Genomic DNA, 55,605 nt, shown 5'->3' with positions numbered 1-55,605 from the left:
GCCCTGGGTCGGGTCGTGGTCCTCCCAGAACACCTTGAGCAGCTGCTCGTAGCTGATGACGGCGGGGTCGAAGACGACGAGGACGACCTCGGTGTGGCCGGTCTGCGCGGAGCAGACCTCCTCGTAGGTGGGGTTGGGCGTGTAGCCGCCCGCGTAGCCGGCGGCGGTGGAGTACACGCCGGGCGTCTGCCAGAACACCTTCTCGACGCCCCAGAAGCAGCCCGCACCGAAGACGGCGGTCTGCATCCCCTCGGGGAACGGCGGCTGGATGCGGTTGCCGTTCACCGCGTGGGTCTCCGGGACGAACGGCAGCGGGTCGGGACGGCCCGGCAGCGCGTTCTCCGGCGTCACCGGCTGGGTCTTGTACCGGGAGAACAACATGATCCGAGCGTAGGACGGGCGCGCCACCCCGAGCGCGGACGTCGTCCCGAGGCGGTCAGCCGGTCTCCGGGCGACAGGATGGTCCCGTGGGTCGCCCCGTCCTGACCACGGCGCGCATCCGGCTGGAGCCGATGACCGAGGAGCACCTGCCGTTGCTGGTGGAGCTCGACGCCGATGCAGAGGTGATGCGGTACGTCCTGGGCCGTGCGCGCAGCGCGCAGGAGGTGCTCGACCACTGGGGTCCGATCTGCGCCGACGCCGACGCCGACGCCGTGGGACTCGGCTGGTGGGTGGGGCGGCGCCGCGGTGACGGGGAGTTCCTCGGCTGGTGGGACCTGTCGCCAGGTCGCCCGGTACCGGCGCACCCGTCCTCGGCCGAGGCCGGATGGAGGCTGGGCCGCTCGCACTGGCGGCAGGGGTACGCCACCGAGGGCGCATCGGCACTGCTCGGCCACGGCTTCGGCACCGTCGGCCTGACCGAGGTGTGGGCCGAGACGATGGCGGTCAACACGCCGAGCCGCCGAGTGATGGCCAGGCTCGGGATGCACCACCTGCGCACCGACCACCGCTCGTGGCCCGACCCGTTGCCCGGTGCCGAGCAGGGCGAGGTGGTCTACGGCATCACCCGTGAGGTCTGGCAGGCGCAGCAGCTCCGGCACTCCCCTCCGGAGGACCGCTGCTGACCGTCGTCGAGGCACGCGGGAGGACGCGGGGAGGTCCCGGCCGATCCTGTCCGGGTGTCCGACCGGCACGACGCCGGTCCCGCGGGACGGCCCGCCGCCTCGCCGGGCCGGAACCGGCAGCTCACGGCCCCGAACAGGGCGCCGCGACTCGGTAGCGTGCAGCGCGTGCCCATCCGACTCGAGAACGTCGGCATCGCCGTCCGCGACCTCGAGGCGACGATCGCCTTCTTCACCGACCTCGGGCTGACCGTCCTCGGCCGTGAGACGGTCAGCGGGGAGTGGGCCGACACCGCCGTCGGCCTCGACGGCAACCACGCCGACGTCGCCGTGCTCCAGACGCCGGACGGCCACGGTCGCCTCGAGCTCTTCGAGTACGTCCACCCCGACGCGATCGAGACCGAGCCCACCCGGCCCAACGAGATCGGCATGCACCGCGTCGCCTTCTCGGTCGACGACCTCGACGAGGCCCTCGCGATCGCCGCGAGGCACGGCTGCCACCCACTGCGGGGCGTGGCGACCTACGGCGACGCCTACCGGCTCACCTACGTCCGCGGCCCCAGCGGCATCCTCGTGATGCTCGCCGAGGAGCTGCACGGGCGCTGACCGCCGGTCGATCCGGCTCCCGCTCCGCGGCCACCGTCCGGGCGATCGCCGAGGCACTCTGCTGACTGCCGCCCGTCGACCGGGCTGACGCCGCAGGGGACCGGCTCGGTGGCCGGTCCCCTGCGGGACGTCGGGACGACGGCGCACGTGCGGGTGGGAGCGGGTCAGGCGCGGGCGTCGGCGTCCTGCACGGAGGCCGCGAACGCCTCGGGGCCCTGCGCCAGTGCCGCCGGGTCCATCCACATGACCTGCCAGCCGTGGCCGTCGAGGTCGAAGAAGCTGCGTGAGTACATGAAGCCGAAGTCCTCCGCGCCGTCCGCCTCGGCGCCGCCCGCCGCGAGCGCAGCGGCGCTGACCGCGTCGACCTCCTCGCGGGAGGACACGCTGAAGCAGTACAGCGCCAGCGCGTGGGTGGTGGGATCGGCGATCGGCAGCGTCGAGAACTCCGCGAACTTCTCGCGGCTGAGCAGCATGACGAACGCGTGCTCCCCGACCGGCATGCAGGCGGCGGTCTCGTCGGTGAACACCGGGTCGTAGCCGAAGCCGAGCTCCGCGAAGAACGCCTTGCTGCGCTCCAGGTCCGCCACGGGCATGTTCACGAACAGCGTGCGGCCGGGGTGTGCGGGAGTGGTCATGCCGGGTCTCCAGTCGGTGGCTCGAGGGGGTACGTGCTGGCAGACCGGCCCGTCCGGCGGAACTCATCGGTGGACCTCGGCGGGGACCGCGCTCCGCGGCGAGCGAGCGCGCCGACCCGGCCCGGCCCGGCCTCGAGCGGCTCGTCGCCGTGGCCGGCGGTCGCCGGAGCATCGAGGAGTGCCTCACCGCAGCCGCAGCCGCAGCCGCAGCCGCAGCCGGAGCCGCAGCCGGAGCCGGCCGCGTGACCGTGACGTGCTCGCCCGGGCGCTCCCGGCACGGACACGACACCGGGACGGTGGCCGTCCCGGGTGCGGCGTGCGACCGTCCCCGGTGGCAGCACGACCCGACGACGCAGGAGGCGCCCCGTGCCCGTGACCGCCCGCGAGTGGCACCTCGCCAACCGCCCGCACGGCGAGCCCACCCCCGAGGACTTCGCGCTGGTCGAGGTCGAGCACCCCGATCCTGCCGAGGGCCAGGTGGTGGTGCGGATGGTCGCCATGTCGGTCGACCCCTACATGCGCGGGCGGATGCGCCTGGGGCCGTCGTACGCGGCGCCGTGGGAGGTCGGCGAGGTGATGAAGGGGGGCGCCGTCGGCCGGGTCGTCGAGTCCCGCTCCCCCGACGTCCCCGTGGGCGCGCTCGTGCTCACCGACGCCGCCTGGCGCGACGTCGCCGTCCTCGACGCCCGCGCGGTCCGGCAGCTGCCGGCCACGGAGGACCTGCCGCTCACCTACTCCCTCGGCATCCTCGGCATGCCGGGGTTGACCGCCTGGGCCGGGCTGTTCCGGGTGGCCGCCTTCCGCGAGGGCGACGCGGTGTTCGTCTCCGGTGCGGCCGGGGCCGTCGGCAGCGCGGTCGGGCAGTTCGCGCGGCTGCGCGGCGCCTCGGCGGTGATCGGCAGCGCCGGCACCCCGGAGAAGGTCGCCTGGCTGCGCGAGATCGGCTTCACCGCCGCCTTCGACTACCACGACGGGCCGGTGCGGGACCTGCTCGCGCAGGCCGCGCCCGACGGCATCGACGTCTTCTTCGACAACGTCGGCGGCGAGCACCTCGACGCCGCGCTCGGCGCGATGCACCTGCACGGCCGGACGACGATCTGCGGCGCCATCTCCTCCTACAACGCGACCGAGACGGTCTCCGGGCCGCGGAACTTCAGCTCGCTGATGATCGCCAAGCGCCTCGCGGTGACCGGCCTGCTGGTCAGCGACCACACCGACCTGCACGGCGAGTTCACCGGGACGGTGTCGGGGTGGATCCGCTCGGGTGAGCTCGTCGTCCGCGAGACCGTGTACGAGGGGCTGGACAACGCCGTCCCCGCCTTCCTCGACCTCCTGAAGGGCGCCAACACCGGGAAGATGGTCGTCCGCCTGGCACCGGACCCGGACTGAGCGGCGGTCGCTCCCGAGCGAGAGTGGTTGCGCCGTCCCGGAGCCGGGCACAGGGCCGCACCATGTGGTTGTTCCTCACCCGCCGGCTGCGCGTCTGGTTCGTCGTGACCGTCCTGGTGCCGCTGGCCACCGGGCTGCTGCGCCGCGTCGGGCAGGCGCTGGAGCAGCGCCGCGGGCCCAACCCGGTGAGCCGTGCCCTGCTGCAGGCCGGCGACCTCGGCGACCGGGCGCGCGCCCGCCTGCGCGGCGGCCGCCGCCGCTGACCGCTCCGTGACCGCCGCGGCCCGCGTCCCCGCGCTCGACCACACCCCGGCCACCGCCCCCACGCGGGCGGTCGCGGTCTTCGCCCACGGCGGCACCGTGGCCAGCGTCGAGCCGCCGCGCGAGCGGGCGCTGTCGCTGATCCGGATGCGGGCGATCCAGGAGGCCGTCTCACGGGCCGCGGCCGGCCGGGGTGTGGAGACCTACCTGCTGCGCTACCGGGTGGCCGGCTGGAACGGGATCGCCGCCGACGCGCACGCCGACGTCCGCTGGGCGCTCGACCGGGTGCGCGAGCGGCACGGCGACGTCCCGGTGGTGCTGGTCGGGCACTCGATGGGCGGCCGGGCGGTGCTGCGGGCCGGGAACGACCCCTCGGTCGCCGCCGTCTGCGGGCTGGCGCCGTGGACGCCGCCGGGCGAGCCGGTCGGTCACCTGCGCGGGCGCACCGTCGTGCTCGCCCACGGCCGCGGCGACCGGTGGGTGCCGGCGCGGCTGTCGGCCGACTTCGCCGTCCGGGCGGCCGCGGCGGGGGTGCGGGTCGCTCGGTTCACCCTGCCCGGCGGGCACGGGATGGTGCGTGCGGTCGGCCGGTGGCACGCGCTGGTGCGCGACGTCGTCCTGGCCGGGGCCGGGCTGGCGCCCTGGCGGGACGACGTCCGGGCCGCCCTGGACGCGCCGCCGCCGGAGGGCCTCGCCGTTCCGCTGTGACCCGGCGTCGCCGCGGGTAGGGCCGCTGCCGTGGAGGAGCTGCTCGCCGAGGCCGTCGGCGTCCTGGTCACCGTCGTCGAGGCCTGCGGGGCCGCGGTCATCCTCGTCGGCGCGGTGTGGGCCTTCGCCCGGTTCGTGTGGGCGGGCGTGCGCGGCGGCGGGTCGCGGGCGTTCGTGCCCGTGCGGCTGACCCTGGGCCGGTTCCTGGCGCTCGGACTGGAGTTCCAGCTGGCCAGCGACGTGCTGCGGACGGCGGTGGCGCCGAGCTTCCGCGAGCTCGGCCAGCTGGCCGCGGTCGCGGCGATCCGGACGGCGCTGAACTACTTCCTGTCCAAGGAGATCGCCGAGGAGCGGCGGCAGGTGGCCGAGGAGGGCGGCCAGCGGGTCCCGGACCCCGCGGCACCGGACTCCCCCGGGCGGACCGTGTGACCGGCCTGGGCGCGCTCCCGGGCGTTCTGGCCCTGGTCGTGAGCGCGCTGGCGCTCGTGGCCGGCGCGGTCGCGCTGGCCGCCACCCGCCGTCCGGCGCTGGCACTCGGCGTCCTGCTCGACCTGCTGCTGGCCGCCGGGCTGCTCCGGCTGGCCGCCGAGCCGACCTGGAGCTCGCTGGCCACCGCGGCCGCGATCGTCGCGCTCCGCCGGCTGATCGGTGCGGGCCTGCGCACCGGGGGCCGGGCGTTCTCCGCGGCGGTCGTTGCCCGCCCTGCCCGCGACCGCTAGCGTCCCCGCCCGTGACTGCCGGGTCGGCCTCGCGCCGCGCACGGATCGGGTCCCCGGCCGCCGGGTGAGCCCGCGGCGGGCCCGTGGCCCGCCGGCGTCGTCCTGTCCCCGCCTCCCCCGCGGCGCCTGCCGCACCCTCCTCCCGGACAGGACACCCGTGCCCTCCCCGTTCGACCAGCACGTCATCGACACCTTCCGCGCCCGCGGCGGCCGCGTCGGCCCTCCCTTCGAGGGCGCCGCGCTCCTCCTGCTCACCACCACCGGCGCCCGCACCGGACGCCTGCACACCACCCCGGTCGGCCGGCTGACCGACGACGGCGGCCGCGCCCTGGTCATCGCCTCGGCCGGCGGCGCGCCGGACCACCCGCAGTGGTTCACCAACCTCCTCGCCGACCCGCACGTGACCGTCGAGGACGGGACGTCGACCTGGACCGCCCGGGCCGTCGTCCTCGAGGGGCCCGAGCGCGACGCCGCCTTCGCCCGCGCCGCGGCGGCGGACCCGGGCTGGACCGCCTACCAGGAAGGGACGACGCGGGTGCTGCCGGTCGTCGCCCTGGAGCGCCGGTGACGGCGGCCGCCCGGCCGGTCGCCCTCGGCGAGGAGCTGCAGCGCATCCACGACGCCCTGCGCGCCGACCTGCGCGCGCTGCGGGCGGCGGCGGCCGGCGGCGCCCCCGCCGACGTCCGCCGCACGCTGCCGGCCCACTGCCTGGCCTTCTGCGCCGCGCTCACCGCCCACCACACCGGCGAGGACGCCGGCGCCTTCCCCGCGCTCGCCGAGCGCTTCCCCGAGCTGGCGCCGGTGCTGGCCAAGATGGCCGAGGACCACGGGTGGATCGCCGGGATCCTCGCCCGGGTGGAGGAGCTGGCCGCCGAGGGCACCTCGCCGCGGCTGGCCGGGGAGCTCGACGGGCTCGCCGCGATCGTGGAGTCGCACTTCTCCTTCGAGGAACGGCGGATCGCCGACGCGCTCGACCGGCTGCCGGGCAGCGCGGCCGGGCTGCTCGGGGCCCCGCGTGCGGACTGACGGCGGCGCTCGGCACGCGGGCACCTGCACGACCTGGAGGCCCTCGTCGCCGACAGCACCGACGTCTCGCGCTGGGCCGCCGTCCGGGTGCCCACCCTCCTGGCGCAGGGCGCGGACACCTGGGACCCGGTGCCGGCCACCACGGAGGCACTGGCGGCCGCGCTCCCCGACGCCGAGCGGGTCGTGTGGGAGGGGCAGACGCACGTCGCCACGAGCACCGCGCCCGGCCGGGTGGCCGACACGCTGCGCGGCTTCCTGCACCCGCGCCCCCGCTCAGGAGAACAGCGCGCTGTAGCCGTTGAGCGCGGGCTGGCCGCCGAGGTGGGCGTAGAGCACGGTCGACGACGGCTCGATCTCGCGGCGGCCGACCAGGTCGAGCACCGCGGCCATCGACTTCCCCTCGTACACCGGGTCGGTGACCATCCCCTCGGTGCGGGCGGCGGTCTCCATCGCGCGGATGGTCGCCTGGTCCGGGATGCCGTAGACGCCGCCGTGGAAGCGCTCGTCGAGCTCGACGTCGTCGAGGGTGAGCTCCCGCCGCACGCCGATGGCCCGCGCCGTCCGCTGGGCGATGCGCAGCACCTGATCGCGGGTCTCGGCCGGCTGGGCGCTCGCGTCGACCCCGAGCACCCGTCGCGGCCGGCCGCCCTGCTCCTCGAGCAGCGCGAACCCGGCGACCATCCCGGCCTGCGTCGACCCGGTGACCGAGCAGACGACGACGGTGTCGAAGAAGACGCCCAGCTCGGACTCCTGCTGCGCCACCTCCAGCGCCCAGTTCGCGAAGCCGTGCCCGCCCAGCGGGTGGTCGCTGGCGCCGGCCGGGATGGCGTAGGGCCGGCCGCCGCGCGCCTCGATCCCGGCGAGCGCGGCCTCCCAGCTCTCCTTGAACCCGATGCCGAAGCCCGCCTTCACCAGCCGCACGTCCGCACCGGCCAACCGGCTGATGAGGATGTTGCCGACCTTGTCGTAGACGGCGTCGGGCCAGTCCACCCAGCTCTCCTGCACCAGCACGCAGGACAGTCCGACGTGCGCGGCGACGGCGGCCACCTGGCGGGTGTGGTTGCTCTGCACCCCGCCGATGGAGACCAGCGTGTCGCAGCCCTGGGCGAGCGCGTCGGCGACGAGGTACTCGAGCTTGCGGGTCTTGTTGCCGCCGTAGGCGATGCCGGAGTTGCAGTCCTCCCGCTTGGCCCAGACGGCGGCGCCGCCGAGGTGCGCGGTCAGCCGGTCGAGCCGGTGCACCGGCGAGGGGCCGAACAGCAGCGGGTGCCGGGGGAAGTCAGCCAGCGTCGTCATCGGTCTCCTCCAGTTCGGACAGCAGCGCCGTCCAGATCTCGCGGGTGGTCGCGACGGCGGCGTCGACGTCGGAGGTGGCGCAGGCGTCGGCGAGCCGGTCGTGCAGGGCGACGGACCCCCGGCCGTGCGCCGCGGCGAAGCGGGCCCGCTCCAGCCGGCGGATCGCCGGGGTGAGGCGCTCGACGGTCGCGGTGAGCGCGGTGTTGCCGGCGCGGTCGAGCAGCACGGCGTGCAGGTCGTCGTCGGCGGCCAGCGCGGCGTCGAGGTCACCGGCCTCCACGGCGGCGGCGAACCGCTCGTTGGCCGCGCGCATCGTGGCGACGTCGTCCGCGGTCGCCCGGCCGGCCCCCTCGCGGGCGGCGAGCTCGTGCATCGCCCGGACGACGACGGCGGCGTCGCGCACCTCCCGCGGCCGCAGCGGGGTGACCCGGGTGTGGCTCTGCGGCTTGGCCTCGACCAGCCCCTCGTCGGCCAGCCGGGCCAGCGCGGCCCGGACGGGGGCGACCGACAGGCCCAGGCGGGCGGCGAGGGCGGCGTCCTTCACCACGCTCCCGGGCGGCAGCTCACCGCTGACGATGGCCGCCCGGATGCGCGCCAGTGCCTGGTCGCGCAGCAGCACCCGTCCGACCGGGGCCAGTGGTGCGGTCACGACTGACATCTCAGATGTCAGGCGTCCCGATGTCAAGACCGGGCGAGGTCGGGGACGTCGTCGTCGGCCAGCCGAGCCCACAGCAGCTCGTCGCGCTTGACCCCGTCGCCGTACCGGTGCGACTGGCGGAGCCGCCCCTCGACGGTGAAGCCGGCCTTCTCGGCCACCCGCCCCGACGCGGGGTTGTCGACGGCGTGCACGAGCTCGACCCGGTCCACCGGCAGGGTGGCGAAGCCCCAGCGGCAGGCGGCGTCGACGGCACGGGCGGTCAGCCCGCGGCCGCGGGCGGCGGGCACCGCCCAGTAGCCCACCTCGGCGTTGCCCTGGCAGACGTCGATCGCGTGCAGCGACAGCGAGCCGAGCAGGTCCCCGGTCGCGGCATCGACGACGGCCCACGCGGCCTGGGTGCCGCTGCTCCAGTCGGCCCGGCGGGCCACCCAGACCTCGGCGTCCGCGGTGGAGCGGACCCGGCCGGGGTTGCTCCACACGTCGGTGGCCGGGTCGGTCAGCGCGGCGCGGACGGCGCCGGCGTCACCGGCCCGCCACGGCCGCAGCAGCAGCGGTCCGGCGCGCACCTCGACGGGCAGCGGCTCCACGGGCCGGCCGTCCCGGGCGGCGGCTCAGCTCTCCCCGGAGCCCGGCTCGGCCATCTTCCGGTTGAGCTTGGCGGCCACGTTGCCCGGCGTCAGGGCCGACAGCCGGCCCATCGCCTTGCTGGCCAGCGATCCGGCGAAGACCGACGCCTCGCCCTTCATCAGCCCCTCGTAGCCCTGGCGGGCCACCAGCGCCGGGTCGTCCTTCGCGTCCATGGCGCCCAGGCGGGTGTCGGTGAGGTCGCCGCGGTCGAAGAACTCCGTGTCGGTGGGCCCGGGCAGCAGCGCGGTGACGCTGACCCCGCGGTCGGAGAGCTCCTCGCGCAGCGACAGCGCCAGGTGCTGCACGAACGCCTTGCTCGCGCCGTACACGGCCTGGAACGGCTGCGGCGCCTGCGAGGCCACCGAGGAGGTGAACAGGATCCGGCCCTCGCCCGCGGCAGCCATGTCCTGCGCCACCCGCTTGGCGATGTGCACCGTCGAGCCGCAGTTGAGCGCCACGATGCCCAGCTCCGCGTCGAGGTCGGTGTCGGTGAACGCCCCGCCGACACCGACGCCGGCGTTGATCGCGGCGGCGGCGAGCGGCCGGCCCGAGCCGCGGACGGCGGCCACCAGCACCTCGCGGTCCTCGTAGCGCGTCAGGTCGCCGCGGACCGGGGAGACGGCGGCGCCCATCCCGCGCAGCTGCTCGGCGGCCGCGTCGAGCTCGGCGTCCTCGGCGGCGACCACCAGGTCGTAGCCGTGCTCGGCGAACTGCTTGGCCAGCTCCAGCCCGATGCCGCTGGAGGCGCCGGTGACGAGGGCGAGGGGACGGACGGTGGGCAGGGTCACGGGAGCTCCCGGGGTCGCACGCGGACGGTCCCGGTGGGCATGCCCACCCTGCCGCCGTCCGACCCCTCGGCCCGGGATCCGCGGCCGGCAGGACGCCGCTGCCGGCTCAGCTCTCGCGCCGCCAGCGCAGCTCGTGGGCGACGCGCCCTCCTGGCGTCTCGACCACCGGCGGGCGGAGGACGAGCTCACCGCCGTCGAGCGCGTACCGACGCACCGGGGTCGTGCTCGGCCCGGGCACCGCCTGGCCGCCGGAGGCGCGCCCCGGACGCCGACGACACCGAGCTGGTCGCCGTCGCCGTCGCCGTCGCCGTCGCCGAGGACCGGGTGCTGCTCACCCAGGACCGCGGCGGCCCCGCTGCAGGGGCCCGCCGCGAGCTCGCCCGTGGGAGGGGCAGCGGGGTCCTCACCGTGCTCGACCGGTTCCGCCCGGCGCCGGCCCCGCTCACCCGGTTCCACGTGCAACGGCACCTAGATGACTGATTCCAAGGGGTTCGGGCTGAAACCGGTGTGATCACGGGCGAGGGTGTTCAGGCTTGGCGTTGCTAACCCAACGTCGAGCCGGGAGGCCCTCGTGGACGCCGACCTGGACACCCTCGCCACGGCACTGTATGCCCGCACCGATGACCTGCTGAAGGCCGCGCCGCAGCGGCTCCCGTGGCGCCCGGCGGTGGGCATCGCTCCCCGGCTCAGCGATGCCGAGCTGGTGACCCTGGCGGTGTTGCAGGCGCTGCTGGGGTTCACCAGCGAGGCCCGCTGGCTGCGGTTCGCCGGCCAGCAGCTGCGCCCGCTGTTTCCCTACCTGCCGCACCAGCCCGGCTACAACAAGCGGCTGCGCCGCCTCGCCGGCACCGTGATCTGGCTGATCCGGGCCCTGGCGACCGACACCAGCCTGTGGGCCGATGACGTGTGGGTCATCGACTCCACGCCGATCGAATGCGCCCGCTCCCGGGAAGCGGTCCGCCGCTCGGAGCTGGCCGGCTGGGCCGAGTACGGCTACTGCGCCAGCCACACCCGCTACTTCTGGGGGCTGCGGCTGCACCTGATCGCCACCCTGCACGGACTGCCGGTCGCCTTCGCCCTCTCCGGCGCCAAAGCCGACGAACGCCAGGTGCTGCTCGACCTGCTCGGCGCCGACCCCGCCCTCCTCGCCGGCCATGCCGGACAGATCCTCATCACCGACAAGCACGACTACGGCCGCCGCTTCGAAGCCGAGCTGGCCGACGCCGGGCTGAGGCTGCTGCGCCGCCCCCGCCGCGGAGAACCCGACCGGCCCGGCGCATCGGTGTTCAAACCGCTGCGCCAGACCATCGAGTCGGTCTTCGACACCCTCACAGGCCAGCTCGACCTCGAACTGCACGGCGGCCACACCCCAGCCGGCGTCCTGATCCGGGTGCTGCAGCGCCTGCTGGCCCTGACCGCGGTCATCTGGCACAACGACCACACCGGCCAATCCGTCCGCAGATCGCTACTCGCCTACGACCACTGACCCCTTGGAATCAGTCATCTAGGCCACCGTCGACGCCGCGGAGGTGGCCGACCGGCTCGAGCCCGGCACCCGCCGCACGGCGGCGGACTTCTCCCGCTGCACCCGGTGCGGGCGGGTTCACCGGCGCGGCGCCCACGCCCGCCGGATCGACGCGCTGGTGGAGCGCGCCCGCCGCCTCACGGGCGGCTGAGCGGCGGCTGACCGGCAGCGCTGGCCCGCGGGGGCCACGGGTCGGCCCGGGCGTGACACCCCGGCCGGGCAGGACGTCGGACGTCACAGCCGGCCCCGACGGAGGGAACCCCATGCCCGAGTACGTGCTCCCCGACCTGCCCTACGACTACGGGGCACTGGAGCCGCACATCTCCGGCGAGATCATGCAGCTGCACCACGACAAGCACCACCAGACCTACGTCACCGGGGCCAACACGGCGCTGGAGCAGCTCGCCGAGGCGCGGGAGGGCGACGGGCTGTGGGCGGCCAACCTGTACGAGAAGAACCTGGCGTTCAACCTCGCCGGGCACGTCAACCACTCGGTGTTCTGGCCCAACATGAGCCCGGACGGCGGCGACCGCCCCGACGGTGAGCTGGCCGCGGCCGTCGACGACCAGTTCGGGTCGTTCGAGGCCTTCCAGGCGCACTTCACCGCGGTCGCCAACGGGGTGCAGGGCTCGGCCTGGGCGATCCTCACCTGGGACTCGGTGGGCCAAAAGCTCATCATCTGCCAGCTCCACGACCACCAGGGCAACCTCGCCGTCGGTCTCGTGCCGCTGCTGATGCTCGACATGTGGGAGCACGCGTTCTACCTGCAGTACCGCAACGTGAAGAACGACTACGTGAAGGCCTGGTGGAACGTCGTCAACTGGGCCGACGTCACGCAGCGGTTCACCACGGCGCGCACGGCCACGGCCGGGCTCGTCGTCCCGGCGGCCTGAGTGCTCCCCGGGGCCCCGGCACGCGCCGCGGCCCCGGGGCGCCTGAGGCCAGGCTCACCTCGGCCCGCAGGGGCCACCGCCTGGCCCGCCCGTGACACCCGCGGTGGGCAGACCCGGAGTACGCCCCTCCCCCGTCCCCTGCCGCGTCCCCTGTGAGGCCCCCGTGTACCTGTCCAAGACCGAGGCCGCCGTCCTGCCAACGACGCTGGTCGGCACGCCCCGCCCGTCGCCGGCACCGGCCGGACGGCGGCGGGTCTGGCCGCTGCTCGGCCCGGCGTTCGTCGCCGCCGTCGCCTACGTCGACCCCGGCAACTTCGCCACCAACTTCTCCGGCGGCGCCTCGTTCGGCTACACGCTGCTGTGGGTGATCGTCGCGGCCAACCTCATGGCGATGCTCATCCAGAGCCTCACCGCCAAGCTGGGCCTGGCCACCGGCCGCGACCTGGCCACGCTGTGCCGCGAGCGGCTGCCCCGGCCGGTCACCTGGGGCCTGTGGCTGCAGGCCGAGGCGGTCGCCATCGCCACCGACCTGGCCGAGATCGTCGGCGGCGCGGTGGCGCTCAACCTGCTGTTCGGGGTGCCGCTGCCCATCGGCGGGCTGATCACCGCCGTCGTCGCCTTCGTGCTGCTGGGGGCGCAGTCACGCGGGCACCGGCCCTTCGAGCGGGTCATCACCGGGCTGCTGCTGGTCATCGGGCTGGGCTTCGGCTACACGCTGGTCGGCTCCGGCGTCGACCTCGGCGGCGTCGCCGGGGGGATGGTGCCCGCCTTCGACGGGCCGGAGAGCCTGGTGCTGGCCACCGGCATCCTCGGCGCCACGGTCATGCCGCACGTCATCTACGTGCACTCGGCGCTCACGCCGGGCCGCTACGGCGACGTCGTCACCGCTGGCCGCACGCACGAGGGACGGCGCCGGCTGCTGCGGGCCCAGCGCCTCGACGTCCTGCTCGCCATGGGGCTCGCGGGCCTGGTCAACGCCGCGATGCTGGTGATCGCCGCGCAGCTGTTCACCGGCAGCAGCGGCCAGGCGACCTCGCTGGAGGGCGTGCACGCCGGCCTCGGCGACCGGCTCGGCACCGGCGCCGCGCTCGCCTTCGCGGTCGCGCTGCTGGCCAGCGGCTTCGCGTCGTCGTCGGTGGGCACCCACGCCGGGCAGGTGGTGATGGCCGGGTTCCTCAAGCGGCACGTCCCGGTGCTCGCCCGGCGGCTGATCACCCTCGCCCCCGCGCTCGCGGTGCTGGTGCTCGGCGGCGACCCGACGACGGCGCTGGTGTGGTCGCAGGTCGTGCTCAGCTTCGGCATCCCGTTCGCCCTGGTGCCGCTGCTGTGGCTGACCAGCCGCCGCGACCTGATGGGCGGCTGGGTGAACCGGCGGGTCACCACCGCGGTCGGGGCGGTCGTGGCCGCGATGATCATCGGCCTGAACGCCCACCTGCTGCTCGGTCTCGTCACGGGCTGAGGCCCTCACCCGTCGCCGTCCGGGGACCGGCGACGCCAACTCGATGGCGTGGGTGGTGCACTAGCATCTGATGCGTGCGCACCACGTTGAGCATCGACGACGACGTGCTCCTGGCCGTCCGCGACCGGGCTCGACGGGAACGGCGGACCGTCGGCGACGTGCTCTCGGACCTCGCTCGTCAGGCTCTGACCGGCACGCACCGCCCGACCGCCGAGCCGGTGACCGCTCGACACGGGTTCACCCCTCTCCCGCACCGTGGCCCGGCCGTGTCGAACGCGCTCATCGACCAGCTGCGCGAGGACGAGGGCGAGTGAGGCGGGCACTGCTCGACGTCAACGTCCTCCTGGCCCTCCTCGACAGTGACCACGTCGACCACGTCCGGGCCGGCGAGTGGCTGGACAGCGAGGTGGAAGCGGGCTGGGCGTCGTGTCCCATCACCGAGAACGGGTTCGTGCGAATCATCAGCCAGCCGCGGTACCCGAGTCCCGTGCCCCCCGCGCAGGCGGTCGAGCTGCTCGCGCTGGCCCGGAGGGGCCGGCACCACGCGTTCTGGCCCTGCGACGTCAGCCTCCTGGACGGGCAGGTGGTCGACCGCTCCCGGCTGCACGGCTCTCGTCAGGTGACCGACGCCTATCTCCTCGCCCTGGCGGTGGCCCACGACGGGAGGTTCGTGACGTTCGACCGGACGCTGTCCCTGGAGACCGTCCACGGCGCCACCGAGGACCACCTCACCGTTCTCTGACCTCGGCGCGAGTCGACGGCCCGGTCTCGTCACGGGCCGAGCGCCCCTCCCCACCGGGGCCGCCGGGACCTCAGGCGGGTTCGGGCACACCGCCCGGGTCGCCGCCGGGGTCGTCGGGTGTCGGCTCGACCGGCGCGGGCGGCAGCGGCTCGGGGGCGTCCGGGAGCAGCTCGCCCGGGTCGTCGGGCACCGGCTCGGTCGGGTCGATGACGGGCTCCGGCTCGGGGATCGGCGAGACCATCCACCGAGTCAACCAGCGTCGCACGCCGGCAGGCCAGCGACCGGGCATCTCCTCAGGCCCCGGCGCTGCACCTCGCGAGCACGGCACCCATCACGAGGGACAGCGGCACCAGCCGGACCAGGCGGCGGCGCCACGGCTCCTGCGGCGCGGTCGGGTGGACGACCGCGGCGGCGAGCCCGCCGACCGCCAGGGCGAGGACGAGGGTGACCAGGACGGACCTCACGAGGAGCTCCGGGTCCCCGCGGCCTCGCCGTCCGGGCGTCCGGGCCGTGGGGTCGCCCGGTCGGCGGTGGCGCGGACGTCGTCGGCCAGGGCCGGCCACAGCGCGCGGGGCAGCTCGTGACCCATCCCCCGGTGGACGACGAGCCGCGCGCCCGGCACCGCGGCCGCCGTCGCCTGGCCGCCCTCCGGGCGGATCACCACGTCGCCGTCGCCGTGGACGACCAGGGTCGGCACCCGGACGGCGGCCAGCTCGGCGCGCAGGTCGCGGGCGGCCCGCTCCGCCGCCTGCTGCCGCTTGGCGCCCGGGCCGGTGAGCCCCTGGTCGTCGCGGGCCATGGCCACCCGCAGCATCGCCAGGTGGTCCTCGCGGTCGGTGGGGTAGCCGGGGGAACCGGTGACCTCTTGCACGGCGACCATGAAGTCGGCCATCGCCTCGGGGGTCGTCGGCCGGCCCTGCTGCTTGCTCAGCCGCGTGGCCTTCCGGACCAGCGCGAGCGTCGTCCGTGCGCGCATCCGGCCGATCCGCGGTGCGGGCGTGGACATGATCGACGTCAGCGACAGCACGCGGTCGGGGTGCTCGACGGCGAGCAGCTGGGCGATCATCCCGCCGAGCGAGGCGCCGACGACGTGCGCGGCCGGCCAGCCGACGGCGTCCATCACCGCGACCGCGTCGCCGGCCATGTCCGACAGCGTGTAGGCGGCCGGCACCCGGGACCACGCACGTCTCGGCCCCGGTCCGTCGAGGTGGGTGGACAGGCCGACGTCGCGGTTGTCGAACCGGACGACGCGGAAGCCGCGCGCGGTCAGCTCGGCGCAGAACCCGTCGGGCCAGCCGACCATCTGGGCGCCCAGGCCCATGACCAGCAGGAGCGGCTCGCCGTCGGGCTCGCCGACTCCCTCGTAGGCGATCTGCAGGTCTCCGGAACGGGCGGTCAGGACGGCCACGGCTGCCTCCTCGGTCAGTGTCGGGATACAGTCGTACCACAGGTTTCGGTACACGTGTATCCCGAAGGAGGTGCGGTGCCCCGGCGGGTCGACCACGACGAGCGGCGGCGGGAGCTGACCGCCGCGCTGCTGCGGATCGCGAGCACCCGCGGGCTGCAGGCGGTGTCGATGCGCGAGGTCGCCGCGGAGGCGGGCGTGTCGCTGCGGGTGGTCCAGTACTACTTCACCGACAAGGCCACCCTCATGGCCTCGGGCATCACCGAGCTGGCCGCGCGACTCGACCGGCGCGTGCGGGAGCGTGCCGCGGTGCTGGGCACCGGCCTCCCGCCACGGACGGTGCTGGAGGTCGTCCTCGGCGCGATCCTGCCCACGGACGACGACAGCCGCGCCGACCAGCTCGCCTGGACCGCCTACTACGCGGCCGGGCTCACCGACCCGGCCGAGGCGGTCGACGGCCGCTACGCGCCCGACGCGCTGGAGCGGTGGCTGACCGGCGTCGTCGGCCGGGCCGTGGCGGACGGCCAGGTGGCCGCCGACGCCGACCCGCGGATCGAGGTGGTGAGCCTGCTGGCGCTGACCAACGGCCTGGTCAGCAGCGTGCTGGGCCGGCAGCGCACGGTGGACGACGCCCTCGCCGTCGTCCGCTACCGGCTGGACCGGCTGTTCGGCCCGGCGGCCGGCTGACCCCGGCGTCCGGGCCCGACGGGTGCGCCGGCGCAGCGTTCCGCGGCGGGGGACCGGGCCGGTGCGCACACCGCCGCCGGACCGGTCAGGCCACCGCCGTCCCCAGCACGTGCGGGCTGGCCGGCGCCCGGACCCGCGCCGGCGGGAAGTCGAACCGGCGGACCCGGGCCACGGTGAAGCCCGCCGCCTCGATGTCGCCGACCTGGTCGGTGGCCGTGTGGCAGCCGCCGGCCAGGAGCGGCCAGACGGTCGCGTCGGCCACCCGCTGGACGGCGCGCAGCCGCCGGTCCTCGGCCACGGTGTGCTCGAGGAAGCGCAGTTCGCCGCCCGGACGCAGGACCCGGCGCAGCTCCCGCAGTGCCCGTGCGCGGTCGGCGATGCTGCACAGCACGAGGCAGAGGACGGCGACGTCGACCGAGGCGTCCGGCAGCGACAGCTCCGCGGCGGTGCCGGCGCGGACCTCGACGTCGACGTCCGCTGCCCGTGCGGCCCGCTGGGCGGCGGCGCGCAGCCGCGGCTCGGGCTCGACCGCGACCACCCGGCCCACCGTCGCCGGGTAGTGGGCGAAGTTCAGCCCGTTGCCGCACCCGACCTCGACCACTCCGCCGCGCGCCCCGTCGAGGAGCTCACGGCGGAGGTCGGCCATCCCGGCCTCCTCCAGCCGCGGGCTCAGCCGCTCGTAGCAGCGACTGAAGACGGGACGCGGCAGGTCGGTCGCCATGCCCGCACGGTCGCGGGCCGCCACGGCCGCGTCAAGGAGGGCAGGGTGGACGGCGGTGGTGCTACGGTGTCGCACATGGACGTCGGTGTCCGGGACCTCCGCAACCACACCGCCCGCATCATCGACGCCGTGCGTGCGGGAGAACGCGTCACGCTGACCGTGCGCGGGGAGCCGATCGCCGACATCGTCCCCCACGGCGCTCGCACCCGATGGCTCTCCGGGGCAGCCCTGCAGGAGCAGTTGGAGCACCGCTCCGCCGACCCCGGGTTGCGAGAGGACCTCGACGAGCTGGCCGGCGAGACCCTGGCCGACCTGTGACGTCGGGACTCCTCGACACGTCGGTGTTCATCGCCCGGGAGGCGGCCAGGCCACTCGGGCGCCTGCCGGAGCGCGTGGCGGTGTCGGTCGTGACGATCGGGGAGCTGGAACTCGGCGTCCTCGCCGCGGTCGACGAGACGGTCCTGGCGCGGCGGGCCGACACCCTGGCGCTGGCACGGGAGGCCGACCCGATCCCCGTCAGCGAAGCGGTCATGAGTGCCTGGGCGCGGCTGGTGGTCGACTGCCGTCGGGCGGGTGTGCACCGCACCGTCAGGCTCACCGACGCGCTGATCGCCGCCACCGCGGTCGTACACGGCCTGCCGGTCGTGACGCAGGACAGGGACTTCGACCGGATCGCGGACGCCCATCCCCCGCTCCGTGTCATCACGATCTGACGACGGCTCCCGAGAGCGTCGCCGCGTCGGTGGCTCCGCGCCTCACCCCGCCCGTCCGTGGCGGCCCCGGAGCGACCGGGAGGCGCGCGCGGCGAGCGCCGCGACGGGCAGCGCGCCGCGGGCGAGGAGGCCCCCGGCCGGGTGGTCGGCCGCACGCATCCACCGCAGCGGCGCGAGGGACCCGCGGACGACGTCGGGGGCGTAGGCGGCCATCTGCCGCTGGTAGTCGTGCACGGCCAGCGGCAGCGTGGTCGACCCCGCGCGCACGGCGGCCAGGTGGCCGGCGAGGAGGTCGGCGTCGCGGATCGCGGTGGCCGCGGCCGAGCCGCCGGTCGGGGGCATGGCGTGGACGGCATCGCCCAGGCAGGTCACCGGACCCGCCGGCCACGGCGTCAGGTCGGCGTCGGGGTCGACGGCGGAGAAGCGGAAGGACGCCGGACTGCCCGGGTCGGCGGCGGCGACCAGGGCCCGCACCCCGGGTGACCAGCTCCGCAGCAGGTCGGTGACGAGCTCGGCCAGGCCGGCCGGGTCGCGCTCCCGCACGTCGCCGGGCAGGCGGTGGTCGAGCGCGTGCAGTCCCCACACCACGCCGGGGGCCTCGACGTCGGCCGGCACGTCCCGGCAGGCCGCGGGGTCCACCGCGGGGACCGTGGCCGGGTCGTGCAGGCTGAGGAAGGCCCCCACCCCGTCGGGCGCGAAGGCGAGGGCCGGGCCCGCGCGCAGCAGGTCGGGGACGAGCTCGCGGGTGCGCGCGTCGACCGGGGTGCGACCGGCGATCCCGGTGACGCCGACCGGGGTCGAGGTGGGCCGTCCGGCGAGGGCCCGCGCCACCCGGGAGCCCACGCCGTCGGCACCGACGAGCAGGTCGCCCCGCTCGCTGCTGCCGTCGGCGAAGCGCGCGGTGACGCTGCCGTCGGCGTGCACCTCGTGGCCGGTGAACTCCTGCCCGAAGCGCACGACGCCGTCCAGGCCGTGGGTGAGCAGCCGGCGCAGCGGGACCCGCCCGATCAGCAGCCGCTCGCCCGAGGGGTCCTGCCGCGCGAGCACGAGCACGCGCAACCGGTGGTCGGTGACGGCGAGCCGGCGGAACGCCCCGGGACCCGCCGAACTGGCCAGCAGGGCCTGGTGGTGCGCGGGGCGGAGGTGACGGCGCAGCGCGGCGCAGGCGCGCTCGTCGAGGTGCAGGCGGTAGCCACCGGTGGCCGAGGCGGAGGGGTCGCGGTCGTGGACGCTGACGTCGTCACCGGCCCGGTGCAACGCCTGGGCCAGCGTGAGGCCCCCGATGCCGGCGCCGACGACGATGACCCGCACGGGCCCACCGTAGGTCGAGCCCGGCACCGGCCGGGCAGCCCGCGACGGCCCGCGGGCTCAGGCGGGCCAGATGCCGGCGAAGTGGTGCACCGGGCCGTGGCCCGAGCCGATCCCCAGCGACTCCCCCGCCGCGAGCATCCGCTGCAGGTGGTCGCGGGCCTGCTCGACCACCGGCTCCCACTCCCCCGGCCCGCCGACGCCGCGGGCCACCAGCGCGGCGATCGCCGAGGACAGCGTGCAGCCGGTGCCGTGCGTCGCGGTCGTGTCCACCCGCGGCCGCCGGGTCGTGACGACGCCGTCCGCCGTCGCCAGCACGTCGACGCTCTCGCTCCCGCCCAGGTGCCCGCCCTTGAGCAGCACCGCGCCGGGCCCGAGCTCCAGCAGCGCCCGCGCCTGCCCGGGCAGCTCGTCGACCGTCGTGGCCGGCGCCACGTCGAGCAGCGCGGCGGCCTCGGGCACGTTCGGTGTCACCAGGTCGGTGACCGGCAGCAGCACCTCGCGGACGGCGGCCACCGCGTCGTCGTCGACCAGCCGGTCCCCGCTGGTGGCCACCATGACCGGGTCGCACACCACCGGCCCGGCCGCGCGGGACGCCAGCGCCGCGGCGACCTCCCGGACGACGTCGGCGGTGCCGAGCATCCCGGTCTTGGTGGCGTGCACGGTCACGTCGTCGAGCAGGGTGGCGATCTGCTCGCCCACGAACGCCGCGGGCACCGGGTGCACGCCGGTGACGCCGCGGGTGTTCTGCGCGGTCAGCGCGGTGAGCACGGCCGTGCCGTAGACACCCAGCGCGCTGAGGGTCTTGAGGTCGGCCTGGACGCCGGCGCCGCCGCTGGGGTCGCTGCCGGCGACGGTGAGCGCGACGGGCACCCCCGCCCGCCCGGTCACCGGGCCGCCCGGAGCGCGCGCGCCGCGGCGGCGGGGTCGGCCGCGGCGCAGACCGCCGAGACGACGCAGATCCCGTCGACGCCGGTGACCTGCGACGCCCGCTCGGCCGAGATCCCCCCGATGGCCACCGACCGCAGCCCGCCGTCCCGGGCGGCCGCGGCCAGCGCGGCCACCCCCTCGGGGCCGAGCCCGGTGCCGGCGTCGGGCTTGGTGGGGGTCGTCCACACCGGCCCGATGCCGACGACGTCGACCGTCCCCCGCGGCAGTGCCAGCGCGACCGCCAGCTCGTCGTCGGACCCGGCGGAGAGCCCCAGCAGCCGGTCGGGGCCGATGAGCGCGCGGACCTCGGCCGGCGGCAGGTCGTCCTGGCCCACGTGCACGCCGTCGGCGCCGGCCAGCAGCGCGACGTCGACCGCGTCGTTCACGAACAGGGCCACGCCGGGGTCCAGCACCGCCTGCACCGCGAGCGTGAGCTCGTACAGCTCCCGCCGCGACGCCGTCTTGTCGCGCACCTGCACCGCGGTGACCCCGCCGGCCACCGCCGCGCGGACGACGTCGGGCACGGTGCGCGGTGCCGACAGCGCGGTGTCGGTGACCAGGTAGAGCGTCGGGTCCAGCGGCGGCCTCACGCGGTCACCTGCGCGGCGGAGAGGTCCCGGACCCCGTCGAGCGCGTCGAGCCACAGCGGCGCGAAGGTCCCCGGCCCGGGGCCGACCGCGGCCGCGGCCTCGGCCGCCAGCGCGACGTGCGCGTGCGCGGCGACCGCGCCGGTCAGCGGGTCTCCGGTGACGGCGACGTAGGCCGCGACCAGCGCCCCGAGCGCGCACCCGGCGCCGGTGGTGCGGGTGAGCAGGGGCGACCCGCCGCCCACCCGCACGGTGCGCGACCCGTCGGTGACGACGTCGACCTCCCCGCTCACCGCGACCACCCCGCCGGTGCGCCCGGCCAGCGCGATCGCGGCGTCCAGCGCGTCGTCCGCGGTCGCGGTGGAGTCCACCCCGCGCCCGCCGGACCCGGCGCCGGCCAGCACCAGCACCTCGCTCGCGTTGCCGCGCACCACCGCGGGACGCGACCCGAGCAGCTCGGCGGCCAGCTCCGTGCGGAACGCCAGCCCGCCGACGGCGACCGGGTCGAGCACCCACGGCGTCCCCGCGGCCGTGGCCCCGCGGACGGCGACCCGCATCGCCTGCGCGGTCCGCTCGTGCACCGTGCCGAGGTTGACCAGCACCGCGGAGGCCACGGCGGCGAAGCCCTCGGCCTCCAGCGGTTCGTCGACCATCGCCGGCGCCGCGCCGACGGCGAGCAGCGCGTTCGCGGTGAGCGTCTGCACCACCGTGTTGGTCAGGCAGTGCACGAGCGGGGCGGCGGCGCTCAGCGCCGACCGGGCAGAACTCAACGCAGCGGCATCCACGCCGTGACATCCCTCCGCCAGCATGACCTGGTCAGGTTCGACGGGTGTCTTCTCAGCCCGCCCGACCGGCGGACACCCCGTGTCACTGGCCGCCGACGGTACCCCAGGCGGCGGGGTCCCAGGCCGCGGAGAAGAACCCGAGCTCGAGCTCCATGGCCCGCCGGTACGCCCGCCGCACCGCCGGGGTGTCGGCGGCCAGCCGGTCGAGCAGCGCCTCCAGCGTGGCGGCCAGCTCCGCGAACCCGGGGTCGGCGTAGGTGTCGACCCACTCCCGGTACGGCCCGGTCGCACGGGAGGCCAGCGCCCGGCCGAGGTGGGCGTAGAGCCGCATGCACGGCGCCATCGCAGCAGCCACCTCCCCGACGTCGCCGAGCGCCGCGGTGGCCAGCAGGAAGTCGGTGTAGGCGAGCGTCGCCGGCGCCGGCGTCACGGCGGCCAGGTCGATCCCCCACTGCGCCGCGTAGCCGTCGTGCAGCCGCAGCTCCTCCCGGACGCCGGCCAGCAGGTCGGCGAACGCCTCCAGCGCCGCGCGGTCGCGGCTGTGCGCCACCCCGAGGGCGTAGGCGCGGGCGAAGGCCTCGAGGAAGAACGCGTCCTGGGCGACGTAGCCGGCGAACCGCTCCCGCGGCAGCGTCCCGTCGGCGATGCCGGTGACGAACGGGTGCGCCAGCGCCGCGGCGGCCAGGTCGGCGCTGCCGGCCCACAGCCCGGCGGAGAGGGAGGTCACGGGAGCGCCGTCTCCCAGAACGCCGTCTCGGCCGCCACGACCTCCAGGAACACGGCGTCGTCCGCCGGGCCGGCCTCGTCGGCCGCCGCCTCCAGCGCGGCGACGTAGGCCGCGAAGCCCGGCACGGTCCAGTGCTCGACGAACTGCCGGTACTGCGGAGCGCCGGGCCGCGCGGTCGACCAGGCGTCGAGGTAGGCGCGCTCGACGGCCCACAGCGCGGTCAGCGCGACCCCGACGTCGGCGGCGTCGAGCCGGTACAGCAGGTCCCCGTAGGCGATGGTGGCCGGCAGCCGCGGCACGGCGAGGTCGAGCCCCCGCTCGGCGGCGACGCGGGTGAACCAGTCCAGCTCCTCGACCAGCGCGACGCAGCCGCCGGCGAGGACCGCCTGCGCCGGCCGCGGGGCGCGGGCCAGCAGCCGGGCCTGGAAGCGCAGCAGGTCGGCGACGAAGTGCGCGTCCTGCACCAGCCAGGTGTCGAGGGCCCCGGCGGGGAGCGTGCCGTCGCGGACGGCGTCGAGGAAGGGGGAGGTGGTGGCGCCCCGCCAGGCGTCGGGGTGGCGGGAGGGCAGCTCGGCGACCGGCACGGCGGGCGACCCTACGCCGGGCCTACAGTGGGCCCCGCCATGTGCGGGAGCTCGGGGCGACCGGGCTGAGAGGGCGGCTGAGCGCGCCGCCGACCGCTGGAACCTGACCGGGTAATGCCGGCGTAGGGAGCAGCCGTGAGCACCGACGTCCGAGCCTCAGCCTCCGCGACCAGCACCGACGCGCCCCTCACCCTCGACCAGGCGCCGCTGCGCACGCTCGGGTTCGGGGCCAATCTGGGCCTGTGGGCCAACCTCGGCGTCAGCGTGCTGCTGCCCGTGGCCGCGGTCTTCGTCGTCCTGCCGGGACGGTCGCTGTGGGTCACGGGAGCCGCCGTCGTCGTCGGCGCGGCGATCGGGTCGGCACTGCTGGGCCTGGTCGCCGCCGCCGGGGCGCGGGAGAGCGTGCCCGGGATGGTGCTGCTGCGCGGGCTGCTCGGCCGGCGCACCTCCTGGCTGCCGACGGCGTTCAACCTCGTGCAGTGCGTCGGCTGGGCGACCTTCGAGATCGTCGTCATCGCCGAGGCCGCCGCCCGGGTGCTCGACGCGCCGCGCTGGCCGTTCGTCGTCGCCGCCGGGGTGCTGGCCACCGCGATGGCGCTCAAACCCCTCGGCGTCGTCCGGGTGCTGGCCCGCTACGCCGTCTGGGCCGCGCTGGCCGCCGTCGCCTACCTGTTCGTCGGGGTGCTGCGCGAGCCGCTGCCGCCGATCGAGGGCGGCGGGGCGACGTCGTTCTGGACCGCCGCCGACATCGTCGTCGCGCTGCCGGTCTCCTGGCTGCCGCTGGCCGCCGACTACACCCGCCACGCGCGCAGCGCCCGCGCCGCCGGCGTCGGCTCGGCGGTCGGCTACGGCCTGGCCACCGTGCTCATGTTCGTGCTCGGCGTGCTCGCGCTGGCCGCCTACGGCAGCTCCGGCCTCGACGTCATCGACGCGCTGCTCGCCGTGCCGCTGGGCGCGGTGGCGGTGCTCGTGCTGGTGGCCGTCGAGCTCGACGAGGCCTTCGCCAACCTCTACTCGACGGCGGTGTCGGCGCAGAACGTCGTCGCCCGGCTCGACCGGCGGGTGCTCGCCCTGGGCGTCGGCGTGCTCGCCACGCTGCTCGCGCTGACCTTCGACGTCACCGCCTACGAGCCGTTCCTGTTCCTCATCGGCGCGGTGTTCGTGCCGCTGGCCGGTGTGCTGATCGTGGCCTACTGGACCACCCCGCGCGGCGGCTGGGACACCTCCGGGACCGCGCCCGCCCGCCCGCTGCTGCTCCTGCCGTGGCTGGCCGGCTTCGTCGCCTACCAGCTCACCCTGCCCACGTACCTCCCCGGCCCGGGCGCGGGCTGGACGGCGTGGTGGACGGCGCGGCAGGCCGACCTGGGCATCGACCCGGCCAACGGCTGGTCGGCGTCGCTGGTCGGGCTGGCGGTCGCCGTCGTCCTCACCCTGCCGCTGGTGCTCGGGAGCCGGCGGCGGTGACCGACGTCGCCGTCGCGGGGGGCGGGCTGATCGGGCTGGCGGTCGCCTGGCAGGCCGCCCGCCGGGGGCTGTCGGTGACCGTGGTCGACGACGCGCCCGGCACCGGCGCCTCGGCCGCCGCGGCCGGGATGCTCGCGCCGGTCACCGAGGCCGGCTACCGCGAGGAGCCGCTGCTGCTCCTCGGCCTGGCCTCGCTGCAGCGCTGGCCGTCCTTCGCCGCCGAGCTCGAGGCCGCCGCCGGCCGGCCCGTGGGGCTGCGGACCGCCGGCACGCTGGTGGTCGGGTTCGACGAGGACGACGTCCGCGCGCTCGACGCCCTGCACGCCTTCCAGCTCGAACTCGGGCTGGCCGCCGAGCGCCTGACCCCGCGCGCCGCCCGCCGCCGCGAGCCGTCGCTGACCCCGCGGGTGCGCGGCGGGCTGCTGGTGTCCGGCGACCACTCCGTCGACGGCCGCGCCGTCCACGCCGCCCTGCTCGCCGCCGCGGAGGCGACCGGCGTCGAGCTGGTGCGCGACCGGGTCGAGGAGCTCGTGGTGGACGGCGGCCGCGCGGCCGGGCTGCGGCTGGCGGGCGGGACGACCCTGCCGGCCGGGCAGGTCGTGCTGGCGCTCGGCGCCCGCAGCGGGCAGCTGCCCGGCGTCCCGCCGCTGCCGGTGCGGCCGGTGAAGGGGCAGATCCTGCGGCTGGCCGGTGCCGACGGGCTGCTCGACGGCACGGTGCGGGCGCTGGTGCGGGGCCGGCAGGTCTACCTCGTGCCCTACGGCGGCGACCGGCTCGTCGTCGGCGCCACCACCGAGGACCGCGGCTTCGATCCCGCGGTCACCGCCGGCGGGGTGCACGACCTGCTGCACGACGCGATCGACGTCGTCCCCGGCATCACCGAGCTGGAGCTGACCGAGACGCTGGCCCGCTGGCGGCCCGGGACGCCGGACAACGCGCCGCTGCTGGGCGCCTCGGCCCTGCCCGGGCTGGTGCTGGCCACCGGCCACCACCGCAACGGCGTGCTGCTCACCCCGGTGACCGCCGACGCCGTCGCCGACCTGCTGGCCGGCGGCGCGCTGCCCGAGGTGGCCGCCGCCTTCTCCGCCGAGCGGTTCCGGAGGGACTGAGTGGAGCTGACCGTCAACGGCGCCCCGGCCGAGCTGGCCGACGGCGCGACCGTGGCCGACCTCGTGGCCCAGCGGGCGCCCGGCCACGACCGGGTGGCCGTCGCGCGCAACGGCGACGTCGTCCCGCGCAGCAGCTGGGCGCAGACCGCGCTGGCACCCGGCGACGCCGTCGAGGTGCTGGCCCCGACCGCAGGAGGCTAGATGCTGAAGGACCCCCGTGCCCCCCACCACTCGCAGGCTCGCGGCGGGCCCCTGCACGGGGGCCGATCGGAGCTCGCGCCCGCACTCGAGCGCGAGGAGGCCGCCGACCCGTTCGTCATCGCCGGGCAGACCTTCACCTCCCGGCTGCTGCTGGGCACCGGCGGCGTGCCCAGCCTCGAGGCGCTGGAGGCCGCGGTGCGCGCCTCGGGCACCCAGCTGGTGACGGTGGCGCTGCGCCGCGTCGAGGCGTCGGCCGGCGGCTCGATGACGGACGTGCTCGACCGCTGCGGCGTGCGGCTGCTGCCCAACACCGCCGGCTGCATGACCGCGCGGGAGGCGGTGCGCACCGCCCGGCTGGGCCGCGAGGCGTTCGGCACCGACTGGGTGAAGCTCGAGGTGATCGGCGACGAGCGCACGCTGCTGCCCGACGCCGTGGAGCTGCTCGACGCCGCCGAGCAGCTGGTGGCCGAGGGCTTCACCGTGCTCGCCTACACCACCGACGACCCCGTGCTCGGCCGCCGGCTGGCCGACGCCGGGTGCGCCGCGGTGATGCCGCTGGGCTCGCCGATCGGCAGCGGGCTGGGCATCCGCAACCCGCACAACGTCGCGCTGCTGCGGGAGGCGGTGTCCGTGCCGGTGGTGCTCGACGCCGGCATCGGCACCGCGTCGGACGCCGCGCTGGCGATGGAGCTCGGCTGCGACGCCGTCCTGCTGGCCTCGGCGGTGACCCGCGCCCGCAACCCCGAGCGCATGGCGCTGGCCATGCGGCAGGCCGTGGAGGGCGGGCGGCAGGCGTTGCTGGCCGGCCGGATCCCGCGCCGCTGGCACGCCGAGGCGTCGACCTCCTTCGACGGCCTGCCGGAGCTGTGAGGCCGCCGCGGCTGCTCGTCGTCACCGACCGGACGCAGGCCGCCGGGCCGCTGACCGAGGTGGTCGCCGCCGCGGTGGACGCCGGCGCCCGCGCGGTGTGGCTGCGCGACCGCGACCTGCCCCCCGCCGAGCGGCGGGCGCTGGCCGCCGGGCTGCGGGCGGTGCTCGACCCGGTGGGCGGGCTGCTGGTGTGGGGCGGCGCGGCCGGGGCGCCGGAGGGCACCGCGGTGCACCTGAGGGCCGCCGACCCGTTCCCGGCCGTGCGCCCCCCGCTGGTGGGCCGGTCCTGCCACTCGGCCGCCGAGGTGGCGCGGGCCGCCGACGAGGGCTGCGACTGGGTGACGCTGTCGCCGTTCGCGCCGACCGCGTCCAAGCCCGGGTACGGCCCGGCGCTGGGTACCGGGGGGCTGGCCGCGCTCGTCCCGGGTGCCCCACCGGTGCTGGCGCTGGGCGGCGTGACCCCCGCCGACGTCCCTGCACTGCTCGCCGCCGGCGCACACGGGGTCGCCGTCATGGGCCCGGTCATGCGCGACCCGTCCGTCGTCCGGGAGCACCTGACCGCGCTGGCCGGCTGAGGACCGGCCGTCGGCCGCCTGTGACCCGGCTCGCAGTCAGGTTTGCGGCGGGGTCTGCCGAGTCATACGCAGGTGTTCGACATCCAGCCCCCGGTGCGGGCTCGACGCACGAGGAGTCACGGGGTGGGACGCGGACGGGCCGGGCTCGGCTGGCCCGCGGCGTCCCCTCCTCCGGCGTGGGACGGCATGTCCTGGCAGCTCTCCGAGGTCACCGAACTGCCCCGCGTGCGGCACGAGGTGCGGCTCCGCCTGGACGCCGAGGGCACGGCCGACCTGCGCGACCGGCTGCTGCTGGTGCTCGACGAGATGGCCTCCAACGCGCTGCGCCACGGCGGCGGTCGCGTGCAGGCCGCCGTCCGCCGCACCGGCGACGCGTTCCTCGTCGCCGTCTCCGACGGCGACGCGGCCACCCCGCCGACCCCGGCCGTCGACCGCGACCCCAGCGAGGGTGGCCTGGGCCTCCACCTCATCGCCGAGCTGTCCACGGCGCACGGCTGGTACGTCGACGGCGACGCCAAGACCGTCTGGGCGGTCCTCCCCCGTCACTGACCGCCCCGAGCCGGGTGACGTGCTGGAACGGCCACCCTCCAGGCACCAGCCCTGAGCCTGCGGAGGGTGGGGGGAGGGGTGGTCCTCCTGCTACTGCGGGTGCAGGCGGATGGCGACCAGGGCGACGTCGTCCTGCAGGCCCTCGGGGCGCAGCCGGGTGACCAGGGCGCCGCAGAGCCGCTCCAGCGGCAGGTCGGCGAGCTGGACCAGCGCCGTCCGCAGCAGCTCGGTGCCCTCGTCGAGGAGCAGGTCGCGGCCCTCGACCAGCCCGTCGGTGTAGAGCAGCAGCGTCGAGCCGCGGTGCACCTCCACCTGCGACGACGTCCGCCGCGCCTCGGGGTGGACGCCGAGCATCAGCTCCCCGCGGCCGCCCCCCAGCGTCCGCACCTCGCCCGACGGCGTGAGCAGCAGTGGCGGCGGGTGGCCGGCGTTGGACCAGCGCAGCGTGGTCAGGCCGGCCGCGCGCTGCTCCGGCGTCTGCTCCACGCGGGCGACCACTGCGGTGGCCATCGTGTGCAGCCCCAGCGCGCCGACGGCGGCGTCGAGCTCGGTGAGGACGGCGTCGGGCGGCGTGTCGCCGCGGTAGGCGATGCCGCGGAGCATGCCGCGCAGCTGGCCCATGCTCGCGGCGGCCTCGATGTCGTGGCCGACGACGTCGCCGATCACCAGCACCGTCGCGCCGTCGGGCTGCAGGAAGGCGTCGTACCAGTCGCCGCCGACCTGGGCGACCTCCACGGCCGGCTGGTAGCGCACGACGATCTCGGCGTGGTCGGGCTGCGGCGGCGCGGTGAGCATGCTGCGCTGCAGCGCCTCGGCCAGCCGGCGCTGCTGGCCGAACAGCCGGGCGTTGTCCAGCGCCAGCGCCACCCGGTCGGCGACCTCGCGGGCCGTGGCGACGTCCTCGGGCCCGGCGACCGGGCGGTCCTCGCCGCGGTAGAGGCTCAGCGCGCCGAGCGTGCGCCCGCGGGCGAGCAGCGGCAGGGTCAGCGCCGAGCGGGGCGCCAGCGCGTCGAAGGCCTCCCGCACCTCGCCCTCGGGCAGCGTCGGCCGGATGACCGCCCGGACGTCGGGCACGGTGAGCAGCTGCCCGGACTCCAGGGCCCGCAGCACCGGGGCGTCCGGTGGGACGGAGGACAGCCGCAGGCGCGCGTAGGTGGCGGCGGCCGCGCGCAGCGCCGGGTCGCGGTGCCAGTTGGCGACGTCGTGCATCCGGCCGTCCTGGCCGCTCGACAGCGTCATGACCACCCAGTCGCCCAGCACCGGGACGACGGACTCGGCCACCCGCTGCAGGGCCGCCTCCTCGGCGACGGGCGAGTCGAGCGACGGCGACATCAGCGCGCTCACCTCGGCCAGCAGGGACAGGCGCGCGGCACCGTCACGGGCGCGCTGCTCGGCCGCCCGGCGCTCGGTGACGTCGAGGAAGTACACCGACAGCCCGTCGGGGCCGGGCCAGGCGCGCACCTCGTACCAGGCGTCGAGCGGCACCGGGTAGTGGGCCTCGAACACCCGCTCCTCGCCGGCCTCCACCGCACCGCGGTAGTTGACCTCGAAGTCGCTGCCGACGGCGGCCGGGAACAGCTCCCAGACGACCCCGCCCAGCAGCTCCTCGCGGGAGCGGTGCAGCACCCGCTCGGCCTCGGCGTTGACGTAGGTGAAGCGCCACTCCTGGTCGAGGGCGAAGAACGCCGAGCGCATCGTCTCCAGCACCCGGGAGACGCGGGCCTCGCCCTCGCGGACCACGGTGGTGTCGATGCCGGCGCCGAGCAGCCGCGCGGCCACGCCCGAGGCGTCGGCGAGCGCCCGGCCCCGGCCCTGCACCCAGCGGATCTCCCCGGAGGGCAGCACCGCCCGGAACTCCGCGGAGTACTCGCCGCAGGTGTCGATCGCCTCCTGCAGCGCCTGCAGCGTGCGCTCGCGGTCGTCGGGGTGGATCCGCGCGGCGAAGGCCTGGATCGTCTCGGCGAACTCGCCCGCGCGGAAGCCGAACATCTCCTGGAGCTGGTCGTCCCAGGCGAGCCTGCCGGTGGTCAGGTCCCAGTCGAAGCTGCCGATGCCGGCGGCGTCGATGGCCAGCTTGAAGCGCAGCCGGCTGACCTCGGGGTCGTCGGGGAGGGTCGGCAGCCGCCCGGCGGACGCCTCCCCCGGCGTCCCCGGACGCTGCTCGGGGACGGTCACGCGGGGCGGGCTCATCTCGTGCGGGGGCGGCGGGTTCCGTCCTTTGTCTCACGTCGGCGGGCGTGGTTCCACCCGGTGTGCCCGAGTCGACACCGGAACGGGGTGCGCGGGGACGCCTCCCGGCGGGTCCGGGGACGCCGGACGGGCGCCCCCGGCGGCCCGGCTCCGGCGGCGGTGCCGGAGCGGGCTCGTCGGGAGCGCCCGTCGAAGGTCGTGACGCGCGGCGCCCGCCGGAGCGGGACACACCGTCGTCGCCGGTGCCGGTGCCGGCGGCGCCGGGCCAGGCGGACCGCGGCCGGTCGACGGCGCGCTGCACCTCGGGCGCGGCCCGCGAGGGCCGGCACCGGTCCCTCGGCGCCCGGTCTGGCCAGGTCGTGCCGGTCGGAGACCGGGGGAGGGACGTCCCTCCCCGGGCACCGGCAGGGCCTGGGGGTCGCCTCCGGCGGCTGCCGCTGCCGCCAGGCCGTACCGCACCGTGCCGTCTGCGCCTCCCTGGAGGGACCGCGCGCTGTCCTGGGTGCGGAGCAGTCGGCGGAGGTCGAGGCGAGAACCGTCGTGCGGAGAGGTCTGTCGGCGGCGAGGTGCCGCGGGGAGGGCCAGGGGCGGCCGCGAGCGGCCGGGAGGTGGAGAGCTGCGCACGGACCGGACCGGCGGTCCCGGCCACCCGAGGGGGAAGTGATGGCCGGGCCCGTCGACCTCGTCGGCGAGGCGTCGGACGGCGTCCCCGGGGAGGGGGCGCGCTGCGGGTCAGTCGGGGGCGGGCGGTGGCCGGGGAGAACCCCGGGCCACCACGGGCACCGGGTCGCCCCGGGCCCGCGCCGACCCGGACACCGCGGGTGGGCCGGCCCGCGCCTCGGCGGCCGCCGGCCGCGCGGGCCAGCCGGCGGGGGCCAGCCCCGGACCGGACCCGCCGGTGCGGGGAGGCGACACCCGCCGGACGACGCCGGCGGGAGGGAGCGCCGCGGCGGGGGAGGACGCCGCGGGCCGGACCGTGGGGGTGCTGGGCAGCTCGATGAGCACGACCGGGCCGTCGGCGGACGCCGGCGCCGGGCCGTCCGGGGACGCCGGCGCCGGGTGGGCGGGGCGGCCCCAGGCCAGGTGCGCGCCGTCGGGGCCGGCGCCCCACAGCGCCAGGCGCCGGGTGGCGGCGCGCAGCCGTGCCCGCAGCCGCGAGCCGGGGACGGCCCCGCTCGCACCGGAGACCGGCGGTGGGGTGGCCGGGACCGCGGGTGCGGCCGGTGCGGCCGCAGGAGCCGCCGGCCGGGGCCGTGGGGACGGCACCGGGCGCGCCACCGGCAGCGGCCGCAGGGCGCGGGCCGCGCCGGGCGAGCGGGTCGCGACCGCCCGGCGGGGGCGCCGTCGGCGCGGCAGCTCCTCGGCCCCGTCGAGCAGGCCGAGGAGGGCCGCCAGCGTCAGGTCGTCCGGCAGGGTCGCCGACGACGGAGCGGGTGCCCGGTCGATCGCCATGCCGTCCTCCTGGGGTCTGTGTCCGCGGCCGGGGAAGGTGCCGCGGACGAGGAGAAAGGTAGGGACGACGGGACCTCCGGACGGCACTCCGGGACACTCCTCCGAGCGCCCGTGACGGAACCGTTGCAGGCCCCTGACCAGCGCTTCGGCGACCCGGCGCTGCCGCCGAGCACTTGTCGACAAGCCGGTGGCCCCCGAGCGTGGAGCCCTCTCCGGGGGCCTGCGGTCACGCCGCGACACGACCCGGCGCGCCCGCGTGTCGCGCCGTGTCCGGGAGGTCGTCGCAGCCGCCGCGGGCCGTCGCGGCGCGCGCCGCCGTCCCGCGGCACCCGCCGTCCCGGTTGCCGGGCCGTTGCGGGCCTGCCCAGACTCGGGAGGTGAACGACCAGCCCACCGAGGGCGCCTCGACCTCCCCGGAGACCTCCCCGGAGACCTCCCCGGAGACCTCCCCGGAGACCTCCCCGGCGACCTCCCCAGCGACCTCCCCAGCGACCTCCCCGGCCGGCTCCGCAGCGCCCGACGGGACCGACCCCGACACCCGGCTGCGCCGCGCCGTCACCGGCCCGCTGCTGTACCTGTTCATCCTCGGCGACGTCCTGGGCGCCGGCGTGTACGCGCTGGTCGGGGAGGTGGCCGGGGAGGTCGGGGGCGCCATCTGGGTACCGCTGCTGGCGGCGCTGGTGCTGGCCCTGCTGACGGCGGGCTCCTACGCCGAGCTGGTGACGAAGTACCCGCGCGCCGGCGGGTCCGCGCTCTTCGCCGAGCGGGCGTTCCGCTCGCCGCTGGTCGCCTTCCTCGTCGGCTTCTGCATGCTCGCCGCGGGCGTGACCAGCGCGGCCGGGCTGGCGCTGGCCTTCGCCGGCGACTACCTCGGGGTCTTCCTCGACGTGCCCGCCGCACCGGCCGCGCTGGTCTTCCTGCTCGCGGTGGCACTGCTCAACGCCCGCGGGATCCAGGAGTCGCTGCGCGCCAACCTCGTGATGACGCTGGTCGAGACCTCCGGGCTGGTGCTCGTGGTCGTCCTCGGCGCGGTGGTCCTCGGCCGCGGGGACGGCGACCCCGGCCGCGCGCTGGAGTTCCCGCCGGGGGTGTCGGCGGCGACGGCGGTGCTCTCGGCGGCCCTGCTGGCCTACTACTCCTTCGTCGGGTTCGAGACCTCGGCCAACGTCGCCGAGGAGGTGCGCGACGTGCGGCGGGTCTACCCGCGGGCGCTGTTCGGGGCGCTGCTCACGGCGGGCGTGGTGTACGTGCTGGTCGGCCTGGCCGCGGCGGTGGTGCTGCCGCCCGACGAGCTGGCCGGCTCCACCGGGCCGCTGCTCGAGGTGGTCCGCGCCGCCGACGCCGGCATCCCCGACCGGCTGTTCAGCGCGGTCGCCCTCGTCGCCGTCGCCAACGGCGCGCTGCTCACCATGATCATGGCCAGCCGCATGGCCTACGGGCTGGCCGAGCAGCACCTGCTGCCCGCCGTCCTCGGCCGGGTGCTCCCCCGCCGGCGCACCCCGTGGGTGGCCATCGCGGTCACCACCGCGGTCGCGATGGGCCTGGCCCTCGCCGGTGACCTGGCCACGCTGGCCAACACGGTGGTGCTCCTGCTGCTGGTCGTCTTCCTCAGCACGAACACCGCCGTGCTCGTGCTGCGCCGCGACCGCGTGGCGGCGCCGCACTTCCGCGTGCCCGCCGTCGTCCCGGTGCTCGGCATCGCCTCCTGCCTCCTGCTGTTCTGGCAGCAGGAGGCGCGGACCTGGGGCTTCGCCGGCGTCCTGCTGGCCGTCGGGCTGGTGCTCTACCTGGTCACCGCGGTGCCGCGCCGCCGCGCCGCGGCCCGGGAACGGGAGCACGCCCCGGTCGGCTGACCCCTGCTTGGGAGGATGGCCGGGTGACCGTCCCCCCGGCGACGTCCCCGCCGCTGCCCCTGGTGATCGACACCGACCCCGGCATCGACGACGCGCTCGCGATCCTCCTCGCGCTGGCCAGCCCCGAGGTGGACCTGCGCCTGGTCACCACCGTGCACGGCAACGTCGAGCTGCCGCAGACGACGGAGAACGCGCTGCGGGTGCTGCACCTCGCCGGCCGCTCCGACGTCCCCGTGGCCGCCGGCGCCGCCGAGTCGCTGGTGTACCCCCAGCCCGAGCGGGCCGGTCACGTGCACGGGACCACCGGCCTCGGCGGGGTGCAGCTGCCGCCCTCCCCCGCCGCGGTCGACCCGCGGCTGGCCGTCGTCGCGCTGGCCGAGCTGCTCCTGGCCGCGCCGAGCCCGGTGACGGTGGCCGCGATCGGCCCGTGGACCAACATCGCGCTGCTGCTGGCCACCTACCCCGAGGCGGCGGCGCGGATCGGCCGGCTGGTGCTCATGGGCGGCTCGGCCGCCCGCGGCGGCAACGTGACCGCGGCCGCGGAGTTCAACGTGTGGGCCGACCCGGAGGCCGCCGCGCGGGTGCTCGGCTCGACGGTCCCGACCGTGCTGGTCGGCCTCGACGTCACGCTGCCCACGGTGCTCGACGAGGACGGCATCGCCCGCGTCGCCGCGGCCGGGCCGGTCGGGGCCACCGCGGCGGCGATCCTGCAGCAGTACCTCGACCACACGCGGTCCTCCTACGGCACGACCGGTGTCGTCGTCCACGACGCCCTGGCGCTCACCGAGGCGATCGTGCCCGGCACGCTGGGCACTGTCCGCCGCGACGTCGTCGTCGACACCACCCGGGGCGCCGGGCGCGGGCAGACGCTGGTCGACCGGCGGTCGGTGTCGGACTCCCCAACGGCGGTCGACGTCGCCGAGACCGTCGACAGCCCGGCCGCCGTGGAGTTCCTGGTCGGCCGGCTGGCCGCGCTCGCCGCGACGGTGGGCTGAGCCGGCTCAGCGCGGGGGCTGCTGCGTGGAGGCCACGATGCCCGTGGCGATGTCGCGCAGCTTGCGGTTGTAGCGCTGCGAGGCGGCGCGCAGCAGGTCGAAGGCGCCCTCGGCGTCGACGTGCCGCTGCGCCATGAGCACCCCCTTGGCCTGCTCGATGACCGCCCGTGACTCCATCGCCAGCTGCATGTTCCGTGCGTGATCGGTCAGCTGGGCGTGCGCGTCGGCGTTGGCGACGGCGACGGCGACCACCTCGGCGACCTCGCGGGCCGCCCCGGTCGAGGACGCGGAGGAGAAGGCGGCCGGCCGGGTCGAGTACATGTTGAGCGCCCCGATCGAGCTGCCCTGGTAGGGCAGCGGGGTGGACAGCGAGCTGCGGGCGCCGACCGCGACGACCCGCGCGGTGTAGTCGGGCCAGCGCTGCTCGGTGTGCATGTCGTCGATGCGGATCTGGACGCCGGCCCGCGCGGCGTCCAGGCAGGGCCCGTAGCCGCGCTCGTACTGCAGCTCGTCGGCGGCCGGCGCCATCTCGCCGTGGTGGGCCGCCGTCGTCGGCGTGTCGCCGCGGAGGAGGGTGATCGACGTCGACTCCGCGCCGGGCACGTGTCCGGCGGCCAGCCGGGTCACCTCCCCGAGGACGTCAGCGAGCTCGCGGTCGGCGAGCTGAACCCGGCTGAGCGCGCGCCACAGGGCCTCCACGGGTGCATTGTGCCCGGCGCGGGCCGGCGCGCGGGGCCGGTCGGGGGACCGCTGCTGCAGCCGCTGCGGGTTTCGGTCAGGATGGACACGGATCGAGGGACCGCGGAGCGGACGCGAGGGGTGGCGATGGGCCGGGAGACATGGCCGTGTGTCCCGGTTCCGTCCGTGCCCGGTGACGTCTGGCACTGGCAGCTGGAGGCCATGCACGTCGTCTCACGGGTCCGCTCGGACCTGCGCGCCCGGATCGCCCACCCCTCGGTGAGCTCGTCGTCGACCGACGACGCCCGGGACGGGTTGCTGCTGGTGTTCGAGGAGCTGGCGTCCAACGCGCTGCGGCACGGCGGCGGCGACGTCCGGGCACTCGTGGTGGCCAGCCCGGCAGGCTGGCTGCTCGATCTCAGCGACGAGGCGCCCGACCGGCCGCCGGTGCCGGCCGTCGACCGCGACCCCTCCCTGGGCGGGATGGGTCTGCACCTGGTGGCGCAGCTGTCGGTCGACTACGGCTGGGAGCGCCGGCCCGGCCGCAAGCACGTGTGGTCCCGGCTGCCCTCGGGGCTCGAGCCGATCGAGGGCTTCAGCGACCAGGTCCCCGCCCCGCGGGCGCCCGAGGCGCCGCGCGACTGACCGGGTGAGGCCGCTGGCCCCTCCCGCGCGGGCGCGGCACACTGCCCGGCCATGAGGTTCCGGACGACGGTCGAGCTCCACGGCAGGTCGGCCACCGGCCTGCCCGTCCCCGACGCGGTGGTGGAGGCCCTGGGCGCCGGGCGCCGTCCCGCGGTCTCCGTGACGCTGAACGGCCACACCTACCGCAGCACCGTCGCCTCGCGCGGCGGGTCGTTCGTGGTGCCGCTCAGCGCGGAGAACCGGGCGGCGGCCGGCGTGTCGGCCGGCGACGGGGTCGACGTGGAGCTGGCGCTGGACACCGAGCCGCGCGAGGTCGTCGTCCCCGCCGACCTGGCCGCGGCCCTGGCCGACGACCCGCAGGCCGGCCGGGCGTTCGCGGCACTCCCCTACAGCCACCGGCAGCGGCACGTGCTGGCCGTCGAGGGCGCCAAGGCCGCCGAGACCCGGCAGCGCCGGATCGCCGCGGCCGTGCAGGCGCTGCGCGGGGGCGGCTGAGCGGTCGGGCGGGGGCCCTCAGGCGTGGTCGGCGACCGCCGCGCCGTCGTGCTCGGCGCGGGCGCAGTGCGCGCAGCAGTAGAACCGCCCCTCGACCACCACCCCGTGGCCGATCACGGTCACGCCGCAGTGCTCGCACACCGGGGCCATGCGGTGGATGGCGCACTCGAAGCTGTCGAAGGTGTGCCGGGCGCCCTGCGCCACCACCTCGAAGCTCATGTCGTAGTCGTTGCCGCAGACCTCGCAGACCGCCATGGCCCCTCCTCGCCGGTGTCGCCGTGACCGGTCCCTTCCCCGGTGGCCGGGGAGGGACACCGCCGTCCGGGCGCGTCGCGGGACGGGCGGTCAGGCGCTGAGGCGGGCGGTGGTGCCGACGGCGTTGCGGGTCTCCTTGGCGGCGTAGAGGCAGTCGTCGGCGCGGGCGGTGAGGACGGCGGGCGCGGCGTCGGGCCCGCCGGCCGCCGCGACGCCGAGGGAGACGGTCAGCTCGCCGGGCTCGAACCCGGGCAGCCGCAGGGCGAGGGTGGCCAGCCGGACCTGCTCGGCGAGCGCGATCGCGCGCTCCTCGGGGCCGCCGGGCAGCAGGACGGCGAGCTCGTCGCCGCCCAGCCGGGCCACGACGTCCCCGGTGCGGACGGCGGCGCGCAGCAGGTCGGCGATCGCGCGCAGGGCGGTGTCGCCGCCGGCGTGGCCGTGGCGGTCGTTGACCTGCTTGAACCGGTCGAGGTCGACCAGGACGACGGCGACCGACTGCCCCGACCGGCGGGAGACGGCGCAGGCGGCGTCGAGCTCGGCGTCCCAGCGGCGGCGGTTGGCCAGCCCGGTGAGCGGGTCCTCCTCCGAGAGCCGCTCGAGGCGGGCCAGGAGCAGGCGGGTGCGGTCCTGCTCGCGGTGCAGCCCGACGGTGGTGCGCACCTCCTGCACCGACAGCTTCTGGCGGACGGCGTGCATGATGCAGGCGATCACCGTGGCGGTGGCCAGGTGCACGGCCACGGTGACCACCTCGTCGCCGGGGAGGTCGTTCGCCGCGACGAGCGCGGCGACGACGAGCGCGACCCAGGTGGCCGCGCTCAGCCCGAGGGTCCACTGGGCCCGGCCGGAGAGCACTCCCCCAGCGCCGAACAGGGCAGGGGCCAGACCGAGTGCGTAGGCGACGGGGTGGTCGACCTGCGCGAGCATCCACGACACGTCGACCTGGACGGCGCCGAGCACCAGGACCGTGGTGACCAGCTCCGGCCGGCTGCGGCCCAGCGGCCGGGTCACCAGCACCCAGAGGGCCACGGCCATCGGCACGAGGGCGAGCAGGCGGACGGGGATGAACAGGCCGGCGCGCTCCGGCTCGAGGTAGAGGTCGAGAGGCGCCCAGGCGGGCAGGACGATCATCGCCGTGACCGTGAGCACGATGCCCGACGAGCGGGCACGGCGGCCCAGCTCGGCGACGACCTCGGGGTCGTCGGCGGCCACCACCGGTCCGGGACGGTCGGCTGCCCGGCGGTCGCGCCGGCCCGCGGTCTCGCGGTCCAGGAGGGAGATGGCCACGGCGACCCATCGGCGCCGCGGACCGGCGCACTGAGCGCGACGCAACCGGCCCTCCCCCGTCCGGGTGACGAGCCGGCCGGGCGCACCCCGCCGCGGCGGGTCCTCAGGCGTTGCGGCGGGCGGTCCAGGACGAGACGAAGTCGCGCAGGCTCCGGGTGGGCCGCAGCCACGCGCCGTCGGGCGGGAGCGCGTCGAGCCGCACGCGGTCCAGCGGGGCGGCGAAGGCCCCGGGCACGTCCTCGATGTCGATGAACTCCAGCAGGTCGGAGCTGATGGCGTAACCGGCGACCTCGCTGAAGGCCACGACGACGACCTGGGTGCCCGACCGGGCCAGCTCCTCCAGCGGCTCGGCGAAGTTGCGGCCGTCCCCGGAGAAGACGACCAGCCGCCGCAGCCGGTGGCTGTGCGTGCGCACCTCGATGTGGTCGAGCATCGCCTGGTCGATGTCGTCGTCGGGCTGGGACTTCGGCCGCGCGAAGACGGCGAACCCGAAGCCGCGCAGCGCCTCGACCCAGCGCTGCAGCGAGCCGACCACCGGCGGGATGTTGGCGAACACGCACGCCTCGACCTCCGGGGCGTCGGGCGCGCCGGGGTCGCCGGCGCCGTCGACGAACCAGGCGGCGATCGCGTCGAAGCGCGGCCGGGAGGCGGCGGTGGGGCGGGCGCCGATGACCGTCGACAGGGTCATGTCGATGTTCGGCGCATCCCAGATGAGCAGGTCCAGCGCCGGCCGGCCGCGGCCGTCGAGCTCGTCGGGGGACGCCAGGACTGCCGCACCGCTGGTCTCGGTCACGGGGGCAGTCTGCCTGTTCGGTCCCGGGCCCGTGACCGCGGCGGGAGGGGCTCCGGGACCGGGGCCCGCGTCGGCGCCGCCCGCCGGATCGCCGACGGGATCGACAGCGGGATCGACAGCGGGGTCGGCAGCGGGCGGTCCGGCGGGCAGGGGTGCCGGCGGCCCGGCGGGTGACGTCGCCCGGCGGACGCCGCGACGGCGTCCCGGGCCGGTCACCCGCCCCGCCTCAGGGCAGCTGCCCGGCGAGGGCGAGCGCGCAGGAGTCTCCGCCGCCGGCCCGGACGCGGTCGGCCCAGCGGGGAACGTCGCCCGATGCCATCGGGCGGGCCAGCAGGTAGCCCTGGGCGAGGTCGCAGCCGGCCTCGCGGACCATCCGCAGGTGCTCGGCGGTCTCCACGCCCTCGGCCACCGACCGGATGCCCAGGCTGTGCGCGAGCTCGACGATGGCGCCGAGCACGGCTCCGGTGCCCGCGGTGGCCAGCCGCTCGGCCGCGGTGATCAGGGAGCGGTCGATCTTGAGCGTCCCGATCGGCAGCGCCATGAGCTGGGCCAGTGAGGACCACCCGGTGCCGAAGTCGTCGATCGCCACCCGCACGCCGAAGCCGCGCAGGACGGCGAGCTGGTCCTCGGCGCGGGTCGGGTCCTCGGCCACGGTGGTCTCGGTGAGCTCGAGCATGAGCTGCTCGGGGGCGAGGCCGGAGTCGCGCAGCGCCGTCCGGACGTCGCGCACCAGCGTCTCGGCCGAGAAGTGGCGGGCGCTGATGTTGACCGCCATGCGCAGCGGCAGTCCCTGGGCGGCCCACTCGGCGGCCTGGCGGGTCGTCTCGCGCAGCAGCCAGCGGGTGATCGGGATGAGCTGGCCGGTCTCCTCGGCGACGGAGAGGAACGCGTCGGGCGCGAGCAGGCCCCGCTCGGGGTGCTGCCAGCGCAGCAGCGCCTCCACGCCCTCGACCTCGCCGGTGTCCAGCCGCACCACCGGCTGGTAGTGGACGACGAACTGGTCCAGGGCGCCGTCGCGCAGGCGGGTGGCGACGTCCATCCGCCAGCGGGCGGCGTCGCGCAGGCCGGGGGAGAACAGGTGCACGCGGTCGCGCCCGGCGGCCTTGGCCGCGTACCCGGCGGCGTCGGCGTCGCTGAGCAGCTGGTGGGCGTGCTGCAGGCCCGGCTGCGAGACGGCGACGCCGATGCTCGCCGACACCGGCACCGACAGGCCGCCGGCGGTGAAGGGCCGGCCGAAGGAGCGCTGCAGGCGGAAGGCCAGCGCCGCCGCCTCGGGGGTGTCGCAGGAGCGGGCGAGGATGACGAACTGGTCGCCGCCGAGCCGGCCGACGGCGTCCCCGGGACGGATCTGGGTGATCAGCCGGGCGCCGACCTGGCGCAGCAGCTCGTCGCCGACGCCGTGACCGAGCGAGTCGTTGACGGTCTTGAAGCCGTCGAGGTCGAGGAAGAGCAGCGCGGTGCGGGAGCTCTCGTCGGCCAGCGCCTCGCCGATGAGCTCCAGCAGGCGCACCCGGTTGGGCAGGCCGGTGAGGTCGTCGTGCGTCGCCTGCCAGGCCAGCCGCTGCTCGACGAGGGCCCGCTCGGTGATGTCGGTGTGGGTGATGACCAGCTGCCTGGTGTCGTCGACGCGCGCGGCCTGCAGCCGCCACCACGTGGTGGTCCCGGCCAGGTCGTGGGCGTAGTCGTGGGCGAAGGTGCGCGGGGCCTCGCCGGCTGACCGGGCGCGCAGCTGGTCGAGCCCCTCGGTGACGCGCGCGAGGTCGGCGGGATCGAGCCCCTGCGAGACACGGGCGAGGTAGTCGTCCCCCACCTGCGCGGGCTCCCAGCCGCTCTGCCGCACCAGGTCGGTGTTGCCCGCCCAGATGCGGTTGGCGGTGCGGATCCGCCCCTCCTCGTCGACCAGCACGGTCGGCGAGGGCAGGGCGTCGAGGACGGCGGCGGTCTGCTGGAGCTCGCGGGTCTGCGCGACGTGGGCGCGGTGGCGGGAGTCGACGTCGCGCAGGAAGACCACCACGCCGCCCTGCGCGTCGGCGGAGGCGCGGACCTCGAACCACCGGTCGTGCGGCGCGTAGAGGTACTCGAACGCCCGCGGCCGGCCGTCGGCGAGCACCGCGTGCACGTGCTTCTGCAGCGCCGAGCCGAGGACGTCGGGGAAGCAGTCGCGCACCAGCCGGCCGAGGAGGCGCTCCGGCGGCCGCTGCAGCAGCTGGGCCAGGGCGGCGTTCACCCAGGTGAAGCGCCACTCGGCGTCGAGCCGGCAGACGGCGTCCGGGACGCTGTCGAGCAGGTCCGGCGGCGCCGGCAGGCTGACCTGGTCGGTTCGGTGCACGCGTCTCTCTCCCCCTGCCGCCGCACGCCGGGACCCGCCCAGGCGGTCCTCGGCATCCGGACCGGGACGGGTGGGAAGTCGGTCCGTACGCGACGCCTACCCGAGAGTAGTGGAGCCGTCGGGAGTCAGGCAGCCGAGACCGTGGACCGCTCGACGAGACGGGCAGTGGGCACGCCGGCCGGCAGCGTGCCCAGGACCGTTCCCCAGTCGCCGCCGAGGCGGGTGGCGCAGAAGGCGTCGGCCACCTCGGGCGGGCTGTGGCGCAGCAGGAGCGAGCCCTGCAGGCACAGCGCGAGCAGGCCGGCGACCCGGCGGGCGCGCAGCGGCAGCGCCTCGGGATCGCCGAGTTCGGCGGAGAGCCGCCCGACGGCGTCGTCGAACCGGGCGTCGGCGCCGCGGGCGAGCCCGATCTCGGCGGTGACGGCGGTCAGCGACTCACCGGAGCGTCCGAGGGCGCGGAGGACGTCGAGGGCGATGACGTTGCCCGAGCCCTCCCAGATGCTGTTGAGCGGTGCCTGCCGGTACAGCCGCGGGAGGCCGGACTCCTCGACGTAGCCGTTGCCGCCGAGCACCTCCAGGGCCTCGCCCACGACGGCCGGCGTCCGCTTGCAGACGAGGAACTTGGCCGCGGCGCCGGCCAGCCGGAGGAACGCCGTCTCCCCGGCGTCGACGGCGGCCGCCAGCCGGACGGCCAGCGCCGTCGCCGCCTCGCTCTCGACGGCGAGGTCGGCCAGGACGTTCTGCATGAGCGGCTGGTCGGCGAGCAGGGCGCCGAAGGCGCGGCGGTGGCGGGCGTGGTGGAGGGCCTGGGTGAGCGCGGCCCGCACGGTCGCCGCCGAGCCGATGACGCAGTCCAGGCGGGTGGCGTTGACCATCTCGATGATCGTCGGGACGCCGCGGCCGGGCGCACCGACCAGCCAGCCGGTGGTGCGGTCGAACTCGACCTCGCCGGAGGCGTTGGCGCGGTCGCCGAGCTTGTCCTTGAGCCGCTGCAGCCGGAAGACGTTGCGGGTGCCGTCGGGCAGGACCCGCGGGACGAGGAAGCAGGACACCCCCTCCTCGAGCTGGGCGAGGACGAGGAACAGGTCGCTCATCGGGGCGCTGGTGAACCACTTGTGCCCGGTGAGCGCGTGGGTGCCGTCGCCGTTCGGGACGGCGCGGGTGGTGTTGCTGCGGACGTCGGATCCGCCCTGCTTCTCGGTCATGCCCATGCCGGCGACCAGGCCGGGCTTGGCCGTCGGGTCGGTGAGCCCGAACGCGTAGCCGGTGCCGGTGAGGCCGGGCCCGTAGCGGGCGTCCAGCTCCGGGGCAGCGCGCAGCACGGGGACGGCGGCGTAGGTCATGGTCACCGGGCAGCCGTGGCCGGCCTCGACCTGGGTCCAGCCGAGGTAGCCGACGGCGCGGCGCACGTGGGCGTGCGGGTCGCCGGCGTCGGCCGCGGCCCAGGGTGCGCCGGCCAGGCCGTGGGCGAAGGCCGCGCCCATGAGCTCGTGCCAGGCCGGGTGGAACTCGACCTCGTCGACGCGGTGGCCGTAGCGGTCGTGCGTGCGCAGGACCGGGCGGTGCTCGTCGGCCAGTCGTCCCCACTCGCGGGCCTGCTCGCTGCCGGCCAGGGCGCCGAGGTCGGCCAGCGAGGTGAGCGTGGCCTCGTCCGCGTGCCGGACGCAGGCCTCGGCCAGTGCCGCGTCCCCGCCGATCGGATCGTGCCCGACCAGCGGCGGGACCTGGTTGGTGACCTCGTGCGTGGCGCTCACGGCGGGCACCGTACGACCGACCGGGTGGGACCTGGTCATCGTGGGGACTGCGGCGACCGCGAGGTCCCCGTCGTCGCAGCGAGTGCACCGCGGCAATCCAGTGGTCACCGGGACGCGGTCGGCGACAGTCTGGTGCCTGGAGACTCCCGAGGGACGGGGCTGGTCATGGCCGAGGACGCTGCGGCGACAGGCGGGGAACGGCTCGCCGGGGGCAGGACCTCGCCCGGGGTCGTCCGCATCGGGAGCACGGTGCGCCGCCCGGTCCGCCGGTCGACGACGTCGGTGCACGCGGTGCTGCGGCACCTGGAGCGAGCGGGGTTCGCCGGGGCGCCCCGGGTGCTCGGGTTCGACGACGCGGGTCGCGAGGTGCTCACCTACCTGGAGGGGGAGACGGCCGGTGAGGCGCCCTGGCCGGCGTGGGTGTCCTCCGACGAGGCCCTCCCCCAGGTCGGCTCCTGGTTGCGGCGGCTGCACGACGCGACGGCCGACTTCGTGCCGCCGGAGGACGCGGTGTGGTTCTCCGGCAGGTCCTGGCGCCCGGGTCTGGTCATCGGGCACCACGACGCGGCGCCGTACAACGCGGTCTGGCGGCAGGGCCGGCTGGTCGGGTTCGTGGACTGGGACCTCGCCGGGCCCTCCTCGCGGGAGTTCGACCTGGCCTACTCGGCACTGATGTGGGTGCCCCTGCTCGCTCCTGGGTCCGCCTGGCCGCTCGCCCACCGCTCCGTGGAGGAGCGCCGCCGCCGCGTGCACCTGCTGCTGGACGCCTACGGGTACGCCGGCGACCGCGCCGCGCTGCGGGAGGCCGTGGCCACGCGCGCCCGGAGGAACGCCGAGGTGACCCGCCGGCTCGCCGACGGCGGCGACCCGGTGTTCCAGGCGCTCCGCGGCCAGGCCGACGACCTGGACCGGTCCGCGCAGCAGGTCGAGGAACTCCCGGACTCCTTCTGGCGGCCACCCGCGGCAGCTGCAGGGCCTCGATGACCAGGTGACGGAACCCGCCGGGTGTCCGGCAGAGGGCGCTGTGGGCCACCGACCGAAGACCACCGACCGAAGGCCATCAACCGAAGGCCACCGACCAAGAGCCACCAAGAGCCACCGGGGGCCCGCGACCGAAGGCCACCGAGGGCCACCGACCGAAGGCCACCGACCAAGAGCCACCAAGAGCCACCGGGGGCCACCGACCGAAGGCCACCGACCACGGGGCACCGACCACGGGCACCGCGGAGACCGTGGGGACCGCTCCGTTGCGGTCGGCGTCTGCCCCCTCCCTCGTCTCCCATGCCCCACCACCCGCGACGACGGCTCGACCGAGTGGCCGACCGCATGCCGGGGGGTCACGCCCGACTGCCCTCCTCCCGTTCCACGTGGAACGGGAGGAGGGTGCGGGATCAGGACGCGCCCGCCGGCGGGATCAGGCGGCGGGATCAGGCGGCGTGTTGCAGCAGGTGTGGTGGTCCGGTGCGGATCTCGGTGCCGTCGGGGCGCCAGGTGCGCCAGGTGCCGTCGGGTTGTCGTTCGATCCGGAAGCCGTGGTGCACCTTGGTGTGGTGCCGTTCGCAGAGCAGCGCGGCGTTGTCGATGTCGCTGGCTCCGCCGTTGACCCACTCCAGCAGGTGGTGGGCGTCGCACCACCAGGTCGGGGCGTCGCAGCCGGTGAACACACAGCCGCCGTCACGCACGTCCAGCGCGCGGCGGACGTGCGCCGGAAAGAAACGGGTGGCGCGGCCGTAGTCCAGCGGTTGCCCGTCGGGACCCATCACGATGCGGGTGACCTCGCCGTCGCAGGCGAGCCAGCGGGCGCGGGCGGCGGAGACGACCGCGCCGAAACCCATCGCCGCGGCCGCCGGTCCGGTGGCGGGGTCGGCCAGGTCGGCGATGCCGATGGTCACGAGGAGCTGGGACTTGTTGCGGCGCAGCAGCGGCAGGGATCCGGCGGCCAGGACGTTGTCGGCCAGCTGCACGAGCGCGTCACCCAGCTGCCCGGCGCGGGAGCGCTCCTCGGCGGCGGACCGACCGGTCTGCACGTAGGGCTCCAGGGCGGCCTGCAGCTTCTCCCCGCCCACGGCGTCGAGTTCACCGCGCAGGGACACCGACCCGTCTGCGTGCCGGGTCAGGTGCAGCCGCCGGCCCTCGGTGGGATCGGGCTCGGGTCCGTCGGGGTCCAGCCGGGCCAGGTAGCCGGCGACGACCCCGGCGAGCTCCCTGTGCGGCGTGCGCGCGGCCACCACGGCCAGCGCGGCGTCGACCTCGCCCAGGTCGACGCCCTGATCGGCCGCGGCCGCGGCGTTGTCCGGCTCGACGACCTGCGCGATCTCGGCGGCCTGACCGGCCGTGACCGTGCCCTCGGCGCACGCGGCGGCGACCGCCGGCAGCTGCTCGAGTGCCCGTCCGGTGCGCACCAGCCGGGCGGCCTCGGTCGGGGACAGGTGGCCGTGCCCGCGCAACCACGACGACATGGACCTCAGCCCGTCGTGCTCCGGCGCGGAGGCCAGCTCGCCCTGGCGCACCGCGTGCGCCAGGTGTGCGGCCAGTTTGTTGGCCGCGGCCAGCAGCACCCGGATCCGCTCGTTGAGCTGCGGGCCGAACATCGCGGCCAGGTCGTCGTCGCCGAGCGCGTCGATCGCTGCGAACAGCTCGTCCACGACACCTCCCACCACTCGATCAGATGTTCGAACACTACCGCAGCGGAGAGACTGGCGTGCGCTGTTTCCCCAGCTCAGGACGTTGTCCACAGGATCCGAGGACGTCTTGACACCGCTCGATGACTCCCTGACGCGACCACGGCCTGCCCTCCCGTGGAGAGCCGGCGACCCCCGGTGCCACAGCGGCCGCAGCCCTCGGGCTGCCGCCGTCGGCGACGGGGACGGGGACGGCGACGGGAACGGCGACGGCGACGGGGACGGGAACGGCGACGGGGACCGAGTCAGCGCAGCGGGCGGACCAGCCGGCCGATCGCGAGCTGGGCCAGCGGCGCATAGCCCACCACCACGGGCGCCGGGCCGCGGATCCGCAGGCCGGTGGTGCTGCCGCCGTCCGGCCCCTCGGCCACCCAGTGCAGCAGGTGCAGCCGCACCGGGCCGGCCGACACCGTCCACGACCAGCGCCGCGCCGGCTCGTCGACGGTCTCGACGACGAACGGCAGCGTCACCCCCAGCGGACCGCGCACCCGCCCCGACACCCCGGCCGCCAGCCGTGGCACGGGCACCTCGACTCCGGTGATCTGCGGCGCCCACGTCGGCCACCGGGCCGGCTCGGCGTAGCGCTCCCAGGCCTCCGCGGGGGCGAGCGGCCCGGTGGCGTGCAGGGTCAGGACGCTCACGGCGCCTCCTCGGTCAGCGGGACCACCCGGCACTGCACGACGACGGCGGTCAGCCCGTCAGGGGTCCCGGAGGCGTGCTCCTCCCCCGGCTCCCACAGCGCCGCCTCCCCGGTGGCCAGGACGCGGCGCCGGTCGTCCCCGCCCGACGCCCAGCCGGAGCCCGGGACGACCAGGAACAGCTGCCACAGCCGGGTCGGGTGCCGGCCGGCCGATCGTGCCGCCCGGAGCCAGCCGGACGACGTCGACGGCGACACCGTCCTGCGGCTCCAGCACTCGGGCCGCCGCACACAGCGACGCGCCGCTGCTCCCGTACGACGTCAGCGGACCGGACGGCAGGGGGAGCACCCTCATGCCGGCGGGCCGCCCAGCAGCAGCTGCCGCAGCAGGTGCAGCGCGAGGACGACGGAGCGCTCGCGCACCGCCGTCCGCGAGCCGTGCAGCCGCACCGACCGCGCCTGCTGTCCGGCCGGGCCGAGGACGCACAGGTGCACGGTGCCGACGGGCTTGTCCGGCGTCCCGCCGCCCGGGCCGGCGATGCCGGTGATGCCGACGCCGACGTCGGTCCCGAACCGCGCCCGCGCGCCCTCGGCCAGGGCCAGCGCGACCTGGGGGCTCACCGCGCCGAACTCGGCGAGCACCTCCCCCGGCACGCCGACGAGCTGCTCCTTGGCCGAGTTCGCGTAGGAGGTGATCCCGCCGAGCACCCACGCGGAGGAGCCGGGCCGCGCGATCAGCCGGGCGACGAGCAGCCCGCCGGTGCACGACTCGGCGGTGGCGATGGTCAGCCCCTGGTCCTCCAGCGCGCCGGCCACCAGGTCGTCGAGGGTGGGCCCCGTGGAGAACAGCGTGGCGGCGTACTCCTCGCCCAGGACGGCGACGAGCCGGTCGTAGGCGGGCTGGGCCTCCGGCGCGAAGCGGGTGACGATCTCCAGCTCGCCCTCGCGCAGGCAGGTGGTGATCTCCAGGCCGTCCAGCTCGGACTCGTGCGCGCGCAGGGTCGCCGCCAGCTGGGCCTCCAGTGTGCCCCAGAGCCGGACGGTCTCCTGTCGCAGCTCGGTGGCCCCCGCCAGCACCTCGCGCACGGGCCCGGCGGCCAGCGCGGCCGGCCACATGCCCTGCAGCTCCGCCGGCGGCCCGGGCAGCACGACGACGACCGGGCCGCCGCGGCCGTCGGCCGGCGGGACGACGAGACCGGGCGCCGTCCCGACCGGCTCGAGGACCGTGGCACCCGCGGGCACCATCGCCTGCTTGCGGACGCCGGCCGCCGTGGCCTCCGGGTCGGCCCGCCAGCCGCGCCGGGTCATGAACCGCTCGACGACGGCGGCGACGCGCTGCTCCAGCTCGGGGTCGACGTCGAGCGGGCGGCCCTGCACCTCGCCCACGACGGCCGCGGTGAGGTCGTCGGCGGTGGGACCCAGCCCGCCGGAGGTGATCACCAGCTCCACCCCGGAACCGGCGAGGTACTCCAGCGCCCCGCGCATGTCCTCGGGCCGGTCGCCGACCACCAGCACGGTGCCGACGTCGACGCCGGCCCGCCGCAGCTCCTCGGCCAGCCAGGGCCCGTTGCGGTCGGCGACCCGGCCGGTCAGGACCTCGGTGCCGGTGACGACGATGCCCGCGCGCGTGCCCACCGCTCGACCCTAGAAGGACCTCCTGCCCCCCGCTCCTCGCCGGCTCGCGACGGGACCTCCAGCAGGGCCCTGCGACGGGCCACGGCGACGGAGCGCCGGCGGCGGCGGGGACGGACGGATCCGTCCCGGGTGACCCGCCGCGGACCTCCCCGGCCCGGAGGCGCCGCGCGGCTAGCGTGCAGGCGGAGACCGGCTCCCCGAGGGCCCACCCGTCCGACGAGGAGGAACGACCGTGACCGCCCCGCACCCGCCGGCCGGCCCGCGCACCCAGGAGATCCCGCTCGCCCCGGCCGGGGCGACGGCGGCCGGGGCGGCCGAGCAGGTCCAGCCCGCCCCACCGCACCCCGCGGCTCCCCCGCTCCCGCCGCCCCCGGCACCGGGCACCGCCACCACCGCCGTCCAGCCGCGCGTCGAGGACGCCGCGGCGCACGCGGCGGCCGCCCAGCCGACCGGCCCGCTGGACTCGTGGTTCGGCGCGCCGTCGGCACCGCCGGTCGGCCCCGCGACACCTCCCCCCGCACCCCACGCCGGTCCCGAGGACGCCCCGCAGCCCGACCCCGCCGCGCCGCCGTCCCCCGCGCCTCGGCAACCCGCGCCCCAGCCCGGCGCCACCGCGCAGCGCGCACCCCGCCGGCCCCGCGACCGCGCGCTGCTCACCGGCGCCGGCCTCGTGGCGCTGAGCCTGCTGCTGCTCCAGCTGGGCCTGGCGCGCGACCTCGGCGGGGAGCCGCTGTGGTCGGTCACCCCGCTGTGGTCGGCGTTCGCCACGCTCGCCGTGCTCGTCGGCGCGCTGCCCCTGGTGCCGCGCCTGCCGCTGCCGGGCGGTGCGGCCACGGCCGAGAAGGTGGCGCTGGGCGGACTCACCGGGCTGGGGGTCTTCTGGCTGCTCGTCGGGCTGCCCAACGCCGACACCGACCGCGGGTTCCTGCTCACCGCCGCCCTGGCGGCGCTGGGCGTCGCGCTCTGGCTGGCGCCGGCCCGCCGGCGCTGACCCGCAGGGCGCAGCGCCCCGGGGCCGGACGGCGCGGTCAGCCGTTGCGCCCCCGGCCGTTCCCGTTGCCGTTGCCGTTCGCCCCGGCGTTGCCGTTGCCGTTCCCGCCGGCGTTGCCGTTCCAGGTGCCCTGCGGGACCGGCACCTGCGGCGCCGGGTCGGGCGTCGGCGCGGCCTCGGTGGCCTGCGGCGCGGTGCTCGCCACCGGCGGGACCTCCGCCGACGGCGCCGGGGACGGCGTCGGCGGCGCCACGGCGACGGTCACGGTCACCACCTCGCCGGGCGTCAGCCGGCCGGTCGGGCCGACGGCGGTCACCAGGCCGGCCATGACGTCGGCGCTCTCCTCCGTCGTCCGGGTCACCCGCAACCCCGCCTGCACCAGCTCCTCCTCGACCTCGTCGGCGGGCCGGCCCACCAGGTCGGCCCAGCGGACGTCGGCGGCCGAGGGCGTCGCGCCGGTGACGGCGGCCGGCTGGTCGCCCGCGCTCGTGCCGGCGAACTGGAGGGCGCCCACGCCGATCGCGGCCCCGGCGGCCAGGGTGGCGATCCCGGCGAGCACCCGGCTCCCCCGGCGCCGCTGCGGGACCGCCGACGCCCCCGCGGCCGCTGGGGAGGGGACGGCGGGCAGGCGTGCGGCACCGGCGTCCGGGAGGGGCAGCGGCGTGGTGGCCGCCGTCGGCAGGGGCGGCAGCGACCGGCCGGCGCGCACGTCCTCGACGGCGGCCAGCAGCGCGGCGCCATCGGGGAAGCGGGCGGCGGGGTCCTTGACCAGCGCCCGGGCCACCAGGGTGCGCACCGGCTCGGGCACGTCGGCGGGCAGCGGGTCGGGCTCCTCGCGCAGCTGCCGCAGCGCGACCTGCACGGGGTGCTCGCCGTCGAAGGCCCGCCGGCCGGCCAGGCACTCCCAGGCGACCATCCCCAGCGCGTAGACGTCGCTGGCCGGGCCGGCCTTGCCCCCGCCGGCCTGCTCCGGCGAGAGGTAGCTGGCGGTGCCGACCACCTGACCGGTGCGCGTCAGCGGTGCGCTGGCGGCCGACCAGGCGATGCCGAAGTCGGTGATCTTGACGACGCCGTCCCGGCCGACCAGGACGTTGCCCGGCTTGACGTCGCGGTGCACCACGCCGGCCGCGTGCGCGACGGCCAGCGCGGCGGCGGTCTGGCCCACGACGTCGAGCACGCGCTCGGGCGGCAGCCGCGGCTCCCGCTCCAGCAGCGCCGACAGCGGCTCGCCGTCGACGAGCTCCATCACCAGGTAGGCGCACGGCTCGCCGTCCTCGCTCACCACCTCGCCGTAGTCGTACAGCGCGGCGATGTTGCGGTGCAGCAGCCGGCCGGTGAGCTGCGCCTCGGTGCGGAAGCGGGTGCGGAAGGTCTGGTCGCCGGTGTACTCGCTGCGCAGCACCTTGACCGCGACGGCGCGGTCGAGCAGCACGTCGTGGCCGCGCCAGACCTGGCCCATGCCACCGGTGGCGATCAGTCCGGTCAGCTCGTAGCGGCCCGCCAGGACGCGGCGTACCGGGCTCACGGCCATCCCCACCTCCCGTCGACGGCGGCGCCCCACCTTCTCACCGCCGCGCCGGACCCACCATGGTCGCCGCGCCGGGTCAGCTGCTCGGGTACGCCCCCGCGGTCGGCCAGCGGCCGGCCGGGGCCGACGGGGTGGAGGTGTCCGTGACCGACGGGCTCGCCGAGGGCCCGGCGCTGGTCGTCGGCGTCGACGTGGACGCCGTCTCCGTCGCCGGGCTCGTCGGCTCCGACGACGTCGAGGTGTCCGCCGGGGTCCTGGTGGCCCCCGGCGGGCTCGCGTCGGGGGTCGGCGCCGAGGACGTCGCCGGGGCCGGGGGGGCCGAGCTGGCCGCCGCCGTCTCCGGCACCGTCGGGGCCGGCCCGGCGACCTGCTCGGGCACCGAGGCGCCGGTGACCGGCGAGACACTCCCCCGGTCGCCGCTGACCCCGCCGTCGCCGTCTCCGGTTTCTCGGCTGGGCGGGGCGACGGAGGAGGTGACGACGACCTCGTCGCCCGGCTGGAGGCGGCCGGTGGGCGTGACGTCGACGACCAGGCCGGGGACGGAGTCGCCGGTGACCTGCTCGCGGCGCTGGACGCTCAGGGCGAGCGCGGAGAGCTGCGCGGCGACGTCCTCGACCGGCCGGCCGAGGTAGTCCTCGGCGGCGAGCTCGACGCCGTCGTCCTCGCCGTCGCGCGTCTGGGCGGCGACGACGGTGGGCGCCTCCGCGCCCTCGGAGAGGGCGGCGAAGGCGGCGCCGGCCAGCCCGGCGCCCAGCAGCAGGGCCAGCAGCGGCACCAGGACCGCCGCGGCCCGCCGCCGCGGGGCCGCCGGCGGGCCGTTCCGGTGCGGCGCGGAGCCCTCGGCGTGCGGCCCGGGGACCCCGGCCGGGAGCGGCGCGGCCTGGGTGGCCGGCCCGGTGTCGACGACGGCCCGGGCCGGGGTCGCCGGGGCGGGGGGCGGGTCGGCCGGCAGCCGGCCGGCGCGGGCGTCCTCGACCGCCGCGACGAAGGCCGCGCCGTCGGGCATGCGGGCGGCCGGGTCCTTGGACAGCGCGCGCCGGATGAGCGTGCGGACGCCGCCGGGCAGGTCGTCGGACAGCGGCTCGGGGTCCTGGCGCAGCTGCTTGAGTGCGATGGTGACGGCGTTGTCGCCGTCGAAGGCGGGGTGGCCGGTGAGGCACTCGTAGCCCACCAGGCCGAGGGCGTAGACGTCGCTGGCCGGGGTGGCCAGGTGCCCCTCGGCCTGCTCCGGGGACAGGTACTGCGGCGTGCCTATGACCTGGCCGGTGCGGGTGAGCGGCACGCTGCCGGCGGACCAGGCGATGCCGAAGTCGGTGATCTTCACGCTGCCGTCGGGCCGGACCAGGATGTTGCCGGGCTTGACGTCGCGGTGCACCAGGCCGGCACGGTGGGCCTCGGCGAGTGCGGCGGCGGTCTGGGACAGCACCGACAGCGTGGTGGAGGTGTCCAGCCTCCCCTCGGTGCGCAGCAGCGCCGACAGGGGCTGCCCCTCGACCAGCTCCATGACCAGGTAGGCCAGCTGCTCGCCGGTGTCGGCGGCCTCGGTCTCGCCGTAGTCGAAGACGGCGGCGATGTTGGGGTGGCTCAGCGCCGCGGCGTGCTGTGCCTCCGCGCGGAAGCGGGCGAGGAAGGTCGGGTCGCCGGTGTACTCGCTGCGCAGCACCTTGACCGCGACCGGGCGGTGCAGCAGCACGTCGGTGCCGCGCCAGACCTGGCCCATGCCCCCGGAGGCGATGAGCGCGGAGAGCTGGTAGCGGTCACCGAGCATCCGGCGACCCGGTTCCACCACGGGAGCTCTCCATTCCCTGCGGGCCTTCGACCCGCGTCCCCACACCGGTGACGCGGCTCCCCACCGCCGGGATAGCCCGCGTCTTCCGAGACCACACATACTCCCAGGAGCACCACCCGTCCGGGGTGTCCCGTGCGTCACGGCTCGGCAACGACTCGGCGACACGGCGGGGAACGGACGGCGGCGCGCCAGGGTCGGCCGGAGTGCGGGAGGGGCCGCTACCCCTCGAAGAGCGCCCGGCCCCACCAGTCGGCGTCGTCGCGCACGCCCGGCGGGCAGGCGAAGACGGCCGAGGAGGTGTGCCGGACGTACTCGTTCATCGCGTCGAGGCGCAGGTTGCGCTGCACCTGGACGAACCCGGTCTGCGGGTCGCGCTGGAAGGCGATGAAGAACAGCCCCGCGTCGAGCCGGCCGAGCCCGTCGGAGCCGTCGACGAAGCTGTAACCCCGCCGCAGGATCGCCGTCCCGGCGTTGGACGGGTGGGCGAGGAAGACGTGGCTGGTCTCGGGGATCGCGAACTCGCCGTCGACCTGCTTGGTGAAGTCGACCGGGTCGAACTCCGCCTGCTGCCCGAGCGGGGCGCCGCTGCCCTTGGTGCGGCCGATGGTGCGCTGCTGCTCGTCGAGCGAGGAGCTGTCCCAGGGCTCGACGAGCATCCGGATGCGCCGGGTGACCAGGTAGGAGCCGCCGCGCAGCCAGTCGGCGCCGTCGTCGCCGTCACCGACCCACACGAAGCGGTCGAGCGTCGCGGTGTTCTCGGCCTTGAGGTTGTCGGTGCCGTCCTTGAAGCCGAACAGGTTGCGCGGGGTGGCCTGCCCGGTGCTCGTCGACGACGTCCGGCCGAAGCCCAGCTGCGACCAGCGGACGCTCACCCGGCCGGCCCCGATCCGGACCAGGTTGCGGACGGCGTGCACGGCCACCTGCGGGTCGTTGGCGCAGGCCTGGATGCACAGGTCCCCGCCGCTGATCGCCGGGTCGATCTGGTCGCCGGGGAAGGCGGGCAGCTCGGCCAGCGGCGCGGGCCGGCGGGCGGCCAGGCCGAAGCGGTCGACGCCGTCCGCGGTGGTGAACAGGGTCGGCCCGAAGCCCACGGTCACGGTCAGCCCGGACGGCGGCAGGCCGATCGCCTCGCCGGTGTCGTCGGGCGGGGCGTACTGCGACCCCGCCACCGCATCGACCTCGCCGGCGTCCCGGCCGGCGGTCATCCGGCGGGCGGCGGCGGTCCAGTCCCGCAGCAGCGCGGCGAGCTCGTCGCGGCTGTCGGTGGTGACGTCGAGGGCGACGAAGTGCAGCCGGTCCTGCGCCGGCGTCACGATCCCGGCCTGGTGGGCGCCGTGGAACGGCACGGCGTCGGTCGCGGCCGGGGCGGCCGGCGCGGCGTCGTCGGCGGTGGCGCGGCCGATGACCCCACCGGTGGCACCGCCGGCGAGCACCCCGGCGGTGCCGGCACCGAGGAAGCCCAGCAGCCGGCGGCGGGACATCCCCGGCGAGCGCCGGGGGCCGGCCGGCCCGGTCGGCTGGGGCACGGTCGGCTGGGGCACGGTCGGCTGGTGTGCGGTCGGCTCGGTCACGACTTCTCCCACGCGAGGACGGGCGACCCTGCTGTCAACGCCCCCCGGCCGCGGGGGCGTCCCCCGGGAGGTGTCGCGCCGGTCACCGGTCGGCCGTCACTGGTCCGCGACGACCGCCGCGACCTGCCCGACCGACTCGCTCAGCGCGGTGATGCGGTCCGAGAGCCCCTGCAGCTGGTCCTCGGTGAGCTGGTCGTGCAGCGTCCAGCCGCCGTCGGTGCGGTACTGCTCGAGCTCGGCCTCGGCGGCGGCGAACCGCTCGTCGAGCTGGGCGACCAGGTCGGGGTCGGCCTCCTCGAGGTAGGGGCGCAGCGCCTGGACGGCGGCCTCGGAGCCCTCGAGGTTGGCGGCGAAGTCCCACAGGTCGGTGTGGGAGTACCGCTCCTCCTCGCCGGTGATCTTGCCGGTGGCGATCTCGTCGAGGAGGGCCTTGGCGCCGTTGGCCAGCTGCAGCGGCTCCAGCGTCGTCCCGTTGGCCCGGTCGACGACCTGCTGCACGTCGGCGAGCAGCTTGTCGGCGTAGGGCGCCGTGCCCTCGGTGGTGCCGCCGACCCACAGCGCCTGCTCGATGCGGTGGAAGCCGGTGAAGTCCTCCCCCTCGGCCTGGTCGCCCTCGCGGCCGTCGATGACCGGGTCGAGGTCGCCGAAGCTCTCGGCCACCGGCTCGATCCGCTCCCAGTAGGTGCGGGCCACCGGGTAGAGCGCCTTGGCGCCCTCGACGTCGCCGCCCTTGACCGCGTCGACGAAGGCGGTGGTCTGCTCCAGCAGCGCGCCGGTCTGGCTCTGCACGTAGCGCTGGTAGTCGGTGCCGGCCTGGGAGAGGGTCTCGTCCTCCGACAGCTGCGCCGCCTCGCCGGTGACGGTCAGGTCGCTGCGGATGCCGTCGCCGACCATGCCCGGCTTGCAGGTGGCCGCGTACGTGCCGGCGGGCAGCTCGACGAGCAGCTCGCGGGTCAGGCCCGGGGCGATGTTCTCCACCTCGCCCATCACCCGGTCCCCGTCGGCGTAGACGTAGAACTCGGTGACCTGGCTGCCGCTGTTGGTCACCTGGAACTGGTGGGTCCCGGCGGGGAGCTCGGAGCTGGCGACGTCGCAGGCGTCGTCGGTGGCCGCCACGGTGACCGTGTCGGCGGCCTCCCCGCCGGCGTCCGCGGCGGTGCCGCCGTCGGCAGCGCCGCACGCGGCGGTGGTCAGCGCGGCCAGCAGGCCGGCGGTGAGGAGGGGGAGGCGGCGGTCACGCACGGACATGTTGGGTGGTCTCCGACTGCGGGGAGGTGGTCCGGGCCGGGGTGGCGCCGGAGGACGGGGTGGCGGCGGCGGTCTGCGGTGCGTCGGCGACCACGTTGGGCGCCGGGGCCGGTGCGGGCGTGCGGGCCGGCCAGAGGAAGGCGGCGAGGACGGGCACCAGGTAGGCGGCGTAGGCGACCATCTCGAGCACCGTCGGCGTGGCGGTGATGTTGAGGACGCCGGCGATCGTGGCGCCGTACCAGCTGTTGGGGTCCAGGACGCCGGAGACGTCGAAGGCCAGGGTGTCCAGGCCGGGCAGCACGCCCGCCTCCTGGAAGTCGTGGACGCCGTACTTGAGGATCCCGGCGGCGACGAAGACCAGCAGCACGCCGCTGACGGTGAAGAACCGCGACAGGTTGATCCGGATGGCCCCGGCGTAGAGCCCGACGCCGACGACGACGGCGGTCAGGACGCCCGCGGAGATGGCCACCAGCGGGGTCGCTGTCGTCGTCGCGCCCTGGGCGGCGGCGTAGAAGAGCAGCGTCGTCTCCAGGCCCTCCCGGACCACCGACAGGAAGGCGATGCCGGCGACGGCGAGCGTGCCCACGCCGATCGCGGCCTCCAGCCGACCGGTGAGCTCGCCCTTGAGCCGGCGCGCGGTGCGCCGCATCCAGAAGATCATCCAGGTGACCAGGACGACGGCCAGCACCGAGGTGATCGCCTCGAACAGCTCGCGGGAGCGGTAGTCGGCCAGCAGCGTCGTCTCGGTGTAGGTCAGCAGCGCGCCGAACAGCACCGACAGGGCCACGGCCACGGCCACGCCGGCCCACAGGGGCAGCAGGTGGCGGCGCCGTCCGGACTTGACCAGGTAGGCGACGAGGATGCTCACCACGAGGGTGGCCTCGAGCCCCTCGCGGAGGCCGATCAGGTAGCTGGCGAGGAATGCCTGGCCCATGGCTGACCCATCTGTCGGGGGCGGGACACCCCCGGCTCGACCAAGGGCAGGCACACCTTACTCACGCCACCTGGCAGCGCGCGCCTCCCACCCGTCACAGGGGTGCGGCCACGATCAGGGAACCTGATCGTCGCGTGTCCTCCCCCATGGTGGACGGTGAGGGAGGACACGCTGCGGTGAGGGAGGACACGCTGCGGTGCGGTAGGACGGCGGTGTCCGACCGGACGGCGGCCGACGACAAGGGACCGACGACAAGGGAC

Annotated in this window: 63 protein-coding genes, 1 pseudogene and 1 riboswitch (1 of these 65 cut by a window edge); of the genes and pseudogenes, 31 read left to right on the top strand and 33 right to left on the bottom strand. The window is 76.5% G+C overall.

Translation table 11 applies throughout. The features are described 5' to 3' along the window. Positions 1 to 381: the 5' portion of a peptide-methionine (S)-S-oxide reductase MsrA gene (gene msrA, locus ACU616_RS08780; protein ID WP_446758090.1), read on the bottom strand. 273 nt of this gene lie to the left of the window's left edge; 381 of the gene's 654 nt are visible here — the first part of the coding sequence; it begins with the start codon at positions 379 to 381; its stop codon lies beyond the left edge, outside the window. Positions 382 to 467: 86 nt separating this feature from the next. Between msrA and ACU616_RS08775 the strand changes: the two genes are divergently transcribed. Together ACU616_RS08775 and ACU616_RS08770 are read left to right on the top strand one after the other, a co-directional pair. Next, positions 468 to 1,064, top strand: a complete 597-nt coding sequence (locus ACU616_RS08775; RefSeq protein WP_446758089.1) for a GNAT family N-acetyltransferase — start codon at positions 468 to 470, stop codon at positions 1,062 to 1,064. A gap of 165 nt (positions 1,065 to 1,229) precedes the next feature. Next, positions 1,230 to 1,667, top strand: coding sequence for a VOC family protein (locus ACU616_RS08770; RefSeq protein WP_446758088.1), 438 nt, complete (start codon positions 1,230 to 1,232; stop codon positions 1,665 to 1,667). Between the two features lie 164 nt (positions 1,668 to 1,831). Here ACU616_RS08770 and ACU616_RS08765 read toward each other — a convergent pair whose 3' ends face one another. Next, positions 1,832 to 2,302 carry a VOC family protein gene (locus ACU616_RS08765; protein ID WP_446758087.1) on the bottom strand — a complete coding sequence of 157 codons (471 nt, stop codon included), beginning with the start codon at positions 2,300 to 2,302 and terminating at the stop codon, positions 1,832 to 1,834. 366 nt (positions 2,303 to 2,668) lie between these two features. On the opposite strand from ACU616_RS08765, the gene ACU616_RS08760 reads away from it, so the two are divergent. The 7 genes from ACU616_RS08760 to ACU616_RS08730 all read left to right on the top strand — a co-directional run bounded on the left by ACU616_RS08760 (position 2,669) and on the right by ACU616_RS08730 (position 6,405). Beyond that, positions 2,669 to 3,691: an NADP-dependent oxidoreductase gene (locus ACU616_RS08760; RefSeq protein ID WP_446758086.1), complete on the top strand. Its 1,023-nt coding sequence runs from the start codon at positions 2,669 to 2,671 to the stop codon at positions 3,689 to 3,691. 62 nt (positions 3,692 to 3,753) lie between these two features. After that, entirely contained in the window at positions 3,754 to 3,954 is a 201-nt protein-coding gene (locus tag ACU616_RS08755; RefSeq protein WP_446758085.1) for a hypothetical protein, read from the top strand. 7 nt (positions 3,955 to 3,961) lie between these two features. Continuing rightward, positions 3,962 to 4,660, top strand: coding sequence for an alpha/beta fold hydrolase (locus ACU616_RS08750; RefSeq protein WP_446758084.1), 699 nt, complete (start codon positions 3,962 to 3,964; stop codon positions 4,658 to 4,660). 30 nt (positions 4,661 to 4,690) lie between these two features. Then, positions 4,691 to 5,089 carry a DUF1622 domain-containing protein gene (locus ACU616_RS08745; RefSeq protein ID WP_446758083.1) on the top strand — a complete coding sequence of 133 codons (399 nt, stop codon included), beginning with the start codon at positions 4,691 to 4,693 and terminating at the stop codon, positions 5,087 to 5,089. After that, complete coding sequence (locus ACU616_RS08740; protein WP_446758082.1) at positions 5,086 to 5,379, top strand: hypothetical protein; 294 nt, start codon at positions 5,086 to 5,088, stop codon at positions 5,377 to 5,379. The genes ACU616_RS08745 and ACU616_RS08740 overlap by 4 nt, the downstream gene beginning before the upstream one ends. Positions 5,380 to 5,536: 157 nt before the next feature. Then, on the top strand, positions 5,537 to 5,947 hold the full coding sequence (locus ACU616_RS08735; RefSeq protein ID WP_446758081.1) for a nitroreductase/quinone reductase family protein: 411 nt from the start codon (positions 5,537 to 5,539) through the stop codon (positions 5,945 to 5,947). After that, positions 5,944 to 6,405, top strand: coding sequence for a hemerythrin domain-containing protein (locus ACU616_RS08730; RefSeq protein WP_446758080.1), 462 nt, complete (start codon positions 5,944 to 5,946; stop codon positions 6,403 to 6,405). The genes ACU616_RS08735 and ACU616_RS08730 overlap by 4 nt, the downstream gene beginning before the upstream one ends. Before the next feature lie 273 nt (positions 6,406 to 6,678). Here ACU616_RS08730 and ACU616_RS08725 read toward each other — a convergent pair whose 3' ends face one another. Genes ACU616_RS08725 through ACU616_RS08710 form a run of 4 tightly spaced genes read right to left on the bottom strand, consistent with a single transcriptional unit; the run spans position 6,679 to position 9,774 of the window. Continuing rightward, positions 6,679 to 7,701 (bottom strand): 1-aminocyclopropane-1-carboxylate deaminase, encoded by a 1,023-nt coding sequence (locus tag ACU616_RS08725; protein WP_446758079.1) that lies wholly within the window; start codon positions 7,699 to 7,701, stop codon positions 6,679 to 6,681. Beyond that, a complete protein-coding gene (locus tag ACU616_RS08720) occupies positions 7,685 to 8,350 on the bottom strand; it encodes a GntR family transcriptional regulator (protein WP_446758078.1) in 666 nt (221 codons plus the stop codon). Before ACU616_RS08720 ends, ACU616_RS08725 begins: the two co-directional genes overlap by 17 nt. 32 nt (positions 8,351 to 8,382) lie before the next feature. Further along, positions 8,383 to 8,946: a GNAT family N-acetyltransferase gene (locus ACU616_RS08715; protein WP_446758077.1), complete on the bottom strand. Its 564-nt coding sequence runs from the start codon at positions 8,944 to 8,946 to the stop codon at positions 8,383 to 8,385. Positions 8,947 to 8,970: 24 nt separating this feature from the next. Continuing rightward, positions 8,971 to 9,774 carry an SDR family NAD(P)-dependent oxidoreductase gene (locus ACU616_RS08710; protein WP_446758076.1) on the bottom strand — a complete coding sequence of 268 codons (804 nt, stop codon included), beginning with the start codon at positions 9,772 to 9,774 and terminating at the stop codon, positions 8,971 to 8,973. Between the two features lie 324 nt (positions 9,775 to 10,098). Here ACU616_RS08710 and ACU616_RS08705 point away from each other — a divergent pair, with 324 nt between their 5' ends. The 7 genes and pseudogenes from ACU616_RS08705 to ACU616_RS08675 all read left to right on the top strand — a co-directional run bounded on the left by ACU616_RS08705 (position 10,099) and on the right by ACU616_RS08675 (position 14,393). Next, on the top strand, positions 10,099 to 10,254 hold the full coding sequence (locus tag ACU616_RS08705) for a hypothetical protein (protein WP_446758075.1): 156 nt from the start codon (positions 10,099 to 10,101) through the stop codon (positions 10,252 to 10,254). 91 nt (positions 10,255 to 10,345) lie between these two features. Then, positions 10,346 to 11,260: an IS982 family transposase gene (locus tag ACU616_RS08700; protein ID WP_446758074.1), complete on the top strand. Its 915-nt coding sequence runs from the start codon at positions 10,346 to 10,348 to the stop codon at positions 11,258 to 11,260. A 37-nt stretch (positions 11,261 to 11,297) separates the two neighbouring features. Further along, positions 11,298 to 11,450, top strand: a pseudogene (locus ACU616_RS08695) (Mut7-C RNAse domain-containing protein); the annotation flags it as partial. A 112-nt stretch (positions 11,451 to 11,562) separates the two neighbouring features. Continuing rightward, positions 11,563 to 12,192, top strand: coding sequence for a superoxide dismutase (locus ACU616_RS08690; RefSeq protein WP_446758073.1), 630 nt, complete (start codon positions 11,563 to 11,565; stop codon positions 12,190 to 12,192). A 163-nt stretch (positions 12,193 to 12,355) separates the two neighbouring features. Further along, entirely contained in the window at positions 12,356 to 13,651 is a 1,296-nt protein-coding gene (locus tag ACU616_RS08685; protein WP_446758072.1) for an Nramp family divalent metal transporter, read from the top strand. A gap of 74 nt (positions 13,652 to 13,725) precedes the next feature. After that, complete coding sequence (locus tag ACU616_RS08680) at positions 13,726 to 13,965, top strand: hypothetical protein (RefSeq protein WP_446758071.1); 240 nt, start codon at positions 13,726 to 13,728, stop codon at positions 13,963 to 13,965. Continuing rightward, the gene (locus ACU616_RS08675; protein ID WP_446758070.1) at positions 13,962 to 14,393 is read left to right on the top strand and encodes a TA system VapC family ribonuclease toxin; all 432 of its coding nucleotides are present in this window, start codon (positions 13,962 to 13,964) and stop codon (positions 14,391 to 14,393) included. The genes ACU616_RS08680 and ACU616_RS08675 overlap by 4 nt, the downstream gene beginning before the upstream one ends. Positions 14,394 to 14,463: 70 nt before the next feature. Here ACU616_RS08675 and ACU616_RS08670 read toward each other — a convergent pair whose 3' ends face one another. Genes ACU616_RS08670 through ACU616_RS08660 form a run of 3 tightly spaced genes read right to left on the bottom strand, consistent with a single transcriptional unit; the run spans position 14,464 to position 15,801 of the window. Continuing rightward, positions 14,464 to 14,634 (bottom strand): hypothetical protein, encoded by a 171-nt coding sequence (locus ACU616_RS08670; RefSeq protein WP_446758069.1) that lies wholly within the window; start codon positions 14,632 to 14,634, stop codon positions 14,464 to 14,466. A gap of 52 nt (positions 14,635 to 14,686) precedes the next feature. Further along, the gene (locus ACU616_RS08665) at positions 14,687 to 14,857 is read right to left on the bottom strand and encodes a hypothetical protein (protein ID WP_446758068.1); all 171 of its coding nucleotides are present in this window, start codon (positions 14,855 to 14,857) and stop codon (positions 14,687 to 14,689) included. Beyond that, positions 14,854 to 15,801: an alpha/beta fold hydrolase gene (locus ACU616_RS08660; RefSeq protein ID WP_446758067.1), complete on the bottom strand. Its 948-nt coding sequence runs from the start codon at positions 15,799 to 15,801 to the stop codon at positions 14,854 to 14,856. The genes ACU616_RS08665 and ACU616_RS08660 overlap by 4 nt, the downstream gene beginning before the upstream one ends. 75 nt (positions 15,802 to 15,876) lie before the next feature. Between ACU616_RS08660 and ACU616_RS08655 the strand changes: the two genes are divergently transcribed. Further along, positions 15,877 to 16,485 carry a TetR/AcrR family transcriptional regulator gene (locus ACU616_RS08655; RefSeq protein WP_446758066.1) on the top strand — a complete coding sequence of 203 codons (609 nt, stop codon included), beginning with the start codon at positions 15,877 to 15,879 and terminating at the stop codon, positions 16,483 to 16,485. An 85-nt stretch (positions 16,486 to 16,570) separates the two neighbouring features. Here the strand turns inward: ACU616_RS08655 and ACU616_RS08650 are convergent, their stop codons facing one another. Next, the gene (locus ACU616_RS08650) at positions 16,571 to 17,206 is read right to left on the bottom strand and encodes a class I SAM-dependent methyltransferase (RefSeq protein ID WP_446758065.1); all 636 of its coding nucleotides are present in this window, start codon (positions 17,204 to 17,206) and stop codon (positions 16,571 to 16,573) included. 75 nt (positions 17,207 to 17,281) lie between these two features. Between ACU616_RS08650 and ACU616_RS08645 the strand changes: the two genes are divergently transcribed. Together ACU616_RS08645 and ACU616_RS08640 are read left to right on the top strand one after the other, a co-directional pair. Beyond that, positions 17,282 to 17,524 (top strand): type II toxin-antitoxin system Phd/YefM family antitoxin, encoded by a 243-nt coding sequence (locus ACU616_RS08645; RefSeq protein WP_446758064.1) that lies wholly within the window; start codon positions 17,282 to 17,284, stop codon positions 17,522 to 17,524. Next, a complete protein-coding gene (locus tag ACU616_RS08640) occupies positions 17,521 to 17,919 on the top strand; it encodes a PIN domain-containing protein (RefSeq protein WP_446758063.1) in 399 nt (132 codons plus the stop codon). Before ACU616_RS08645 ends, ACU616_RS08640 begins: the two co-directional genes overlap by 4 nt. Before the next feature lie 42 nt (positions 17,920 to 17,961). Here the strand turns inward: ACU616_RS08640 and ACU616_RS08635 are convergent, their stop codons facing one another. The 6 genes from ACU616_RS08635 to ACU616_RS08610 form a co-directional block, all read right to left on the bottom strand. Then, complete coding sequence (locus ACU616_RS08635) at positions 17,962 to 19,230, bottom strand: FAD-dependent oxidoreductase (RefSeq protein WP_446758062.1); 1,269 nt, start codon at positions 19,228 to 19,230, stop codon at positions 17,962 to 17,964. A 57-nt stretch (positions 19,231 to 19,287) separates the two neighbouring features. Next, a complete protein-coding gene (gene thiD, locus ACU616_RS08630; RefSeq protein ID WP_446758061.1) occupies positions 19,288 to 20,118 on the bottom strand; it encodes a bifunctional hydroxymethylpyrimidine kinase/phosphomethylpyrimidine kinase in 831 nt (276 codons plus the stop codon). Continuing rightward, the gene (thiE, locus tag ACU616_RS08625) at positions 20,115 to 20,747 is read right to left on the bottom strand and encodes a thiamine phosphate synthase (RefSeq protein ID WP_446758060.1); all 633 of its coding nucleotides are present in this window, start codon (positions 20,745 to 20,747) and stop codon (positions 20,115 to 20,117) included. Before thiE ends, thiD begins: the two co-directional genes overlap by 4 nt. Next, positions 20,744 to 21,514 (bottom strand): hydroxyethylthiazole kinase, encoded by a 771-nt coding sequence (gene thiM, locus ACU616_RS08620; RefSeq protein ID WP_446758059.1) that lies wholly within the window; start codon positions 21,512 to 21,514, stop codon positions 20,744 to 20,746. The genes thiE and thiM overlap by 4 nt, the downstream gene beginning before the upstream one ends. 7 nt (positions 21,515 to 21,521) lie before the next feature. Then, positions 21,522 to 21,619: riboswitch (TPP riboswitch) on the bottom strand. Next, positions 21,612 to 22,256: a TenA family protein gene (locus ACU616_RS08615; protein WP_446758058.1), complete on the bottom strand. Its 645-nt coding sequence runs from the start codon at positions 22,254 to 22,256 to the stop codon at positions 21,612 to 21,614. It overlaps the preceding riboswitch by 8 nt. Beyond that, complete coding sequence (locus tag ACU616_RS08610; protein WP_446758057.1) at positions 22,253 to 22,840, bottom strand: thiaminase II/PqqC family protein; 588 nt, start codon at positions 22,838 to 22,840, stop codon at positions 22,253 to 22,255. Before ACU616_RS08610 ends, ACU616_RS08615 begins: the two co-directional genes overlap by 4 nt. A gap of 135 nt (positions 22,841 to 22,975) precedes the next feature. Here ACU616_RS08610 and ACU616_RS08605 point away from each other — a divergent pair, with 135 nt between their 5' ends. From ACU616_RS08605 to ACU616_RS08580, 6 genes are all read left to right on the top strand, one after another. Beyond that, entirely contained in the window at positions 22,976 to 24,304 is a 1,329-nt protein-coding gene (locus ACU616_RS08605) for a purine-cytosine permease family protein (protein WP_446758056.1), read from the top strand. Next, the gene (gene thiO / locus ACU616_RS08600; protein ID WP_446758055.1) at positions 24,301 to 25,413 is read left to right on the top strand and encodes a glycine oxidase ThiO; all 1,113 of its coding nucleotides are present in this window, start codon (positions 24,301 to 24,303) and stop codon (positions 25,411 to 25,413) included. The genes ACU616_RS08605 and thiO overlap by 4 nt, the downstream gene beginning before the upstream one ends. Continuing rightward, positions 25,414 to 25,614: a sulfur carrier protein ThiS gene (gene thiS, locus ACU616_RS08595; RefSeq protein ID WP_446758054.1), complete on the top strand. Its 201-nt coding sequence runs from the start codon at positions 25,414 to 25,416 to the stop codon at positions 25,612 to 25,614. After that, positions 25,615 to 26,484, top strand: a complete 870-nt coding sequence (locus ACU616_RS08590) for a thiazole synthase (protein ID WP_446758053.1) — start codon at positions 25,615 to 25,617, stop codon at positions 26,482 to 26,484. It abuts the gene before it with no gap. Then, positions 26,481 to 27,059: a thiamine phosphate synthase gene (locus ACU616_RS08585; protein ID WP_446758052.1), complete on the top strand. Its 579-nt coding sequence runs from the start codon at positions 26,481 to 26,483 to the stop codon at positions 27,057 to 27,059. The genes ACU616_RS08590 and ACU616_RS08585 overlap by 4 nt, the downstream gene beginning before the upstream one ends. Before the next feature lie 123 nt (positions 27,060 to 27,182). After that, the gene (locus ACU616_RS08580) at positions 27,183 to 27,608 is read left to right on the top strand and encodes an ATP-binding protein (RefSeq protein ID WP_446758051.1); all 426 of its coding nucleotides are present in this window, start codon (positions 27,183 to 27,185) and stop codon (positions 27,606 to 27,608) included. Between the two features lie 90 nt (positions 27,609 to 27,698). Here the strand turns inward: ACU616_RS08580 and ACU616_RS08575 are convergent, their stop codons facing one another. Continuing rightward, on the bottom strand, positions 27,699 to 29,783 hold the full coding sequence (locus tag ACU616_RS08575) for a SpoIIE family protein phosphatase (protein WP_446758050.1): 2,085 nt from the start codon (positions 29,781 to 29,783) through the stop codon (positions 27,699 to 27,701). Positions 29,784 to 30,530: 747 nt separating this feature from the next. Then, positions 30,531 to 31,250 (bottom strand): hypothetical protein, encoded by a 720-nt coding sequence (locus ACU616_RS08570; RefSeq protein WP_446758049.1) that lies wholly within the window; start codon positions 31,248 to 31,250, stop codon positions 30,531 to 30,533. Between the two features lie 377 nt (positions 31,251 to 31,627). On the opposite strand from ACU616_RS08570, the gene ACU616_RS08565 reads away from it, so the two are divergent. Further along, a complete protein-coding gene (locus tag ACU616_RS08565; RefSeq protein ID WP_446758048.1) occupies positions 31,628 to 33,103 on the top strand; it encodes an amino acid permease in 1,476 nt (491 codons plus the stop codon). Positions 33,104 to 33,126: 23 nt separating this feature from the next. After that, positions 33,127 to 34,098: a nucleoside hydrolase gene (locus tag ACU616_RS08560; protein WP_446758047.1), complete on the top strand. Its 972-nt coding sequence runs from the start codon at positions 33,127 to 33,129 to the stop codon at positions 34,096 to 34,098. A gap of 6 nt (positions 34,099 to 34,104) precedes the next feature. Here the strand turns inward: ACU616_RS08560 and ACU616_RS08555 are convergent, their stop codons facing one another. After that, positions 34,105 to 34,797, bottom strand: a complete 693-nt coding sequence (locus tag ACU616_RS08555) for a GAF and ANTAR domain-containing protein (protein WP_446758046.1) — start codon at positions 34,795 to 34,797, stop codon at positions 34,105 to 34,107. A gap of 165 nt (positions 34,798 to 34,962) precedes the next feature. On the opposite strand from ACU616_RS08555, the gene ACU616_RS08550 reads away from it, so the two are divergent. Beyond that, positions 34,963 to 35,421, top strand: a complete 459-nt coding sequence (locus ACU616_RS08550; protein WP_446758045.1) for an ATP-binding protein — start codon at positions 34,963 to 34,965, stop codon at positions 35,419 to 35,421. Positions 35,422 to 35,472: 51 nt separating this feature from the next. Next, entirely contained in the window at positions 35,473 to 35,916 is a 444-nt protein-coding gene (locus tag ACU616_RS08545) for a YdeI/OmpD-associated family protein (RefSeq protein WP_446758044.1), read from the top strand. Between the two features lie 18 nt (positions 35,917 to 35,934). Here ACU616_RS08545 and ACU616_RS08540 read toward each other — a convergent pair whose 3' ends face one another. The 5 genes from ACU616_RS08540 to ACU616_RS08520 all read right to left on the bottom strand — a co-directional run bounded on the left by ACU616_RS08540 (position 35,935) and on the right by ACU616_RS08520 (position 42,331). Next, entirely contained in the window at positions 35,935 to 36,171 is a 237-nt protein-coding gene (locus ACU616_RS08540) for a hypothetical protein (protein WP_446758043.1), read from the bottom strand. Positions 36,172 to 36,261: 90 nt separating this feature from the next. Continuing rightward, a complete protein-coding gene (locus tag ACU616_RS08535) occupies positions 36,262 to 37,455 on the bottom strand; it encodes a diguanylate cyclase (protein WP_446758042.1) in 1,194 nt (397 codons plus the stop codon). 103 nt (positions 37,456 to 37,558) lie between these two features. After that, positions 37,559 to 38,248 (bottom strand): NYN domain-containing protein, encoded by a 690-nt coding sequence (locus ACU616_RS08530; protein ID WP_446758041.1) that lies wholly within the window; start codon positions 38,246 to 38,248, stop codon positions 37,559 to 37,561. 226 nt (positions 38,249 to 38,474) lie between these two features. Beyond that, positions 38,475 to 40,577 (bottom strand): putative bifunctional diguanylate cyclase/phosphodiesterase, encoded by a 2,103-nt coding sequence (locus ACU616_RS08525; protein WP_446758040.1) that lies wholly within the window; start codon positions 40,575 to 40,577, stop codon positions 38,475 to 38,477. 125 nt (positions 40,578 to 40,702) lie between these two features. Beyond that, entirely contained in the window at positions 40,703 to 42,331 is a 1,629-nt protein-coding gene (locus tag ACU616_RS08520; RefSeq protein WP_446758039.1) for an acyl-CoA dehydrogenase family protein, read from the bottom strand. Between the two features lie 165 nt (positions 42,332 to 42,496). On the opposite strand from ACU616_RS08520, the gene ACU616_RS08515 reads away from it, so the two are divergent. Beyond that, entirely contained in the window at positions 42,497 to 43,315 is an 819-nt protein-coding gene (locus ACU616_RS08515; protein ID WP_446758038.1) for a phosphotransferase, read from the top strand. A 443-nt stretch (positions 43,316 to 43,758) separates the two neighbouring features. Here the strand turns inward: ACU616_RS08515 and ACU616_RS08510 are convergent, their stop codons facing one another. The 4 genes from ACU616_RS08510 to ACU616_RS08495 all read right to left on the bottom strand — a co-directional run bounded on the left by ACU616_RS08510 (position 43,759) and on the right by ACU616_RS08495 (position 47,284). Then, the gene (locus tag ACU616_RS08510) at positions 43,759 to 44,976 is read right to left on the bottom strand and encodes a DUF222 domain-containing protein (RefSeq protein WP_446758037.1); all 1,218 of its coding nucleotides are present in this window, start codon (positions 44,974 to 44,976) and stop codon (positions 43,759 to 43,761) included. Between the two features lie 281 nt (positions 44,977 to 45,257). After that, positions 45,258 to 45,653 carry an SRPBCC family protein gene (locus tag ACU616_RS08505; RefSeq protein WP_446758036.1) on the bottom strand — a complete coding sequence of 132 codons (396 nt, stop codon included), beginning with the start codon at positions 45,651 to 45,653 and terminating at the stop codon, positions 45,258 to 45,260. Then, positions 45,650 to 45,907 carry a hypothetical protein gene (locus ACU616_RS08500; protein WP_446758035.1) on the bottom strand — a complete coding sequence of 86 codons (258 nt, stop codon included), beginning with the start codon at positions 45,905 to 45,907 and terminating at the stop codon, positions 45,650 to 45,652. The genes ACU616_RS08505 and ACU616_RS08500 overlap by 4 nt, the downstream gene beginning before the upstream one ends. Positions 45,908 to 46,000: 93 nt before the next feature. Continuing rightward, positions 46,001 to 47,284, bottom strand: a complete 1,284-nt coding sequence (locus ACU616_RS08495; protein WP_446758034.1) for a competence/damage-inducible protein A — start codon at positions 47,282 to 47,284, stop codon at positions 46,001 to 46,003. Between the two features lie 232 nt (positions 47,285 to 47,516). On the opposite strand from ACU616_RS08495, the gene ACU616_RS08490 reads away from it, so the two are divergent. After that, on the top strand, positions 47,517 to 48,275 hold the full coding sequence (locus tag ACU616_RS08490; RefSeq protein ID WP_446758033.1) for a hypothetical protein: 759 nt from the start codon (positions 47,517 to 47,519) through the stop codon (positions 48,273 to 48,275). Positions 48,276 to 48,312: 37 nt separating this feature from the next. On the opposite strand, the gene ACU616_RS08485 is transcribed toward ACU616_RS08490, so the two are convergent. The 5 genes from ACU616_RS08485 to efeU form a co-directional block, all read right to left on the bottom strand. After that, complete coding sequence (locus tag ACU616_RS08485; RefSeq protein WP_446758032.1) at positions 48,313 to 49,806, bottom strand: protein kinase domain-containing protein; 1,494 nt, start codon at positions 49,804 to 49,806, stop codon at positions 48,313 to 48,315. Between the two features lie 73 nt (positions 49,807 to 49,879). After that, positions 49,880 to 51,592, bottom strand: coding sequence for a serine/threonine-protein kinase (locus tag ACU616_RS08480; RefSeq protein ID WP_446758031.1), 1,713 nt, complete (start codon positions 51,590 to 51,592; stop codon positions 49,880 to 49,882). A 218-nt stretch (positions 51,593 to 51,810) separates the two neighbouring features. After that, positions 51,811 to 53,163, bottom strand: a complete 1,353-nt coding sequence (efeB, locus tag ACU616_RS08475; protein WP_446758030.1) for an iron uptake transporter deferrochelatase/peroxidase subunit — start codon at positions 53,161 to 53,163, stop codon at positions 51,811 to 51,813. 96 nt (positions 53,164 to 53,259) lie between these two features. Beyond that, complete coding sequence (efeO, locus tag ACU616_RS08470; RefSeq protein ID WP_446758029.1) at positions 53,260 to 54,405, bottom strand: iron uptake system protein EfeO; 1,146 nt, start codon at positions 54,403 to 54,405, stop codon at positions 53,260 to 53,262. Next, entirely contained in the window at positions 54,398 to 55,345 is a 948-nt protein-coding gene (gene efeU, locus ACU616_RS08465; protein WP_446758028.1) for an iron uptake transporter permease EfeU, read from the bottom strand. Before efeU ends, efeO begins: the two co-directional genes overlap by 8 nt. Positions 55,346 to 55,605: the final 260 nt, after the last annotated feature.

Source organism: Geodermatophilus sp. URMC 62 (assembly GCF_052931475.1).
Note: the sequence above shows the minus strand (reverse complement) of the source record. Positions and strands in the feature narration are given on the sequence as shown.

Bases quoted from the DNA above. Each gene is read 5' to 3' on its own strand.
- ACU616_RS08645 (WP_446758064.1), top strand. From the start codon at position 17,282: ATGGACGTCGGTGTCCGGGACCTCCGCAACCACACCGCCCGCATCATC.
- ACU616_RS08755 (WP_446758085.1), top strand. From the start codon at position 3,754: ATGTGGTTGTTCCTCACCCGCCGGCTGCGCGTCTGGTTCGTCGTGACC.
- ACU616_RS08540 (WP_446758043.1), bottom strand. From the start codon at position 36,171: ATGGCGGTCTGCGAGGTCTGCGGCAACGACTACGACATGAGCTTCGAG.
- ACU616_RS08590 (WP_446758053.1), top strand. From the start codon at position 25,615: ATGCTGAAGGACCCCCGTGCCCCCCACCACTCGCAGGCTCGCGGCGGG.
- ACU616_RS08690 (WP_446758073.1), top strand. From the start codon at position 11,563: ATGCCCGAGTACGTGCTCCCCGACCTGCCCTACGACTACGGGGCACTG.
- ACU616_RS08670 (WP_446758069.1), bottom strand. From the start codon at position 14,634: ATGGTCTCGCCGATCCCCGAGCCGGAGCCCGTCATCGACCCGACCGAG.
- ACU616_RS08570 (WP_446758049.1), bottom strand. From the start codon at position 31,250: ATGGCGATCGACCGGGCACCCGCTCCGTCGTCGGCGACCCTGCCGGAC.
- ACU616_RS08545 (WP_446758044.1), top strand. From the start codon at position 35,473: ATGAGGTTCCGGACGACGGTCGAGCTCCACGGCAGGTCGGCCACCGGC.
- ACU616_RS08515 (WP_446758038.1), top strand. From the start codon at position 42,497: ATGGCCGAGGACGCTGCGGCGACAGGCGGGGAACGGCTCGCCGGGGGC.
- ACU616_RS08765 (WP_446758087.1), bottom strand. From the start codon at position 2,302: ATGACCACTCCCGCACACCCCGGCCGCACGCTGTTCGTGAACATGCCC.
- ACU616_RS08485 (WP_446758032.1), bottom strand. From the start codon at position 49,806: ATGGCCGTGAGCCCGGTACGCCGCGTCCTGGCGGGCCGCTACGAGCTG.
- ACU616_RS08650 (WP_446758065.1), bottom strand. From the start codon at position 17,206: ATGGCGACCGACCTGCCGCGTCCCGTCTTCAGTCGCTGCTACGAGCGG.
- efeU (WP_446758028.1), bottom strand. From the start codon at position 55,345: ATGGGCCAGGCATTCCTCGCCAGCTACCTGATCGGCCTCCGCGAGGGG.
- ACU616_RS08725 (WP_446758079.1), bottom strand. From the start codon at position 7,701: ATGACGACGCTGGCTGACTTCCCCCGGCACCCGCTGCTGTTCGGCCCC.